The following is a 57,671-nucleotide window of genomic DNA, read 5'->3' as shown; positions in this document are numbered from 1 at the left end:
GATGACGACATCTACCTGCACCCGGAAATGTTTGCCCGCAACACTGCCTTCATGCGCTACGTAAAGCCCGGCTATCACGTGGGCGGGCCGATGTATCCCACCTCGGAGGCCGAGAAGATCCCGCGCCACAGCGCCTGTTTCGGCCACAAGCACCGCGGCACGGTGCATCCCAGCGATACCGCCCTGGGGGCGGGGCTGGACACCGGCGACATTCCCGGCTTTCTCACCATGGACCGCAGCCCCGACAGCACCGGCTGGTGGTGGAGCTGTTTTGCGGTGGCGGATGTTCACCGGATCGGCCTGCCCTACCCGTTTTTCATCAAGATGGATGACGTGGAATATTCGCTGCGCCTGCAGGAGGCCGGGGTCAAACTGGTGATCCCCTTTTCCTTTTGGGTGCTGCATGACGACTTTGAAGAAAAATACTCGGCCGCGATGCAGTATTTCCGCTTTCGCAACCGCTGGGTACTGCTGGCGCAACAGGATCGGATCGGCGATCTCGGCGTCTTTGTTGCGGAGTATGACACATTGGTGCGCAACTTCGTGTCGGCCCGCAAATACGAACACGCCCAGCTTCTGCTGGATGCGATGGACCATTTCCTGCAGGGTCCCGAATATCTGATCGCCCGGGAAAAAGACATTCTGGCGGGCATCTTCGCCGTCGTAAGGCGGGAAAAGAACGGCCCCATGGCCGCGCCCCTGGATGCAGCCCCCCTGGTCAATGGCCTCGACGCGCCCAGCAGCGCCCGCAACGCCCGGCTGACGGCCCGCACCTGGAACAATCACTTCCTGCCTCTAAAAGACAGCGCCACCCTCGACACCACCCGGCCGCACAGCCCGCTGGACGTGCGCCGCGCCCGTCAGGTTCACTATTGGAACAGCCGCAAGAACCTGGGCTACACGGTAGAGCGCGACTCCCGCCGCGCGTTCCGCCAGATGCTCCATCTGCGCCAGCTGCGCACCCGGATCCAGACCGAATTCCCCGGGCTGTTGCCGCGCTACCGGCGCGCCAAGGCCTATCTGACATCACCGGTCTTCTGGTCCGACTATGGCAAACACGGTACCGCCCCCCGCCTGCACCCCGCCCCCGGAGATCAGGCGATGCACCGGCTACAGCACACCGTCGCCCAGCTGGTGGCACAACAGCGCCCGGACAGGGGCGTGACCGCCGAGGATCACGCCTTTTTCAACAGCCTGCGCAACCGCTACAAGGGTCAGCGCTGCTTTGTGCTGGGCAACGGCCCCAGCCTGAGCGTCGGTGATCTCGAATTGCTCAAGTCCGAAATCACCTTCGCAGCCAACAAGATCTACCTGTGTTTCGATGAAACCGACTGGCGGCCGACCTTCTACTCGGTCGAGGATCTGCTGGTCGCACAGAACTGCCGGGCCGAAATTCTGGCCGTTGACCGCACCACCAAGATCTTTGCCGATCATATGCTGCCCTACCTGCCGCGTCAGGCCAATCACCACTATGCCCGCTGGCTGCCCCCGATGGACAACCGATCGCCGTTCCGAGAGTTTTCCACCGATCTGACCAAGGGCATCTGCTGGGGCTCCAGCATCACCTATTCGATGCTGCAGATGGCTGTGCATATGGGGTTCAGCGAGATTTACATTCTCGGCCTCGATCACTCCTACGTGGAACCCAGCACCAAGGAAGGCGGGGCGCTGATTTCCGAAGGCGAGGTCAACCACTTCCACCCGGAGTATCGCAAACCCGGAGAACGCTGGCACTATCCGGTACTGGACCGTCTGGAGCATTCCTACCAGTTCGCCAAGGATTACTGTGAGGCCCTGGGCGTGCAGGTCTACAACGCCAGCCGGGTCAGCAAGCTCGAGATATTCCCCCGCGTCGATCTGGACGATGTGCTACAAAACACCCAAATCAAAAATAGTAATTGCCCGGACTAGAATTTTCAGGACTCGATTATGATCTTCAAACGCAAGCCCAGTGACACCCCCCCCACGGATCCCGGTTCAGAGCCAGGCGCCCCGCCGCCTGGCTACGACCAGGTCCTGTCCCTTTCGCAGACAGGGGAGACCGCCACAGAAGACTTCTTTGACGATCTCGCGACCGAAATCCGCATCTCCAAGGCTCAGTTTGACACGGAAGCGGGAGAATTGCGCGTCAACGGCTGGTGCCTCACCCCCGAGGCAAAATTCGATCTGCTCCTCGAAGTGGTCGGCACCGATCTCATCTGCGAGGTCACGCCTGCAACCCAAGAGCGCATGGATGTCTTCCAGAAGATGCCCCAATACGGCAACAAGACGAGCGGCTGGCAGGTAAAGCTTCCCGTCGAGGCCCTGCCTGAAAAGGCCGTTGCAAGGATCTCTTACGTTTCTGAAGACCGGATGCGGATCTTCAACAAGGACATCGTCATTCCCCCAGCGTCGTCGCCTTTCGTGGGGGAAAGTCTCAAGATCAAGAACTGCTCTTATAGCCCCTTGCGCAGCCTCTGCATCATCGACCTGGACATTGTCTCCGACCGGGAGACCCTGGCTTTCGATGTGACCACGACCGAAGGGATACCCCTCGGCCCGGTTCAAAGTCGGGTTGCGCCTGCGAACTCCAAAGGCATTCAGCCTGTAAGGCTGAACATTCTGGTATCGGGCCTGCAGGATCGTCAGGAACTCCAGATTTCTGAAACTGGCAATCCGGCCCTGCGCGCAGAGATTGCAGTCTCCACCTTGAAAGATGCGCCACGCCGCATCACCGCCACCACCCCATCAGTACGCCAGAACCTTATCCCTGCCGAAGAGGCACTGGACCTGGCCAGCCTGATCGCCCTGAAGAAGGGGCTGGCCGACCACCCCAGACCGGCGAAAGCTGAGGATGAGGTCTGCTATTTCCCTGCGTTCGAGGATGCGGCCGACCTGTCCAATCACTACCATCGCGCAAGCTGGTATCTGACCGGGCCCGACTCGCCGATCTCCCGCGTGACGTTTGCCGCCCCCGACGCGCATAGCAACATCGCACCGCCACCGGATCATTTCGCCAGCCGCAGCCTGGACGCCGGGACATTGGACATCATTGCGCCCGACGGCGCCTATATCGACGCATTGCTTCGCGCCAAGACCATCCTCGTCTGGCGTCCGCTGTCAAAGGGCTTGCAACGCTATCTCTCCAAGATCCTGGGCAAGGCTCCCAATATCATCACCGTTGCAACGAATGATCCTGCGTCCGTCGAATACGGCAACTACTGCAAGGGGCCGTGGCTGCTCCTGCCTGAAGCAGAAAAACAAAAGCGCCTGCAAGAAAGCCAGGACCGGTTCCGGGCAGCCCTGCAGGCACAACGCGACGCCGGCAAGACTTGCAGCGCTGTCTTTGGAACGGGTCCCTCGATCGACACGGCTTTCGAATTCGATTTCAGCACCTGCATGACCGTCGCCTGCAATTCCGTGGTGGCGAACGCCGCTCTTCTGGACCACATTCGCCCCACCTTTATCTGCGCCGGAGATGCGGTGAGCCATTTTGGCGTCTCGCAATACGCCGAGACGTTCCGCACGGATCTGATCAAGGCGCTGACGGAGCGCGACATCTATCTTTTCACCTCAGCGGCCATCGGGTTTCTGCTGGTGCAAAATCATCCGGAAATTCGCGACCGGGTGATCCTGTGTGAACAACGGTTCAGCGGTCTCAACTGCGATCTGGAAAAGATCTGGTCCCTGCCGCGGTTCGACAGCACCCTGAATATCCACATGCTGCCGATCGCTGCCAGTTTCAGCGATACCGTTTACATGCTCGGCCTGGACGGGCGGGATCCCAATCCCGCCAACAACGAAGATTTCTGGGCCCATTCCAAGGCCGCTCAATACCATGATCTGGTGGACAGCGGTCATCTGGCGCATCCCACATTTACGATGAACCGCGCCCAGGCAACGGAATCCCGATACCTCGCGTCTGTGCAGGAAAGCTTCTTGGCGGGAGAAGCCTTGGGAAAGTCCTTCTTTGCCCTCGCCCCTTCCTTCACGCCACCGGTTCACGCACGCCCGGCGCCGGACCGGTGTTTCGAACCATCCGATGTTGATGGCCGACGCAAGCTACGCATCCCCGGTGGCCAGCTGCAGGCCCCGCGCCTCGCCGACCAACCCGGCAAAACCCGTGCGCTCATTGTGATGCAAATGAACCGGCGGCATTTCTCGGGCGGGCGGTATCACGGCACCATGCTGGCGGAGGCCATGGCCGAGTTTTGCGACGACGTCGTTGTCTGGACGAACAATATGCCACCGTGGTCCGGGGATCTGTCCTTTAGCCCCCATCATCACAAGGTCCATTACGAGATCAACGACTTCCTGCAGCCCCCGGCTGGGGATTTCGACTATGTGATCGTTCTGCCGGACGGCTCCCGCAATCCGGGCATGTACTACCGTGTCTTTGAAAAGGCAAAATCCTGCAACGCCAAGACAGCCTTCCTCAACTTCGAGAGCCTGAACTGGTTCAACGCCCTGTCTCCGGCCCCCAAGAAGCTGAGCGATGTCGACAATTGGTTCGCGGCCACTTGCTTTTCCGACATCATCCTGTCCTCAGCCGAAACCGCCGTTCCCTTTGCAGAACGCTTTTACAAGACGCTGTTTCACACACCGACCTTTGCCGTGGCACCGCCCGCGATCAACAGCCCGATCGCAGATCTGGTGAAACAGCAGAACATGCCCCGCGAAAAGCAGATCATCCTGATCAGCCGGTTCGGGAATGTCAGTGCCCACAAGAACATCAACGCCATCTTCGACTGCATCACCCCGGAGATGAAAGGCTACACGCTGGCGCTGATCGCGGGGACCTCTGACCTGCCGGACGACGAGACGCTGACCACGTTCAGAAACAAGCTGGACGACCTCGGCCTGTCGCTCAAGCTGCTGTACATGATTTCGGACCGGGAAAAATACGAAGAGATCGCCAAGTCCGAGTTGATGATTTTCCCCTCCTTGTTCGAAGGCTTCGGCTATCCGCCAGTGGAAGCAGGGTACATGGGGACTCCCTGCATTGCATATGATCTCCCGGTCCTGCAGGAATTCAACGCAGATCATGCCCATTTCGTCCCTTGGGGCGACGAAGCTGCACTGCGCGCCAAGATTTCAGAAGTTCTGCAGCAGCCACAAGAGGCACGGGTTCGCTGTCGCACCCCTCAGGTGCTACAGACTGCCAACCTGGAGACCTTCAGCCGCACCCTGAAAGAGATCTTCACCCACACGCCGGCGCCAACGGCCGCCTCGTCTTTCTCGACGGAGCGCTTCGAAGTGGCACGGAAGATCTATCTCGACGAATGCCACGAGTCCGACTTCCCCGAGGGCGTGATGAGCAAGCGGGATTTGTCCACTCTCCTGACCCGGTACGAGCGACTCGCATCTGAAATGCGCGAAAAGCTTCAAGCCCGACGAGGCGACAGCGGAGCCCAGGTCTGATGCGTATCTTCTACAGCGACTATGGCGAAGATCCGGTCCGGATCGACCGCATCGAGACCATTTTGCGGGATCTCAAGGCCGGGGGAGCGGATGTGTGCCGGACCAGCCGTCACCCCTTGGATACAGTTGCCCGCAATCTGGTGCTGCCAAACTTGATCGAACGCTCCATGAGGGGCATTGGGGTCACGCAACATCCCGACATCACGTTAACGAACCGAGAACTGCGTATCCAAGCGGCGACCTACCAATACGACCATCCCAAGAAATCAGCCCGGGATTGCTATACGTCCCTCTACATGTATCGGGAATACATCGAACAGGAGCTGGAACGTTTCGCCCCGGATCTGGTCATTCTATGGCATCAATTCAACGCATATCACTATGCCATTGCTGACTGGTGCCAGCGCACGGGCGTACCGGTGATGTTTGGCGAAAACGGCGTTCTGCCCGGCTCCTGGTGTTTTGAATTCAAGGGACAGATGGCGGAAAGCTGGATTGCGCAGCAACCAGATGTCTTCAAGGCCTTGCCAATCACACAGTCCGACCGGGAGCATGCCGCGTCCTATCTCCGGCAGACCATCACTGCCCGGACGAACCGCAAAGGCCAGGGCCTGAGCCTGCATGAGGTCGGACAGGCAGCAGCCCTATCAGAGGATCAGCGCCCCAAGCTCATCTATGCCGGGGTCAACGACTTCAAGACCGGATTGCAACCATTCACCAAGCGCAGGACCCTGAAGCACACCGGCGATTTCGTCAGTACCGAAATCGGCCTGGAAGCTTTGCTGCCTTTGGCTCGCAAGAACGACTGGCACATCCTCTATAAGGCGCATCCATCAATCAAGCACGCCAGTCCAGGGTTAGAGCACTATTCAGATTGCCTCACTGTCATCGACAAGCGGGTCGACCTGATTGACCTGCTGGACCAGGCAGATGCGCTCGTCACCATCGTGTCACAAAGCGCCTACATGGCGTTGATACATGACACGCCCGTGGTCCTGATGGGGCGCATGCAGCTCACCGGGTCGGGCCTGGTCGAGGAAGCCCCCTATCGCGCCGAGCTGGAGCGCGCGATTCAGACCGCCCTTGCCGACAAAGGCAAGGAAACGCGGCCTGATATGCTGCGCGACCACGTTGCCCGGCTGATGAAATACTACGTCATCGCACCGGATTATGACCAGCCAGGTATGTTCCGTTATGATCTTTCTGACGTTGCCAGCACAGTTCTCGCAGCCATTCAGGGACAAAAGAACCAGCACGCATGAAACTGATCGAAACCCTCACCCAGATTCCCGCTGACTGTGCACTCGATGTGCACCCCAGTGTGACCGTCGACAAATCCGAGATCATCTTCAAGGCGCGCAACTGTAGTCTGGAAATCGCAGAGGGCTGCCATTTTCGAGCCTTGCATCTCTATTTTCTTTCCGACAACACACATGTGAAGATCGGGCGCGGCACACTATGCCGATCTTCGTTCTGGGCCAATCTGTCCGGACGAGGTCGCAGCATCACAGTGGGCGAACATTGCCTCTTTGCCAGCGTCAAGCTACGCACCAGCGACAATCATCACATTATCGACCGTGAAAGCGGAGAGATGATCAATCCAGCCGCCGACATCATGATCGGCGATCATGTGTGGATTGCCGAGGACGTTCTGGTTCTCAAGGGCAGCAACATCGGCAGCGGCTCCGTGGTCGGGGCAAAATCACTGGTCAACAACACGATTCCTGAAAATTGTCTGGTTGCCGGGACCCCTGCAAAAGTGCTGCGTCGGAATATTGACTGGCGCTATAGCGCCGCCAATATCAACCCGGTAGAGCAACCTTTTCCCATCGCCCCTGAAACCGCTGCAGCCCCCCAACACCTTCAGAAAGCACAAAAGATGCAGCCTTCTTCTGCCCCCCGCAAGGAAACGAAGACTATTCCTTTCAGCGTTGGTGTCTACTGGCAGAAATTGCGCCGACACCTGGCCCCGGAACTTGTCGAGCGTGGCGATCATCTTGCAGCGGCACACTGGCCACACGAAGATGGTCCTGACGTCCGACAAAAAGTTCGATTTATGAAAGACTTGCTATCGGGCAAGTCTGAAATTGCGTTGAAAGGTGGCCGCTTCAGATTTGGACAGCTCTATGATCTGACAGTGCAGCTCGAAGAAATCCTCTGCAACGTTCAGTACAACTTCGAAACGGACAGCAAGGCCCCGTTCATTATTGATGCCGGCGGCTGTTATGGGGTTGCGTCCTACCTCTTCAATCGTCGCCATCCGACAGCAGAGATTTTGACCTTTGAACCGAACCCTGCAAACGCAGCTATTCTGCGCGAGAATATCGACAGGATCGGTATGAACACCGTGACCCTGTGCGAGGCCGCCGTCGGGATCCAAGAGGATGTTGTAGAGTTCTACGCTGCCTCCAGCATGCCCATGGGCTCCAGCCTTCTCCCCCGGCTCGACCCGCAAAATCATGAAATACAGTCTGTAATGGTGCAACAGGTCAACCTGGCTGATCGCATAGCAAACCGGACCGTAGATTTCCTGAAGCTGGATGTCGAAGGCGTCGAATACAAGATCATCGAGGCCCTAGATGGGCGTATGGACAATATTCGAAATATGTTCATCGAGCTACATTTCGGCCCGGGGTTGCCAAAATCGAACCTGACGCACCTTCTCGAGATACTTGATCGCAACGGTTTCGACCACATGATCACGCGTGCCGGGAATGCATCCCCGCCCCATCCCCTGATGGCCTCAGGGACCGTCTGGCGCGGTTCTTTGAACCTCTGGGCGCGCAGAACCTAAACGCCCAGAATCGTGCGGATCTCACCTCAATCTACAAGCAAGGTGAAATACGGTAAAACGCACGAGACACCATACGCGAACCTATACCGACAGCTCAAAAGAATCAGGACGACAGCATGCGAAAAATGAACACATGGGCGCGAGGCCTTGACAAAAAGTATGAAACTGAAGGCCATGCAGCTCACGATGCCGCAACTAGATTGACATCGAACGATTATCTGGAAATTAGCCACACAGCGAAGTTCCAATTGTCCAACGACATGAGCTTTTATATGATCGGCTCTTGTTTTGCCCGAGAAATAGAAAAAGCTTTCTTGCGCGAAGGCAGACAAGTTCTCTCTCAGATCAACGACCTGCCCGCCGCCTGCGATGAACAGCTCAAGGGCGATAACTCCTCGATCATGACGAAGTTCACCACTCACTCCATGTTAGTGGAATTGAACCAGTGCCTGAACGACGTAGAATTGCCCGGAAAAGGGCTGATCGAAGCCACACCAGGCCAGTTCTTCAACCCACAGCTGCACCGCTTGCGCACTCTTGAATACACCGACGCCGTCGCGGTTCAGGATACTGTCCGCACAAGTGTCAAACGTATCCAGGATGCGGATGTGGTCTTCATCACCTTAGGCCTGACAGAAGTGTGGTGGGATGATGAACTACAGGTCCCCATGAACGTTGCTCCTATTCACTGGAAATTTGCCCGCGAAGGGAACCGCTTCCGATTCGAAAATACGGACTACGCTGAAAATCTGAAATCAGTTCATACGCTGATCAATCTCATCCGCGAGAAGAGCAATAAAGATGTGAAAATCATCCTCACGGTCTCTCCCGTACCTTTGAACCGTACCTTTACGGATCAGGATATCATCGTCGCCAACAGCTATTCCAAGTCGACTCTGCGCACTGTCGCTCAAGAGGTCGAGAAGCAGTACGATTTTGTGGATTATTTCCCAAGCTATGAGCTAGTGACCAACACTCCTCAAGAAAAAGCTTGGAGGCACGATATCCGCCATGTGCAGACAGATATGGTGCGGCATGTGATTTCAACTTTTGTTGCAAACTACATGAACTGAACGAAAAGGCTGGCCCCAAAGGCCAGCCTCCCCTCACACCGGCGCGACAAAAAACGCAGGCACGGGTTCGCCCTGCGCCACTTTCGCCTCGAAGCCGCGCGCGGTGTCCAGCGCCTCGCGGATGGTCACATCCATATCGAGATAGCGATAGGTGCCCAGACGGCCCACGAATGTCACGCCCTGCGCGGCTTCGGCCAGTGCCACGTAATCGTTCAGCAGCGCTTTTTCCTTCACCTGGCGGATCGGGTAGTAGGGGATGTCTTCCGGCTCTGCCGCGCGGGAAAACTCGCGGTAGCAGACCGACCCCTCGTGGCTCTCCCAGGGGGAAAAATGCTTGTGCTCGGTGATGCGCGTATAGGGGACGTTCTCTTCGCCGTAGTTCATCACCGCGCAGCCCTGATAGTCGCCCTCATGGGTGAAACGTTCGAAATCCAGCGTCCGGTATCCCAGACGGCCCAGCTCGTAGTCGAAATAGCCATCCAGCGGCCCGGAGTAGAACACATGGTCAAACCCCTCCGCCATATCGCGGGTGAAAACAGTCTCTAACTTGACCGTTATGCCCGGATGGTCGAGGATTTTCTCGATCATCGCGGTATAGCCGTTCTCCGGCATGCCCTGGAACTTGTGGAAGAAATAGTTGTCGTCATAGTTGAACCGCACCGGCAGGCGCTTCAGGATCGAGGCCGGCAGACCGGAGGGGTGCATGCCCCATTGCTTGATGGTGTAGCCCTTGAAAAAGGCCTCGTAGAGGTCGCGGCCCACAAAACGCATCGCCTGTTCTTCAAAGGTCTGCGGATCCTCGATCGAGGTATCGGCCTGTTCCTGTGTGATAAAGTCATGCGCCTCTTCCGGGCGCATGGTTTTGCCAAAGAACTGGTTGATGGTGTGCAGGTTGATCGGCAGCGAAAAGACGCCGCGCTTGCCTTCGGGGTCCAGGCTCGTGGTTTTCACCCGGTTCTTGTAGGGCATGAAGGGTTCAAACCGGTTGACGTAGTCCCAGACTTCCTCGTCATCGGTGTGAAAGATATGCGGCCCGTAGACATGCACGTTGACACCGGTTTCCGCGTCGCGCTCGGTGTGGCAATTGCCGCCGATATGAGCGCGGGCATCCAGGATGGTGATCTCGTGGCCGGCCTCGGCCAGATGCCGCCCGATCACCGCGCCCGACAGGCCCGCGCCCACCATCAGAAGTTTTTGAGATGCCATTGTTCAGTCCCCGTGTCGTCCATATGCCTTGCTTTGCAAAAGGGCTTAGCCGTGATGGGGTCAGAGGTGCAAGAGAGGAAGCCTTCTGGAACGAGCCCATCCGCGGGCCGCAGGCGGGCTGCGACCCCAGAGCAACAGGCCGCAGCCCGCCACGAGGGCCCCGGTTCTGCACAATTGCCCGCCCCCGCATTGCCTCTTATGAAGAGCTGCGCCGCGCGGGCGGCATCCTTTGGCCACTTCGGATTTCCCATGCCCCCCAAAACGCTTGTCCTGCATATCGGTGATCACAAGACCGGATCGACGACGATCCAATACGCCTTTGCCGGGAAACGGGCAAACCTGGCCGGACGCCAGATCCGCTATCCCGGAACGCTGAGCCACAACAGTCTGCGCGCCCAAGTCGATGCCCTGTCCCAACGCGGCCCCGCACGAAAACAGGCTGAGGCCTGGTTGAAGCGCACCGCCGACAGTTTTGCCGCCAGCCCGGCCGATACGTTGCTGCTGTCGGCAGAAACGCTCGACGGGGCAGACCCGCAACGGGTCAAAAGTATGATTGATCGGTTCTTTGCTCCGGTAATTGATGAGCTGCGCATTGCCGCCTATGTGCGCCCACATGCGCCGCGGGTTCTTTCAAGCTTTGCAACGCAGATCAAATCCGGCCGTTTCAGCAGCACGTTGGAGGATTTTCACCGCCTCACGTTCAAACAGGAACGGCTGCTGTACCTGCCGCGGTTCAACCGCTGGCGCGAGACCTTTGGCTCCGCCTTCCGCCTGCGACCGATGATCCGTGATCGGCTGGTACAGAAATCGGTTCTGGATGATTTCATCACCCACATGCTCGACAGCACAGATTATCGCCTGAAACCGCTGCCGGCCGCGAATTCCTCCTTGCCGCTGCGGGATCTGATGCGGCTCAAGCTGTTTCAGTCCTGCCAAGGCCACCTGACCCAAAAAGAACGCCACACCCTGGGTTGGGAATTCATGCGTCTGGCCGGCCTGCAGCCGGATCCGACACCGCAACCGAAACTGGCCCTGCATCGCGCCCTCGCCGAAGAAATCCGCGACACATATGCCGCCGATGCCAGCGCCATGGATCTGGCGTTTTTTGACGGGGTAGCGACCCTGCGTCCAGAGCTGGACCTTGCTGTCGACAAGGCGATCCCCAAGGCGCAATCCGTCGCTCCTGAAGATTATTTCGATGCCGCCGAAATCCGCAGCCTCACGGCGCTGGCAAATCTGGCCGCCGCGATACTGCAAAACAGCCCCTCCAACTGGCAGACCACCCTGAAGAAGAAACGGGTCGACGCCCTCGCCCTCTGACGCCCTGCCCGCTTTTCCTCCTGATCCTCTTTCCTGACGAGACTGTCATGCTCTTTTCCCGCTCTCTTCGCGCCCTTGCGGCCCCGGTTCTGCGCCGCCTGCGACGTGCCCACCCCGAGTTGCTGGCTCTGCATATCGGCGATCCGGGAGCCGGGGCAGCCTCCCTCCAGGCCGGCTTTGCCGCAGGCGTCAGGATCGGCGGGCACAAGGTCTTTTATCCCGATCAGATTGATCACAACGGACTCGCCAACCCGCAAAAGGCCCGCGCCATCGCCAAGCGTGTTTCTGGCAGTTCGGCCCGCTACACGCTGCTCTCGGCCGAGCAATTGGGGACCTCCTCACCTGCGACCCTGTCTCAGCTGCTGGCGCGCATACCTGCCGCCTCGGCGCCCCTTGCCGCGCGCACCCGGCTGATCTGCTATATCCAGCCGCATGCCGCGCGTCTTGCCAGCGCCTATACAGAGCAGGTGGTCCAGGGACGGTTCGACGACACGCTGGAGGCCTATTTCACCCAGGTGGACCCGAAACCCCAGCTGGATTACCTGCCCCGGCTCCGCGCTTGGCAGGCGGAATTCGGAGCGGCCTTCCGGTTGCGCCCTTTCCTGCCCACAGAGCTGAAAAACGGCTCTATCATTGATGATTTTTCCCAAACAGCCTTTGGCAAGACCCCCGATGGGAGGGGCTCCCTTCCAACGATTGAAAGCGATCTGTGCCTGGAAGACCTGATGCGGTTGAAGGTTTTGCACGCCCATCAGGCAGGTCGCCCAAAACCGCTGCGCAAGGCCCTGGGGGTGGCTTTCACACATCAGATCGCCCTGTTGCCGCCGCCGCCCAGCCGCACTCCACTGCGGCTGTCCCGGTCTTTGGCCGAGGCGGTGCGTGACCGGTATCATGGCGATGCCGCAGCTCTGGATGCGCAGTTCTTCAAGGGGCGCCCCCTAATGCAGGCGGCGCTGCAACAAGCCATCGATGAGGCCCCCGCAGAGCCACTGTCCACCGATCCGCGAGACCATTTTGACGCAACCGAACTGCGCAGCCTGGCGCTGCTGTCGGAGATGGTCGCCAGTCTTCTGGACACTAAGGCCCCCAATTGGCCGCGCCGCCTGCGCCAGCCGACTCTGCCGGGCGCGCCGAAATCCGCAGACAAAGGCACCCCTCGAAAACCGGGCCCCAAAGCCGCGCCCACCGCAGGCGACCGCCGCAAGCCCTCCAAGGGGCGCCCGCAGCAGGAACCGAAGGCAAAATCCCCCAAAGGGGCACAGGGAGAACGGGCACAAAAGAAGCGGGCACCGGGAAAACCAGGAAAACCAGGAAAACCAGGAAAACCAGGAAAACCAGGAAAACCAGGAAAACAGCCCCGAAAAACAGGGCCAAACAAGGCTCGATAGGCGGATGAGCGCCTCCCGCGCGTCCCCTCCCGGCAAGAACAAACCCGAGAGGTGTACGCCAGCCCGCCAGACACCTCCCAAAAGTTGAATTAATGTGACCTTCCCGACGCACTTCCCGACTGCCTTCGGGAAACTTTGCCATCAGCCACGGACCCCTTGCACCAGACTGGCCATTTCCCATACATCAGGTGCGAATTGACATAAGACATGGGATCGTCGCGACGATGTTCACCTCCTCCGGCAAGAAGCGCGGCGCTGCCTCCCAGCGTAAGACGCTGATTTTTCACATCGGTGATCACAAGACCGGCAGCACCTCGATCCAGAACGCCCTGTCCAACGGGCTGATTACTTTGGCCGGACAAAAGATCCTCTATCCGGGGCGGCTTAATCACAACTACCTGAGCAAACACCTGATCCATTTTTCCAAACATGGAAAAGATCAGCGCGGGCGCCCCGGGATGCCGTCCCTGACAGAAATCGCAGAGCAGATCGAAGCCTCGGATGCGCGCTATATCGTTCTGTCCGGCGAATCCTTCGAAGGGTGCAATCAGAACGCTTTCCACAAGATGGTCATGACCCGCTTTGCACCGCTGGTCGACGATCTGCGCATCATTGCCTATGTGCGCCCGCACCCGAGCCGGATCCTCTCCACCTTTGCCGAGCAGGTCAAAATCGGCTGGTTTCAGGGCAACCTGCAAGGCTATTACAAAAAGACACTCGACACGAACCGGTTTCACTACGCGCCTCGACTGCAAAAGTGGCGGCACTTGTTCGGCGACAGCTTCATCGTCCGGCCAATGGTGCGCGATCTGCTGGTCAACCGATCGGTGATTGATGACTTTGCCGCCACCGCCTTTGCCGGCGAGGACTGGAGCACCCAGCCTGTCTCGGCAAACAATACCTCTCTCGATCTGCATGACCTGATGATGGTCAAATATATGCAATCGCATTTTCAATCCCTTGAGAAGGGCGCCCGCCTCGGCATCGGCTGGGAACTGGCGGCCAATGTCGCACAGGTCGATCCCCGCCCCACCTCCGAAAAGCTGCAGCTTCACAAATCCTTGGCCACAGACATCCGGACCTCTTATCTGGACGATGCCCGCCTGATCGACGCTGAATTCTTTGGCGCAGAGGGCCGCTTTGAACAGGCGCTGGATCAGGCCGTGGAGCAGGCCCTGCCCAAGGCGCAATCCTGCAACCCCGCGCAGCATTTTTCGAACCAGGAACTGCGGGCGCTCTCGATACAGGCCAAGAGCATCTGTGCCCTGTTGGGAAACAAGGAGGCCCAATGGGGCGCCTTTTTCCGAGACCGCCGCGCTCAGGTTGTCGAAGGCGTGAGCGAAAAGCCCCGGAAGACCGCCAAAAAAGGGAAGGTCAAACGGGCAATCACAAAGGTCGGAAAATCCCTCCGCAAGAAGGCCTCACAGACTTCCCCGTCATGAAGATCCTCCTCTATATTGGCCACCACAAGGTCGGCTCCACCTCCCTGCAGGCGTTTTTCTCTCAGAACTGGCTGGCGCTGGCGCAAGCCGGTATTCTCTATCCTTGTGTCGACGCCGAAGGCTTTTCCGATCATCTGCAGCGGGGTCTGGCCGGGCAGGACAGCACCGGGCTGCCGCCGGTCAATGTGCGCGAACCGCATAATGCGCTGGCCTTCCGAATGCTGACATCGACCAACAAGAAATCGATGCCGCCCTATCACCGCAACCTGCCGTCCCTGCCCCAGATGCTGAAAACCCTGCGCCAGCAGGTCAGCAGGATGGCGCCGCAGACGGTGGTGATCTGCTCGGAGGTGATGGCGAACTTCGGCCTCCAGGAGCCAAAGCTGATCGACCGCCTCAAGGGGCTGTTCCCAAAGGCGGAGTTCGAGATCTACTGCGCCCTGCGCCGCCCCGATCAATACCTCGCCTCCTGGCACGGGCAGCGGCTGAAATTCGGCCACAAGGTCAAGGCGCTGAACGACGGCGGCGCGCTGGCCTATCGCAATGGCATCCACTTCGATTACGCGGCAATGCTGGCCCCCTGGATCGCCCGGTTTCCCGAGGCCCGTATCCATGTGCGCAATTATGCCGATGTGCTGACGAGCGGCGGCTCGGTCGAGGATTTCACCCAGTGCGTCGGTCTTGCCCTGCCGTCGGGGCTGCAACAGCCCGACCGCACCAATCCCAGCCTGCCCTATGCCGCCTATGAGATCATGCGCCGCGGCAATCAGGAGCTGGCCCGGCCCGATCAGCTGGAGCTGCGCAAGTATCTCCTGGCGGCGGCCCAGACGCTGCGGCCCAATCAAGAGGTCGAACTGTTTGGCACAGAGCTGCGCCAGGAGCTGACAGAGGCCTTTGCACCGGTTCACCAATACCTGTCACAATTCACCAAAGACGACGCATTCTTCCCTGATCTGGACACAATGCGACAGCCCCACCCCCTGCCGGAGGCCGAGGCGCTGCAACAGAGCCTGACCACGCTGCACGCCACCCCGCCCCAATCAGCGGCCTTGCGGGCGTTTCTGCGCAGTTTTGGCCCCGCTCCTGCCCCCCAGCCGCTCTGGCGCCGCGCCTTGTCATGGAGATGATCTCCGCCTATCAGCCTCTCGCCCGCTCTTTTTGTCGCCACCAGGACATCCCATGAAAGTCATACTCTATATCGGCCACCATAAGGTCGGCTCCACGGCCCTGCAGGCCTATCTGGCGCAGAACTGGTTGCCCCTGGCGAAAGCGGGCATTCTTTACCCGGCGGTCGAGGGGCAGGGCTTTGCCGCCAATCTGGCCGAGACCCTGGGCCACGGCAATGACGCCTCCAAACATGTGGTCGTGCGTGAGCCTCATTCGGCGCTGGCCTACCGGATGATCGCCGATGCCGCCAAGCGCAAGATGCCGAAACAGTTCTCCGGCCTGCCCGGCACGCCGCAGATGCTGCGCAGCCTGCGCCAACAGGTGGACACGCTTGCGCCCCATACGGTGATCCTGTGTTCCGAGGCTTTTTCCAACTTTGGTCAGGTGGCGGCCGAGCAGATCGACCGGCTGTGCGCAACCTTCAAGGACGCGGAGTTTCAGGTCTACTGCGCCCTGCGCCGTCCGGATGATTACCTCACCTCCTGGCATGGGCAACGCCTGAAGGTGGGCGAGCTGGCCCGGTCTCTCGATGGCGATGGCGCCCAGCAATATTACGACACGATCCATTTCAACTACCGCATGGTGGTCGAAGAGTGGGTCAAACGGGTGCCCAAGGCCCGCCTGTCGATCCGCAACTATGCCGATATTCTGACGGTCGGCGGCTCGGCCGAGGATTTCGTGGCCGAAACCGGTCTCACCCTGCCCGACGGCATGACCGCACCGGGGCGGGCCAATGCCAGCCTGCCGCTTGCGGCCTTTGCCCTGATGGAACGCGCCATCACCGACCTGCCCGGCCCCGCCCGGCATCAGCTGTCGCGGTTTCTGCAGGCCAGGGGCAAGGCCCTGTCGCCGGTGGCCAATGGCGAGGTCGAACTGTTCGGGGCGCCACAGCGCGCCCAGATGCGTCAGGATTTCCAGCCCAGCGAGGACTACCTGCGCAAACTGACCAAACGGGCGGCCTTTTTCCCGGATCTCGATCAGATGACCGAAGCCAGACCGGTCCCGGCCCAGGAGGCGTCACGCCAACTTCTGGATGCGCTGGACCCGGACAGCCTGCCCCGGGACGGGATGAAAGCCGCCCTGCGCGACGAGCTGACAACCTATATCCGCGGCCTGAAGAAGAGCTTCTGAACCGGCCTGCCCCCCACCCGAATTCGAGGATCCACCGTCCATGATCACCCTTCAGTCCTTCCTCACCCCGGATCCCGAGATCTGCACCGAACAGGCGCTTTATGGCCGCCTGTTTGGTCCTGCCGCCTACGATCAGACCAGCCAGAGCTATCATCTGGCCCGCGGCGGCGAGCTGAACTTCGACACGTATTTCAACCTCTTCGATCTGGGCACCTGGGGGCGGCAATGTCAGCTCGACGGGCTGTTTGCAGAAATCTCGGGCCAGGGGAAACTGGGGTTGCGTGTCTTTCACGCCCAGGAGGGACGGTCCTGGAACGTGATCCACAGCGATGTGATCACCCTGTCGGCGGGCACCCCGTTTGTGATCGACCTCAGCCACCTGCCAGAGGCGAATGCCGATGGCACCCTGCATCTGACCCTGCTGGCGCTGGATGACGCGGTCGAAATCACCGGCGGGCGTTTCGCCACCCGCAGCCTGCCCGAGGCGCTGCCGGAGCTGACAATCTCCATCACCACCTTCAAACGCGAAGAAGAAGTGCGCCGCACCATCGAGCGGCTGCAGGCCTTCCTGACCACATTTGCCTATGGCAACAAGATCCGGGTGCAGGTGGTCGACAACGGTCAGAGCGCCGAGATCGAGACCAAAGGCCATGTCACCGCCTTTGACAACCCCAACCTCGGGGGCGCGGGCGGCTTTGCCCGCGGTCTGCTGGAGGCCGAGGAGGCCGGGTCGAGCCATTGCCTGTTCATGGATGACGATGCCTCTTTCCACATGGAAAATATCGCCCGCGCCTATATGTTCCTGGCCCTGGCCCGCGACCCCAAGACGGCGCTGTCGGGGGCAATGATCACCAATACCCATAAATGGCGGATGTGGGAAAACGGCGCCTGGTTCGATGGCTCCTGTCACCCGCTGTTCAACGGGGTCGACCTGCGCGACCCCGGCGCGGTGATCTGGATGACCCATGAGGGCGCGCGCAGCCGCAAATCAACCCTATATGGCGGCTGGTGGTTCTTTGCCTTCCCGATCGAACAGGTCCGCCGCCATCCGTTTCCCTTCTTTGTGCGCGGCGATGACATCAACTTCTCGCTGGCCAATGATTTTCACATCCACACGCTGAATGGGGTGGTCTCCTTCCAGGATGACTTCACCGAAAAAGAAAGCGCCCAGACGCTCTATCTCGACCTGCGCAACCATCTGGTGCAGCATCTGACCGTGCCCGAGATCGAGCGCAGCGCCCTTGGCACCGCCCGTGTGGCGATCTATTTCACCCTGCGCTCGCTGCTGCGGCTGCATTACTCCACCGCCGCAGTGCAGCTGATGGCCTGGGAAGACGTGATGCAGGGGCCGCAGTTCTTTGAAGACAACATCGACATGAGCGCCCGACGCGCCAGGATCAAAGAGATGTCAGCGGATGAAGCCTGGTATCCGGTCGAGGAGTCCGAGCTGTCTGAAACCCGGCGCGGCGTGGCCACCTGGCCGCATCACAAACGCCATCGCTGGGGCATGCTCACCCTCAATGGCCACCTGCTGCCCTATGGCGGCGAGTCCGAGCTGGTGGTGGACATCAACACCCGTGCCCTGGTGATCCAGGCCTTTGGCGCGGCCAAGGTGACCTATCTCAGCACCAGCCGCGACAAGGCCTATACGGTCACCCGCTCGCGCCGCCGCTTCTTTGCCCTGATCTGGCAGATGGCCAAGCTGACCTGGGCCTTCCGCCGCGATTTTAACGCCATCAAGGGCAAATATCGCGACGGGTACAAGACCCGCACCTCCAAAGGCTTCTGGCAGAAAACCCTGGGCAAGGCCTGACCCCCTGCCCGCCTGAGACCGATGCTGAGCGGCCGGCCTGTGGTCAGCTCAGCATCGTCTGGTGCAGGGTGATCGCCGCTTCGAGATCGTCGAAATACTGCGCGCGGCCTTTTTCCAGCACCACGCCGGCATCGCAGAACTCCCGGATCTGGTTCATGTTGTGATTGACCATGATCGCGCTGGAGGTCTTCATCCGGTCGGCAAACAGCGCGCGGCTTTTGTCCTTGAAGGATTTATCCCCCACCGCCGTCACCTCATCCACGAGATAGGTGTCGAACTTGATCCCCATCGAGGCGCCAAAGGTCAGCCGCGATCTCATGCCGCTGGAATAGGTGCGCATGGGCATGTAGAACGACGGCCCCAGTTCGGCAAAATCCTGCACGAAGGCCACCAGGTCATCGGTATCGACGCCATAGACCCGGGCGATGAAGCGGACGTTTTCCACCCCCGACAGATCCCGGTGGAACGAAGACCCCAGCCCCACCGGCCAGGACATCGTGCCATCGGTGACCACCCGCCCGTGGTCGGGCCGCTGGATCCCGGCGACGATCTCCAGCAGGGTGGATTTGCCCGCCCCGTTGCGCCCCAGAAGCGCCAGCGACCGCCCGGTGGGCAGGGTCAGATTGAGGTTGTCGATGACAATCTTGCGCTTGCCATTGACCCAAAAGCTTTTGGTCAGATTCTCAAACCGGATCATCGCCGTCTCTTTGCGTTCTCAACTGCGGTCCCGGATCGAATAATAGATCAGGACGATGATCGACCAGACCATCAGCAGCAGCAGCCCTGCCAGCCCCGCAATGATCAATCGGTTGGGATACTTTGAACTCTCTGCCAGGGTCGGCTTGATATAGGTGGCAAGATAGCGGCTCTGCCGTGTGGCCTCGTCCCGGGCCACTTCCAGCGCCCCGAGCGCCGCACGATAGCTTTCTTCCGCATAGTTCTGATCCACCGTCAGACGTTCGAACTCGGCAATCAGCGAGGGGTAATCCTCGCCGATGGCGCCGGTTTCGGTATTGTCGGCGGAGGCAAAGGTCTGGCGTTCGATGTCGATCCGCTCGCGGATCACCTTGATGGTCCGTTCCGCGGTTTTCAGCCGCGGGTCATCCGGGCTCAATGCGCCGCGCAGCAGGTCGAAATCGATCAGCGCGGTCGCCAGCTGCTGCTGCAGGTTGTTCATCACCCCCATGCGGCCCTGGATATCGGCGGCCGGGTCGACAATGCGGGTGCGGGTGCGGAACTGGGTCATCGCCTCCCGCGCCGCCTTCAGCTGCTCCAGCGCCTCGTCCAGATCGGCGCGGGCATAGCGCATGGCATCCTCACGCGCCTGTTCGTTGAGCGCGTTGATCCGGTCCTGGCTGGTCGCCACGACGGCGGTGGTGATCGCCTGGGCCGTCTGCGGATCATAGGCCGAGGCCTTGACCTCGATCAGGCCGGAATCGCTTTCATAGGCGATCCCCAGGATGCGCTGCCAATAGCCGGTCAGCTCCTCCAGGGTTGCCTCTGGCCAGAGCGCAAAGGCCCAGTCCTGCGGCCAATGAGCTGAAAAATGCTGGCGCAGGCCGACCCGGTTTTCCACCGCCTCGACCATTTCCTGGCTCTGGATGAAGGCATAGAGCACATCGCTGTCCGACGCGGTCGATCCCCCCGCCAGCAGCCCCCCGAGGCCGCTCAGCGCATCGGCGCTGGCCGAGGTTTCCTGGCTGCGCACGATAAAGCCGGCGGTGGAGACATATTGATCCTCGGCAATGGTCCACAGGTAGAAGACCACCGCCAGCAGCGGCGCCAGCACCAGCAGGAAGAAGCTGGCCACGATCCCCCAATGGCGGCGTTGCATGCTGGCTGGGCGCGCCACCGGAAAATTGGGCTGATCCTCCAGCTGCTGCTGCAACTGGCGGGCCATGACCTCGGCCGCCTTCTTTTTGCGACGCAGCCTGCCGAGTTTCTTGCTGCTTTTGCTCGTCTTGGCGCCACTGCCCCCCTTGGGGCCACCCTTGCCTCGGCCTTTGCCGATGCCCGGGGCGCCACTGGAGTCGACGGGGGTGCCAACAGAGGACTCAGCCTGCGCTGCGGACGTTTCCAGGTCACCGCCCCTGCTCCGAGAGGCCCTGTTCGAAGGGGTTCCTGTAGAACGACGCTTGAGGCCACGGTCCTGTTTCATATTCGCCTGCCCGGCCCTTGGCCGTTTTCTTTGTCAATATAGTCGTCGATAGTGTATCAGCGCCTTCGCGTCCATTCACAACCCAAAAGCAGCCGGACAATAGATGGCATCCTCTTCAGAACAGCCCCCCATTCGCCCCGCTCTCGCCCCCGCCGCCGGGCGCACCACCAACCGCAGTTTTGCCAGCCTGCGCACCATCGCCGCGCTGATCCTGCGCGAGATGTCGGCGCGATACGGGCGCACCCCCGGCGGCTATATCTGGGCCATCCTGGAGCCCATGGCCGCGATCCTGTTCTTGTCGCTCGGGTTTTCCCTCGTCATGCGCAGCCCTTCGCTCGGCACCAGCTTTCTGCTGTTCTACGCCAGCGGCTACCTGCCCTTTGGACTGTACAACATCCTTTCCAACACAACGGCGCACGCGATCCGCTATTCTTCCGGGCTGCTGAAATATCCCGCTGTTACCTGGGTCGATGCGGTGGCGGCCCGTTTCATCCTGAACAGTATCACCCAGATCCTGATCGGCGCCCTGCTGATCGGGGGCATCATGAGCCTGGTGGATGCCCATGCCGTATTTTCCGCCGGACCGGTTCTGGAGGCGACCGCCCTGACTATGCTGCTGGGGCTGGGTGTTGGGACCCTGAACTGCGTCCTGATGGGGTTGTTTCCGATCTGGGATATGGCATGGAGCATCCTGACCCGGCCCCTGTTTCTGGCCTCCGGGGTCCTCTTTATCTATGATGACCTGCCGAGGTTGGCCCAGGACATCCTGTGGTACAATCCGCTGATCCATATCACCGGCTTGTTCCGCACCGGTATCTACCCCACCTATGCGGCAGCCTATGTCAGCCCGCTTTACGTGATCATGGTCTCCCTGATCTTGCTGACCTTGGGGCTGATCCTGATGGGGCGCTATCACCGGGATGTGCTGAACAAGCGCTGAACCGGGCTCAGCCCTTCCCGGACCAGTGTTTGACCTGGTCAAAGCCGACCTGGGTGCGCCCCCGCAGCCCATCGACCACCGCATGCCAGAGCAGACGGAGAAAGGCGCGCCGGTCCTGACCGTAGTGGCGGGCCTTCATCAGCCATCGCGGCAGGATCACCAACAGCACCGGCCAGAACCACAGGCCCGCAGCCAGGCGATAGAGGATCAGCAGATTGCGGTGGTAGTAATAGACCTTCCACAGCGGATCGAGACGGCCGCGCTGCACCTCGCCCGCGCCGCTGAACGAGGTCAGGTCATGCTCAAACCGCACCCCCGGCTCAAAGCCGATGCGCCCGCCGGCCGCCGTCAGCTGCAATGTATAAATACCGTCATCGCCATAGATGAACAGGCTGGGGTCCGGATAGCCAATGCGCTGGATCGCGCGGGCCGAGATGAAGAACCCCACGAAAGAGGTCACATCAATCGCCGTACCGGCGCCCCGATACTCGGCCGGATCAAGGTGAAACCCGCCGCGCCCGCCCCCCAGCAAGGTGCGACAGAACTCCGGCAGGCGCCAGAACGGGTTGCGCGAGGGGCGGTTCATCTCGCAGATCTCGCCCGAGGGGAAATAGACCGCCGCGGCGATCGCGTCCCATTTGTCATCTGCCAGGGCATGGAAGGCCGCCAGCGCGCCGGGCTCCGGGCGGCCATCGTCATCCATCACCACCAGCCAATCGGGGGCAAACCGCTCCATCGCGTGGCGCATGCCCCAGGCGAACCCACCGGCGCCGCCGGAGTTCACCTTGCTGGACAGCACCGTCATCCGCGGATCCTGCTGCGTCGCCAGCCAATCGCCGGTGCCATCGGTGGAGGCATTGTCGACCACAACCACCTGCGCCAGTTCCGTGGCAGAGCTGGCCAGCAGCCGGGCCAGGGTGACCTGCAGCTTGTCGAGGCGGTTATAGGTCACCACCACGGCAACGAGTTTACGAGAGGTCATGAGAAGGGCTGCTCCGGGGTCATCAGTGGGGGGCGATCAATCGGGGGATCGCGGGGCAGGAGAAGCCTTAAAACACCCGTCCTGTCAAACATCTTTCCCGGATTGGGCAGGCCAGGGGATGGGGGAATAGGATGGGTGGAAAATAGGTCAGCCTTTCTTACGCATTGTTTCGCGCGCGAAACAATAGGTCAGCACTCCTTACCCAATGTTTCGCGCGCGAAACAATAGGTCAATATTACTGACCTATATTGAGGAGCGCCAAAACCGGCTCTCATTATGGGGCAAACGCAAAAGCGCGCCCGGGAGGAACGCGCTTTGTGTCGCAGAGCGGATCATGCGCAAGGACAGAGCCAGGCGCCTCAGCGGGTGGCCAGCCAGGCCTTCAGCTCGGCCATCAGATCCGCCGTCACACCATCGCCACTCAGTTCGATCTTATGCTGATCGGCGGTAAAGGCCAGCCGTACGCCGGGGGCCGCCTGCAGGCTGATCCGCTCGCCCGGTGCGGCAACCGGGTCGAGGCTGCGCAGACGGGGCTTGGCTGGGGACAGCGGCGCAGCCGGCAGCGGGGCAGGGGCGGGCAGATCAGGCTCTGACCCCGGCAACAGAGTCTTATTCTGGGCCAAAAGCGCGCCCTGCAAAAGCGTCAGCTCCTCGGCCACGCTCTCCACCCGCGCCGCGCGCAACCGGTCGGCCAGAGCCGGGCCGGCGCTGGGGTCGTCTTCGAACAGGCGCGCCAGGGACAGGCCCAGCTTTTCCGGGATCGCGGTTGGATAGCGCAGCACCGCATCCAGCGCCTGCACCACGGTGACGAAACTGGCGATCTTGGACCGTTTGGCGCGGGGGACGTTCAGAAACAGCCCCAACAAGGCCTTGCGCTGATCCGGATAGACCCCCTCGGCCAGCGCCCGCATCGCGATACGCGCCCGTTCATAATGGCTGAGATTGACCCGGATCTCGTTCTCTTCGACCATCGCCAGATAGGCATCCGCCGCGCTGTCGGGCCGCACGATCAGAGCCTTGACGGTGGCGAAGCGAGACTCTGAAGTCTCGGCGTAGAGCCTGCGCAGCGCCGTCAGGCGCCGCCAGCCAGAAATCAGCCCATGGGTCAGCACACCGGGGGCACCGTCGCGTCTGACCACCTCGATCGGGGTTTGCTGGCCGCGCGCCCGGATCGAGTCCATCAGCGACTGCATGTCCTCTTCGTCCTGCACGATGCGGTCGCGCACCAGATAGGTCTCGTCAATCGCATCCAGCGACAGCTCTTCGATCATCAGCCCCCGGGCGCGAGCGTTTTCCAGAACCCCGGACAGCTCCTGCAGGGCGGCAGCGGCAGAGGTGTCAGAGGCCACCTGCGCAATCGGGGCGGCCCCGACCGAGACGCCCTTGGCCAGGCCTGCGCCCGCGGCTGCCGGCCCGGAGGCGGTCTGCTCGGCGGCGCTCAGATAGGTCTGCTGGGCCGGGGTCAACCGTTTGCGTTTTGCCATTCTCGTCGTCCTTCTCGTCAGCCCCGAGACCAGAGCACCCCCAGTCTCGCAGCAAAATCCTGACATCCCCTCAGGAAGCCGCGCGCTCTTGTTGCAACGCCAGTTCTTCGCGCCGCCAGACGCCGGTGAGGAGCCGCTTGAAGGCGGCATAGGTTTCGTCAAAAGTCTCCCGGCCCCGGGCGTAGGTCTCGCGGTTGAAATCGCGATAATCCGCCTCGTAGATGCCATTCACCTGCTCGCCGGCCTGGCCGATGAGGGCGGTGAAATCCTGCCGGTGCGGCGACAGGGTGGGGCCCATATAGGCCTGCACCAGCCCCGCCAGCTCGCCCTGCTGGGCGCTGTCATAGCGGGTGATCACCGCGCGCACCGCATCCCATTCAAAACCGATCTCGGGCCGGCCCAGGGCACGGGCGGCGAGGTTTTCGCCCTCCTCGATGGAGGCAAAGGTGGAATGCAGCATATCAAAGAACCGCCCCGTGGAATCAAACTCCAGAAAGGATGCCCCCATCGGCACCAGGAGGATGTCCGCCGCCGACAGCCCGTTGATGGTCAGATAGCCAAGGGCGGGCGGCGTGTCGATGAAGACCACGTCGTATTGGTCCAGCACCCCGTCCGCCTCCAGCCGGTCGGTGAGCGCGTCCCACAGTTTCCAGCTGCGCGCCGCCATCCGCCAGACCGGGATCTGGAACTCCGCCCAGTACAAATTCAACTGCGCCCCGATCAGGTCGATGTTGGGCCAATGGGTCGGCTGGATCACGTCGCCGGCGGTCATCTCCATCGCCGCGGTCAGGCTTTCGTCCAGCGGCTGGGGAGCGTCGCCGCGATCCAGCCGCCGCTGATTTTCCAGTCGCAGATGCTCGCCGTAGTGGCGGGCCAGCAGCGGAAAGGCGGTCTGCCACTCATCCTCCACCTTGCCGCCAAAGATCGAGGTCATCGAGCCTTGGGAATCCAGATCGATCACCAGCACCTTGTAGCCATCCAGCGCGGCGGACATCGCCAGATGCGCCGCGGTCGAGGTCTTGCCAACGCCGCCCTTGAAATTGGCCACGGCGACGAGTTTTGCCGGCAGGCCCTCGGGGCGGTAGGGCAGGTAGTTCTTGGCCTTGGAGCCCTGCGCGGCAAAGAAGGCCCGCAGCCGCAGCACCTCGTCGAGGGTGAACCACTTGGCGCCGCCCTCGGTCTCGTTGCGGCCCTGGGGCAGATCGGGGTTGGCCTTCAGCACCCGGCGGAAATGGGCCTGGGCGACGGGGATCAGATAGCGGGTGATTTCCCAGGTGGAAAACAGGCGCAGCGATTTTGACCCGGCCTCATTGAGGCCCCGGCTGGCCAGATCCGCGCGGCCCCGGGCGCAGCCTTCGGCAATCTCGGCAAAGCGCGCGGTATCGGTGGGCTGGTCCAGATCGGCTGCCGCCGCATCGGGATCAATGTTGAAATAGGGGGGCAGGGCGGGACCTGCCTTGCTGTGGATATCTTTGGCCATCCTGCGTCTGCCTCATGCTGGAAAAACGAAAGGCGTCCGGGCCTTGCCTCTTGATGCGCCTCGATCATGTATCGTCTTTTTTCCAAGATAGCACAAAAGGCAGCAGGTGGAAGTATTATGATGATGTCGATTGAATTTTCTATGCAAATCCGATGCTTGCCGCATTTAAATCCGCTGCGGTCCCTGGGCAATCATGGGGGGCACCGGTCTGTGCAAAATTTTCTGCATCGTTATATTTGTGTTATTTAGTGTTAAGGCAGAACCTGCCTGCGCGCAAAGGCCTTTTTTTATTGGCTCCCTGGCGCTTTCGTCCGGCCTGTGCGACTCTGAAACCCCGATGAAATGACTCCAAACCCCCGAGCCGGTGACTCTGAACCCCCGTTGTGCGGGGCTGTGGATAACCCTAGGGTGGGTGTAATCAAAACCACGAAGCCGAATCTCGCGATACAGCCAGAACGGCCGAGCAGCAGGACAGGCATTTATGACAAGCGCGGTCAGCGGGGCAGGGGGCTATCCGCCCGAAGGGCAGGGGGCCTATTTCCTCTGCGATATCTTTGATGCGATGCCAAAGAATGACCTCGCTTCGATGGAACACCCGCTGTTCTCGCTGGGCACCCGCCCCGACCGGCGCATCCTGAACTACCAGCACAATGGCGCCGAAATCACCGTGACCCCGTCGGTCAAGGGGCTGGCGACGATCCACGACAAGGACATCCTGATCTTTTGCATCAGCCAGCTGATGGGGGCGCTGAACGCCGGCCGGCAGGTCAGCCGGACGCTGCATCTGACCGCCCATGACCTGCTGGTGGCCTGCAACCGGGAAACCTCGGGCGATGCCTATCGGCGCTTGCGCGAGGCCTTCGAGCGGCTGGCCGGCACCCGCATCACCACCAATATCACCACAGGTGGCCCCGGTTTCGAACAGGAGATCACCTCCGGCTTTGGCCTGATCGAGAGCTGGGAGATCGTCCGCAAGGCGCGCGGCGGGCGCATGGTGTCGGTCGCCGTCACCCTGTCGGATTGGCTGTACCGGGCCGTGCTGTCGAAATCGGTGCTGACGCTCAGCCGCGATTATTTCCGCCTGCGCAAACCGCTCGAACGCCGCGTCTACGAGCTGGCGCGCAAACATTGCGGCCGCCAGGACAGCTGGCAGATCTCGGTCGAGACCTTGCTGAAGAAATCCGGCTCCGCCAGCCCGCGCCGGGTGTTTCGCAAGATGGTCCGCGACATGATAAAATCCCAGCCCTTGCCGGATTACGAGATGACGGAGCTACCCGGCGACATCATCCGCTTTGCCCAGAAGAACCGGGTGCTGGAGAGCAAACCACCGGTGGTGTCCGAGGAAGCCCGCGACGCGGCCCGCCGCCTGATGCCCGGCATCGACGTCCACGCGCTGGAGGCCGACTGGCGCGCCGTCTGGGCCAGGACCGGCGGCCCCCGCCTGCGCAAACCCGATGCGGCCTTCCTGGGCTGGGTCCGGAAACAGACCCAGGGCTGAACGCGCCTTTGCCCGCCTTCGCCCTTCATCTTTTCTGAAATACCTCGGGGAGCGCGAGGGGCAGCGCCCCTCGGTCCGGATCAGACAAACACGATATCATCCGCCAGCGCGGCGAGGTCATAGATCCCGTGCAGGATCAGCACGTCGTCGGCGCTGGCCAGGCCGGTGGCGTCACTGCCGAAATCAAGCACGACCCCCTTGCCGTTGACGCTCCCATAGCGGGCCACCAGGGCGTCGGCATTCTCGCGGCCAAAGTCGAGACCGGAGAACAGCAGCTGGTCCTCGCCCAGGGTGAAATCCTTGATCTTGTCCCGGTCGTGGCCAAAGCCGTAAAAGAACCTGTCAGCCCCGTTGCCGCCGCGCAGGATGTCATTGCCCTCGCCGCCATCCAGGTAATCCCGGCCGTTCTTGCCCAGCAGCCTGTCGTCCATCGACCCGCCATAAAGCCGGTCCCGGCCAGCCCCGCCGATCAGCCGGTCCTCGCCGGCGCCGCCTTCCAGGCGGTCGCGCCCGGCCCGGCCCCAGATGACATTGTCCGCCGCATTGCCCAGCACGGTGTCATTGCCCTGTCCCATGCGGGCGTTCTCGATCACTGTGCCGCGGGCCATGGCGAGGTTGCCGGTCAGCCCGCCGATATCGGAAAACCGCTCCGCAGTGAGGTCGAGCCGGTCATCGGTGATGCTGGGAGAGAGGTCGATCAGATCGACATCGACCAGCCCATCGCCATCCAGGTCGGTATCGGCGTCATAGATGGCAAAGCCGATGGGACCGGTCTCGTCATCCTGTGACAGCAGGGTGGTGAATTGCCGGGAATAGAGCCCATCCACGCCCCAGGTGGTGGCGCCGGCGGTAACGGTCGAGGCGCCATAGAGCTGTTGAATGGCCAGGATATCGACGATCATCGGCCCGGCCGCCTCGGCATAGCTGGCCTCGACAGTGTCGTTCTGATCCTGCGGGATATAGGACATCACCGAGGCCTGGTAGCTGTCGTTGGCAAAGCTCATGCTGCCGCTGGCGCCATTGTAATTGCCCAGATGCCCCAGCCCGAGCGTATGGCCGATCTCGTGCACATAGGTATTGAAGACGTAGGAATCCATCGAGGTTCCGTAGGTTTGCAGCCAGCTCACTGAGACGTTCAGATTGGCCTGCAGGCGGCCGAAACCGTCCTCTTCATAGGTGACAAAAGCGCCGTCCTGATTGTCGTCGAACTGGATGTCGCCGCCGCTTTGCACTTCGGTGAACTGCACATCGGCCATTGTTTCCCAACTGTCCAGCGCCCAGCGGGCCAGGCGCTGGCCGGCGGTGGTCAGCGCCGTCAGGTCGACGGTGATCACATGGTCGCTGCTGTTGCCGATCACCTCGGCAAAGCTGCGCGAGTCCTCGTCGGCCTCGGCCCAGAAGCCGGTGGTCAGATAGCTGGCCATCTCGTCCAGGGTGGCGGTGGGCAGCTCGGGCGGGGTCTCTTCTTCTTCTTCATCCGTGTCGCCGGGCCAGGTCAGCCCTTCCAGGACCCAGCCGTTCAGCCGCCAGGCCTCCGCCGTTGCGTCGGATGTCGCGTGACGGGTCGGCTCGAAGGTCTGGGTCAGGGAACAGAGGTCACACATGGCGGATCACTTTCGGTCAGGTCGCTGGGGGGATCGGCCCAGCGGGACGGGGCGATCCAGCAAAATCAAAGAGGGCAGGGCCGCGGCCCTGCCCTTTGGGGTACAGAAAAATTGCGGATAAAGTATGACCGAAGCGCGCGCGCTCTGCGCCTGCCGTGTCTCCTGTGTCCTGTGGTGCCGGGCCCGGCCGCGGCACCGATCTGGCGCGGGATCAGACGAAGAGGATATCGTCGATCAGCGTGTCGAGGTCGCTCACCCCGAGCAGCTTGATCACATCGCCGTCGCCAAAGTTCAGGATCGCCTTGCCATTGGCAATCCGCCCGAAGCTTTCCAGGACCGCTTCGGCGGTCTCCAGCCCGTCGAGCAGCGCCGCGCCCAGATGCAACTGGTCCGTGCCCAGTTCAAAGTCGCGGATCTTGTCCCGGCCGCAGCCGGTGTCAAAGATGAAACTGTCGGATTTGCTGCCACCGATCAGCACATCGCGCCCGGATCCGCCATCCAGTTCGTCGCGTCCGCCACCACCGGCCAGACGGTCGCGCCCGGACCCGCCCTCCAGCGCGTCGCGCCCGCCATTGCCGATGAGCTTGTCGTTGCCGGCCCCGCCAGAGAGGCTGTCGTTGCCTTTCTGGCCCCTGATCGTGTTATCGGCCTCATTGCCGGTCACCGTGTCATCGCCGTTGCCCATGCGGGCGTTTTCGATCACCGTGTCGCGGGCGATCATCACATTGCCGGTCAGCCCGCCAATATCCGAAATCCCCATGTCGTTGAGATCGAGACGGTTGTCGGTGTCGCTCTCGGAGAGGTCGAACAGGTCGATGCCGTCCCGGTCATAGAGGGTAAAGGCGATGTCATCGGTGCCGAGGTTGTCATTGGGGCTGCCGTCCAGCCCCTCGAACACATCGGCGAGATAGCCGGTAAGGGTGGTATTGGCGCCCCAGACGGTATTGCCACCGGTCTGGCTGTCGCTGCCGGGCGCCCCATAGAGGTTCTGGATCGCCACGATATCGGCCATCATGGCGCTGGCGGGGTCGGCATAATCGGCGTCGACCGTCGTGTTGTCCTCCTGGCTGAAATAGGACATCACCGACAGCTGATAGCTGTCATTGGCAAAGGTCTCGTCCTCGCCATAGGTGGCGTTGCCGTTGTAGTTGCCCTGATGGCCGAGCCCCAGCGCATGGCCGATTTCATGGATATAGGTCGAGAAGGTATAGCTGGAGATGCTGGCGCCGTAGTCGCGGACCCAGTTCTGGCTGACATTGACCTCGGCGGAGGTGATGCGTTCGCCCATCAGCGAGTAGCTGGCATAGGCGCCGCTGTTGCTGTCGTCAAAGATCATGTCGGCGCTGTTCGAGGTGGTTTCGACGAAATCCAGATCGGCCACCAGTTCCCAGGCCTCAAAGGCCCAGCGGGCCAGCTGCTGGCCGTCGGCGGTGAGGCTGGTGATATTGACGGTGATCTGGTTGCTGGAGGAGGTGTCAAAGGCCCCGCCGGAATAGCCGGTTTCATTCCAGTAGCCATCGGTCAGATAGTCGGCCATTTCGTCCAGGGTTCCGGTCTCGCCGGTGTCGACAGGTTCGGCGGCGCTGTTGTCAAAGGCGATCTGATAGCTGCCGGTGCTCTCGTCGCCGTAAGCGGCGGCGGCAATGTAATAGGTGCCGGTGCTGGTCGCGGTGTAGGACAGGGCCGATTCAAACCCGGCGCCGCCATCGTCATCGGAGGTGATCAGCGTGCCTTCGCCATCGTAGAGCCGCAAAATGCTGTCTTCCAGGGTGCCGGTGCCGCTGGTGCTGCCGGTCAGCTGGATCTCGTAGGTCTCGCCGGCCTCCAGCGTCACCCGGATCCAGTCACGATCGCCCAGCTCCGTCACCGCGCCGCTGAAGCTGTCGCCTTCGGACAGGCTGTAGCTGGTGCTGATGGCGGCATCGGCATCCCCGACTTCGGAAACCTGCGCAAAGGCTCTGTCGGCCTCCCCATCGGTGTGGCGGGCCGGGTCGAAGGTTCGGGTCTGGATGCACATCTGGCACATGGAAGATCACTCACTTTCTCTCGTTGGCAGTCGAAAGGCCGAGGCAGCCCGGGATCCTTAATGGCCGGGTGATCTTGTTCTATTTTGGGTGAGATTGTGTTCGGAACGGTTGCGCGAAACCGGGAAATGCCCGAGTCGGAGCGTGATGTTCGCCAGATATTATCTAGTTAAATCAGGTGTCTGACCTGGTTTCAGACGCCCGGAACAGAGGGGGGCACCTGCCCCCGATGGCCTGCCCGATGCGGGCATTTAGTTAATAGAGTCCTTATCAAATTTGTTTATAATTAGAAGCGTCCACTGTGGATCCCGACCCTGGATCCTGATCTTTGGGAGCCGCGCTTCCAGCGCTATGCGGTCCACCAGGGGGATCAGCGCTGAACCGCCACTGGCGGCATCGCGGCGCGACATCCTGTCGCAGTGCCGCTGGACCCAGGTGCGAGAGATCCGCGCGCATGCCCTGATTTCATTACATAACACTGATTATCGGGGGTATTTTCCACCCCTGGGCCGCGGTGGAAAATCGTCAGAAAAACAGCCCCTTGCGGAGGGCCATCCGCAGCGCAATCGTCCTCATCCTCAGGTTGATCTGCACCCGAATGGATCGCGGGACTGATCAGGGTCATTTTGCACTTCCTGAATGTCTGAAAATAGAGGTGGCTTGCGGCACGCGACATGCATTGGTATCGCAGTCCCGGCTCGATTGGCCTTGTCCCCCGACCAAGGTGCCTGAAACGGCATGCTGGTAGGCCCGAGACGATAACCAGGAGACTCTGTCTTGCTCAATCCTCCCCCGCTCCGAGTGCCTCGGATGCGGCCAGAACGCCCTGTGCGTGATCATGTCCACCGGTGGCCAATTAAGAAGGTTTAAATATAAGGCTAAAGGTTCCGCCAACTTCCCTCACGGTTCCGCCGCTTTTTCACCACACTGCCTGAGCATTTCTAGACCCCAGATCCGGCTTAAACAGGTCGGTTGATGAAGTTTCACATACCCCCCCAGTGAACAGGAGCGTGCACAATGTGTGAGTTTTGCGCGGCAACAACGGTTTTTGATCCCGCCCGCCACAATGACAGCGAGGGATTGCGCATAAATGGAGCCAACTTCTTTGAAAGCGGTGATGCCTCCGACAATCTGAATACCGGCTATTCCCTGCCCGTGGGCGGCAGCTTTTACGGCGCGCTGGACAGTGTCGGCGACCGCGATTGGGTCGCTGTGACCCTTGAGGCCGGCGTGACCTATCAGATTTCCCAATCCGGCTATTGGGGCGGCGGCGGCACCCTCTATGATGGCTTCCTGCGCGTGTACAACAGCAATGGCCAACAGGTGGCCGGGAATGATGACGGGCGCCATACCTATGATGCCGAAGTCAACATGACGGTGCAGTCCGGTGGCACCTTTTATATCTCTGTCGGCTCCTATCGGGACAGCCTGACCGGCACCTATCGGTTGGATATCGACAGCAATGCCCCCACCGTCAGCGCGACGGAAGAAGCCGGCGTGCAGGTGCTCGCCGATTACCTGGTCGATGGCTATTGGGAAGAATCGGGCCGGGACGAGCGCTCCTTTGACGTGAGCGAAAGCAATGAGATCACGGTGAATCTGACCGGCCTGACAGCGGCGGGGCAACAGCTTGCCCGCTGGGCGTTCGAGGCCTGGGAAATGGTCGCGGATCTGCAGTTTGTCGAGGTCTCTGGCGCGGCACAGATCACCTATAGTGACGATTCCTCGGGCGCCTATGCCACAACGCGGACCTGGGGCACGGAAATCACCGGTGTTGATATCAACATTTCACAGGACTGGCTGACCCGCTATGGTACCGAGCTGAACAGCTACAGCATGGTGGCCCATGTGCACGAACTGGGCCATGCGCTCGGGCTTGGCCACCAGGGCTACTACAATGGCGGCGCGGTTTACGGCAGCAACCAGAATTTTGTCAACGACAGCTGGCAGATGTCCGTGATGTCCTACTTCAGCCAGCAGGAAAACACCTCGGTGGATGCCAGCTATGGGCTGCCGATCACTGCGATGATGGCGGATATCGTTGCCATCCAGTCGATGTATGGCGCCCCCGGCGCGGATGCGGCCACCGCTGGCGACAGCCTCTGGGGTCATGGGTCGGATTTTGGAAACTACCTGGATGACGTCTTTGACAGCTTCCTTCTGGGCGGCGATGCGGCATTGGGCAGCAACCGGAATTTCGTCTTCACTATCTATGACAGCGACGGCGATGACACGCTGGATCTGTCCTCGCTCAGCACGCGCAATACGGTGGATCTGAACGGCGGCAGCTTCTCGGATATCCAGGGCCGCACGGGATCGTTGGCCATTGCCGAAGATACCGTGATCGAAAATCTGATCATGGGCAGCGGCAATGATACCGTCACGGGCAACGAGGTCGACAATCATATCGAGCTTGGCGGCGGCCATGACGTGGCCCATGGCGGAGCGGGGACGGACCGGATCTGGGGCGGCACCGGAACCGACACCATCTATGGCGGTGATGACCGGGATATTCTCTACGGCAACAGCTCGAATGATGTGCTCTTTGGCGAGGGGGGCAATGACCTTCTGGTCGGGCAACACCACAATGATACGCTGAATGGCGGTCTGGGGAACGATGTTCTATCCGGTGGCCACGGGGCGGATGTCTTCTGCTTCGATGCGGGGTCCGGTTCTGACCGGATCAAGGATTTCAAGCTCTGGCAGGGCGATAGCCTGCAGCTTGACCGGGATCTGGTCGAAGACGAGCTGGCTCTGGATCAGCTGATCTCGACCTATGGGCAGGTGACGGATGGGGGCCTGGTCCTGACCTTTGACACCGGCGATACGCTGGAGTTCATGGGGATCTTTGATCTGGACAGTGCCGACAACGACATTCTGGCCTGGGTCTGAGCGGGCGGTCTGGCCAGGCGACTGACACCGCGATCTGACCTGCAGATCCTTCAGGATAAAGTGCCGCCGACCGGACCCCGGTCGGCGGCACTGAAAACGCAAAATAAATACCTGTTGCTTCGGGCCGACGTGGCCAGTGATCAGCGACCGGTTGTGCCAAGTACGGCAAGCGCCGTCCGTGCGATGATGTTGATGTCCAGCATCAAAGAGCGTCGTTCAAGATAGGCGACATCCATATCAACCCGCTCGTCATAGCTGACATCATTGCGCCCGGAGACCTGCCAAAGACCCGTGATCCCCGGCTTCTGTGCCAGATAGTGCTGAACCTTGTTGCCATATTTTGGCAGTTCATCGGTGATGACAGGGCGGGGTCCGACAAATGTCATTTCGCCTTTCAGCACGTTCAGAATCTGTGGCAGCTCATCAAGGCTGGTCTTGCGGATAAAGTTCCCGAAACGGGTGATCCGAGGGTCGTTGGTCAGCTTGTGATCCCGCGCCCATTCCGCCGCCGCTTCTGGATTTTCGTCCAGGTGTTTCTTCAGCCGGGCGGCCGCGTCGGGCACCATGGAGCGGATTTTCCAGCAGCGGAACGAGACGCCATCCTGGCCCACACGTTTATGTCCGAAGAAGGCTTCGCCGCCGTCTCTGCGGGCCAAAATTGCGAGAATTGCAATGATTGGCAGGATCAGAGGCAGCAGCAGCAGGGCGAGGCACAGATCAAACAGGCGCTTTCCGACCTGGGCGTAAATGCCGTTGTGACCTTCAATATGGTGTTGATGTACTTCTCGTGAATGTAATTCTTGAACAATATCAAGCATTAACCAGCCTTCCCACGCAAACAATGACAGAAGATACCCGAACGACTATGTCCGATTTAGCTCAAATTCTAACCATAAGCATAGCTATTCTTACGTGATTCTGAACAGGTTTATATGACGTTAACCAAAGAAACTGGTCGATTCTGCTGAGAAAATAGTCGCTCCGCTGGGATTTGGCTGGGCGAAAAAAGTCAGTCGTGGAAACGACTACCCTTTATCCCCACTCAAAGCGCCCAAGAATCGGGCGCCGGTGCCCGTATCAGGGCAGCCGACCCTAGACCTTTTCACCGGGGGTTCCCTGCGCGCCACCTGGTCGCCGGAAAATCACCCATATAGATGGGTCGACTCCCAGTTCCCGGCGGCACCATCTGACGGCGGCCACATTCCAGCCGATCTTCCCCAGCAGCAGGCCAAGCGCGGCCCCTTCCAGCCCGACGAGCGGCAGCAGCGGAAAGATCAGCAGGATGCCCAGCCCGTCAAACAGCCCCTGATACCAGACGAATTTTCGTTCTCCCTTTGACATCAGCATCAGGATTGTCGGTGTGCCGCACAGGGAGGTGACAAGATAGCTGGCGGTCAGGATCAACAGGGCTGTGCTGGCGATGCCAAATTCGGGATTGAGCAGGGACAGGATCCAGGTTGGCGCGGCGCAGATGATCAGCGCCCCGCCAAGGGCGCTGACAGAGAGAATGATCACGAGGCCCCGGCAGAAGACCTGAAGCTCCTGAAAGGCATTCCGCTGGATCAGCCGTGCCACGGCCGGTGTTGCCACCACGCTGACGGCCATAGTCGGCAGATGCAGCAACTGGCTGATCTTCGTGGCGGCAAAGAAAGCCCCGGATTCAACAGTGCTGAGCAACAGGCCGACAACCACGACAGAAAGATTGGCCCCGATCACCCCGACCAGGGATGCCGCCCAGAGCCATGCCGATTCCGTCCAGATCTCGCGATCTGGTTGCGGCCACTGGCGGTGTTGCAGCTCGGGTGGCAGGGCGCGGCCAATCCGCAAGATCTGACCGAGCACAAAGAACAGCAGCATGCCCGAGATTATCGCCATCGTTTCCATCGCGGTCAGCGCGGGCAGCAGGCTGGCACTGATCGCGAGGGCCATCACAACCACCCCGCCACGCCACAAAATGTCTCGCGGTACCAGCGCCCAGAGCAACGCGCCGACGACCCGGAGGTTGGAGGCCGCCAGTTCGGCAAAGGCGAAGGGCAGAATGAAACAGGCCGCGCCGATCAGAATCCAGATGTCAAAGCCGAATGAAAACGCCGCCAGCAGCGGGGCGCTAGCTATCAGGAGCACACAGACCAGCGAGCCGAACAGGATGACCACCCACCAGGACTGCCAGAACACGGATCGGGCCGCCGCGTGGTTCTCAACCTCCAGGGCTGCCGAGAGCCGTTTGAGAACCCGGGTGTGCTGCCCCATCAGGGCGATGAGGGCGCAGAAATTCCCGATCGAGAACATCTGTGCGAACCGGCCGTATTCCTCGGCAGACATCGCCCGTGCCAGGCACATGAACATCAGGAATGTGAGCCCCGCACCCAGGACCTTGATCCCTCCGGAAAAGGCGGTCTGAAAAATCACGCGCTGCACGGTTTGATCTCCTTGCGGATTTCAGAGCGCCGGGACGGAGACGCACAGCGTATCGTTTGGTTGAAAAAGCTCGGAGAAAACGGTGGCATCAGGACTGAGGTCTCTATTGCAAAGGATAAAAGGGGCGGCAGGGATCAGGGAAATTGCGGGACGAGCGCTCTGGGGTCGGAGGCGACAACCGTCGGGTGGTTTGGGTCGCTGACATTGTCGCGGATGATGTTGCCCCGGCCCCGGTCGACGACCACTGCGGGGGCGGTCTTGTTGCGGAACACGCATTGGGAAATGATATTGCCGCGGACATCCCCCACCAGTTCGATCCCGTTTATGAAACTGCAGCCGATAATCCTGTTGTGCGAGGGAATGTAATTGGTGTTCTCGATGACGATGTCGCGGGCGATCTTGGCGGAGCCCATGCTATGGGCGACGGAACAGCCGAAAAAGAAATTGGACACGGCGCCCTGCAGATGCACCCCGGGCACGTCATAGTCCCGCCCGATCCAGCCGTGGACCTTTCCCAGGAAGCGGCAGCGTCTTGTGCTGCGCCCCCAGCGCATCGCCTGCCAGCGATAGGCCTCGATCTGGGTGGTTTCCGGAAACACGATGTTGTTGCAGGCACTGTCGGCGAGACGATCCTTGAAGACAAAATCCAGATCGACCACGGCGGCCTGGCTCCCGGGGGTGGAGTCCCCGCCCCGCACAAAACGGATATCGCACAGGCTGTCCCACCATTGTCGGCCGACAATGCCCAGGCCGACGAAATCATAGGCATGGATATTGCGAAAATTCGTCCGGTCCGCGCAGGTGATGGAGAACAGGTTCTGCCGGTCCTTGCCGTTGCCCCGAATACCGAAGTTTTCGAAATCGACAAAGCGCACGTGGCGTTTGCCATAGGCGCTGGTATCACCCTTGACGACAAAGAGAAATTCTTCAAACGGCCCGTCGAGGACAAATTGCGTCAGCTCGGGACCATCGCCAAGGATCCGGATATTCCCGAGATCCTTCTGGCCGTCATAGTGCAGCACCGGTTTTGTAATCCGGTAGGCGCCGGCGGGAAAATACAAGACCGCAGCGCTGATCCTGCGGAAACAGTGGACGGCGGTCTGAACCGCGTCGGTATCATCCTGCGCGCCCGTCCCCGTGGCGCCGAACTGGCGCACGTTCAGATGGCTTGTGGTGGGGACAACAGTCCACCAGTTGCCGTCCGCGCCCTTAAAGCTGTCCTTGTAAAGCTGTGTCCGGGTCTTGCGATAGAGGCCGCCACCGCCGTCTCCGACCTGGTGGAAACCCAGCGTCTGCACCAGATCTGCGGCGGTCGTGCTCTGCCCTGTCAGAAGGCTGTCAAAGGTCAGAAGGGTCTCCAGCGGCGCGGCCGCTGTGGGGGGCGACGCGGTCTGGGCTGCGGATTTCCCCCCCGTGGCGGCCAGGACAAGCGCGCCGAGTGAGGTCATGCGCAGAAAGCGGCGCTTGCTGGGGTCCGCTGATGCCCCGGCCTGACCGGGACGGAAACGCTCTATCATCCACCTGCCTCCGTGGTTCTCCGTGGGGTCCGCGTCGATGGCGAAGGGATCTTATTCATACATGTTGGCGTCTCTGCTCGCCCGCTGGTCATTTTGGCTTGTAGGAGGCCTCTTTGTCGTAGGACAGCTTTGTAAAGTCGTCCGCATAGGCCCGGCGCACAAAGGCATTGCCCAATTCGATATCGCGGGCGCTGGGGGCCGGACGGGTGTGGGATTCATTGGCCCTGGGCAGCCCTGTGTCGGGCAGGTCCCAATCGCGACAGAGCTGGGAAAACTCCTCTTGGATGTTTTCAAAGCGCAGGATGCGCAGCCGGTCGCTGGATTGCCCTTCGACATAAGTATACTGTGGCCGCATATGCGAATTCAGATCCTTCAGCTTCGCGATCGGGTTCTCGCTGAGGTAGACCAGCGACCGGACCGAGAGCAACGTGCTGAAGGGAAACCGCGTCGGCGGTGGCAAGCGGCGGTATTTCCACTCGCTCCAGAACCGCGCATAGGGATCGCGCACCACGGCAAAGGCGCGCCAGTCGTCCGGCAACGGCCCCCCAAAATAGTAGGTCTCATACATCGCCAGGCTGCAGTGCTGATTGCCACGTTCGAGGTGGGAGGATTTGTCATTCTTGAAAATCCCAAGCGCAGGAATGTCGCATTCTTCCAACCCACGCAGTTGGCGGAAATACTCCTCGACCGAGGTGCCGGCCGCCTTTGGAATGTGAACGAATAAGATCCTGTTCTTCAGGTCAATCATGAAGAGGCCTCGAAAGTATGTTGCTAAGAATAATGGGCTTGGAAGATCACGATTCTTTAATGTGTCATTGCACAATAGTGCCGTTTGCGAAGAGAAGAAAACAAGCGCCGAAGGGCGGTTTCAGTCAAACCGTGCGGATCTGGCCGCGCGTCTCCGGCTCTCTCCGAAAAGCTTTTTCTGCAGGTGCAACATGGCAGAACAAAAGGGTTAACGTCAACATCCTTCGTGGTTTCCTGGGTCAGCCCCCCGAGGGGTTCGATCAGGAAACGCTGCAGTGCAGAATCACCGGCGTTTCCCCGGTTTGCGCCCGAATTGCGGGCGCCCCGGCCGGTGACGGCGGACCTTTCACGCCTGTTTGCAAGGGATCTGACGAAATCCTTTTGCTGAAAAGAGAGGCGTGCGAGCCCCGGTTCGCGCAAGACGGTGCCCCTCAGGAGCTATCCAGAGGCGTTTTGTGTCGCGTTTGAGCGGTTGAACCGGCCCCCAGCCTTCATTTTAGGCAGATACTGCCATGCCACACCGGGGGCGGTTGGGGAGGCGGTGAGGATATCGTTAAATATTTCAACGCCAGAATAGATGTGTTATCGTCAACGAAGATTTTTTTAGCTGTCAACTCGGTGTTAAAAATGAGATATTTCGACCCGGCTGCCATAGTTTCATCGGGCACCCCAAACCATTCGACAAACGGATCTTTCAGCTTGCTCTCGCTTTGGCGGATCCTCTGGGGGAGCAAATGGCGTATCGGTCTGACCGTATTATGTTTCATGTTTTTGGGGTTTTTCCTCACCGGATCACGGGACCGCACCTACACGGCAGAAAGCCTTCTGATCCTTGAAGACAACTCTGCCTCGATGAGTTCTGCGCTCTCGCGAGACAACAGCGCTTATGCAAATCCGGCCACTGCGGTCGAGGTCTTTGGCGCCCGCCCCGTTATCGAGGATGTCGTTGCGCAGCTGTCTCTTGAGGAAGACCCGGAGTTCAACCCCTTCCTGCCCCGGGAAGAAACGGAGCCTTCGCGGCTTGCGCTGGTGATCGAGGGGCTGCGGACACGGGTTTTCGGACCTGTGGAAGAAGCCGAGCCTGTGGACCTGGGGGCCGATTACGTCAGTCAGGAAGTCGTCGCCCGGGTGCAGGAGAGCGTGCGTTTCCTGGTGCCGCCGCAGACCTCCCTCATTCACGTTCAGGCCACCACGTTTGATCCGGAAAAATCCGCCTTGCTGGCCAATGCGGTGGCAGAGGCCTTTCTGAACGATGCGCTTCGGTCACGTCTGGATTCCGTTGATCGGGTGGTGGCGCAACTGGGGGACCGCCTGGTGAACCTGCGGCAGGATTTCCGGGAAAAGGAACAGGCCCTGCAGGCGATGAAAAACGAAGCGGAAGTGGTCGATCCCACCACCTTGCGTTCGATGGCGACAGAGGTGACCCGACTGAAAGACCGCCGGGAGGCGCTGGCCCAGGAATTGCTGACCGCTCTGCGTCTTGAGGCAGAAGTGAAAGATCTGGAGGGCCTGCAGGCCAGTGCCCAGGCTGCCCGCATCGCACAGGTGCCCGGGCTGCAGGTGCTGCGCGATGCCGTTGGACCTGATACGGACAACATGCTGGCAGAGATCCAGACCCGGCGGGAGCGGGCGCAGGAGCAGTCGTCAAAGCTGAGCTCCTCCATTTCCGCCCTCGAGGAGCGCCTGACGGCGCATAGTGAACGCCTGTTGCAGTTCAATCAGCTGGAACGCGAAGTCGAGGCCAGTAACGAGATCTATGAGTTCTCGCAGCGCCGCCTCAATGAGCTCTCTGTGCAAGCGGATGTCGAAACCGCCGGAGGCCGCATCGTGTTCTCGGCGCATTCTCCGCAGCGGGGCAACAGTCGCGGGCGCCTGCGCACCATGCTGATCCTGGGCTTCCTGGGGATGATCTCGGCCGTGACCTGGATCCTGATCAAGCAGGCCAACGATCAGACCATCCGCACGCCTTCCGATCTCAAGGTGCTGTTGCCGCAGGCCAAGGTGGTCTCCGTCCCGAAGGTGCCGATGAAAGGTCTGCCGTTCAATCGCAAGCTCAATCTCAGCCTGTTGCTGACAACCCGCTCGACCGAGTTCTCGAAGGGGATCCGCAGGCTGCGGACCACCCTGCTCAGCGGGGCTCCGGCAGACAAGTCGATGGCCGTGCATGTGGCCTCCGATCTGGTTGGGGTTGGCAAAAGCCTTGTGACCTTGGCGCTGGCGCGGAGCCTGTCTTATGTGGACAAGAAAGTCCTGATCATCATCGCCGACGAGCGTGGCGTTGGGGTGATGCGACTGCTGCAGGGCTCCCAGGTGCAGACCGGACTGGAAAGCGTGCTGCTGGGGGGCGAAGATCTGGACAATGCGGTCATTCGCCAGAAACAGCTTGGTGTCGATCTGCTGCTGAACACGCAGGAGCATCGTACCCCGGCCGATTTGCTCGAATTGGACAGCTTTAAAGATCTGCTCGAGACGGCGCTGCAACGCTACGACATTGTGCTGATCGACACGGCCCCGGTCCTGGCGGCGCCAGATGCGCAGCAGGTCGCGCGCTATGTGGACAAGACCCTCTTTGTGACAGGCTGTAGCGTTTCAAGCTCCGATAGCATCGAGGTCAGCCTGGGCGAATTGTTCCAAAAAGGTCTGGGCAGCCAGGATGTGGTGGCGCTTTACGGGGCGGATGGCGATCCGCAGAACCGGCAGGCCCACTACAAGCAGAAACTGGGCGTCCTGTAACAAGAGAACGGTGTCATCCCGCCCTGCCGGTTATGGTGAGGCGGGTGGCCGTTTCGTGAAGCAGCTGGAAGAAGCGGGGGATGTAGTAGATCCATTGCCGGTTCTTTGGCAGCGGCATCTGAACATATTGCTTGAGGGTCGGCTTGAAGATGCTGCGCCACCAGTTGCGGCGGGCCTTTGCAATCAGCTCCGGCTTTGCCTGCCAGTCGAACATGAACTCCCCGCCCTTGAGCGTCAGGCTGATCTTCTTTTCCAGTCGCAGATCCCCAGGCAGGTTGCGGATTGCCAGATCGAGAAACGCCTTGCCATGGGCCATCGCGGGCCCGTTGTCCCAGGGGGTGTCACCTGACATCAGCGCGCGCAGTTCCAGCCCTGCCTCGACCGTGCCGCGTTGTCCCAACTGATCCGCTAGGGCCAGGGCGTCTTCAGGATCGAAGTGCGGTGAGCTGCAGATTGCGTCGAGATCGCTCAGCCAGTGCAGCCGGGACCAGGTGTGCCGGGAATGGTGATGACACAGGTAGTTGAACAGGAAGGCAGGCGGCATCGTCTGAAAGTCTTCGCCACCCAGGGAAAAGGTCGCGGCCCGGGCAAAGATGTCATAGCGGGCAAAGATACCCGAATGCTTGTCCAGCTTCTGCTGCAGGTCCAGAACGGTTCCTTCCGGGGTCAGGAGCGATACATCTGCGCACAGTCGCAGCACCGCGTCCACATCCTGCGAACTGGTCATTGCTCTGATCTGTGTGTCCGGGGCGACCAGAGTGTAACCTTCTGACATGGCCTTCTCGACCACCCGGTGCAGACTGCCGCTTGGCACCAGCACATCAATGTCACGACTGGGGCGCAGACCCAGGTCAGGGTAATATTGTGCGGCCAGATTGATGCCCTTGAAAAAAATCGCGGGCAGCCCGGCGGGCTTCAGGCAGGTGTTCAGGAATTTCCGCTGGCTGGCCACCAGCTTCATATTGCGCAGCGCGGTCTGCATGGCGGTCTGCTGCATCATGGTCCGGATCTCTGGTGAGATCCCCGTCGGATCGAGCTGAACGATATGTCGCTGCAGAAGGGGCAGGCTGAAATTCCGGTGGGCGCTGCGCACAAACGCCTCCCAGTCGCCGATTTCTGCCATCAGCCGCTGCGCCAATGCGATATCAGGCTCTGCGAGATAGGCCTTGGCCAGAAGGATCTGTAACCTGACTTCTGCTGTCTGCGCGGTGAAATCTACCATTTGAATATCCTGAAGTCGGGTGTTGCGGCCTGGGTGTTGCGCGTTGCGACCGGTTAACCGAGGGAGATTGCACGCGAGCTAGCCACTTGCCTGGCCTGCTTTATGAGAAGGAAGGACGGCAAAATCCGTCAATGAGGTTTGATATAGGGCAATTGTGGCATCGACCATTTTCTCGATCGAGCGCTCCCGTGCCAGAACCGCCGTCGCCTCCTGGAATGCCCGGTGGCGATCGGGGTCCGTCGCCAGGCTGACGAGGGGGGCTGCAAGCGCGTCGGGGGTGGGGTCCTGAGGCAGAACATAGCCGGTCTTACCGTCCTGAACCGTCTCTTCGGCGCCCCCGACAGGGGTCGTCACCAGGGGGACATGCGCCTGCAGAGCTTCGAGAAAGCTGTAGGCCAAAGCCTCATAGCGGCTGGTGATGCACAGCGTGTCCAGCCCGTAGATCAGCGATGGGGCATCGCACCAGCCCAGAAGTTCGATTGGCAGATCTTTTGCCAGGGTGCGCACCTCCTCCATCAGCGGGCCATCTCCCATCATCACCCCCTTGATGTTTGGGGCGTGATGGGTCGCCGCGCGGAGGGCCTCCACAAAGAGCTGCGGGTTTTTCTGGTCCACCATCCGCCCGACAAATCCGACGGCAAAATCGGTTGGCGCCAGTCCCATCTCGGCGCGGGCCCGGTCCCGGTTCGCGCCCTCTACGGGGCTGGCGCCATTGGGAATGCAGGAGACTTGTTGCGGGGACAGGCCAAGCTGGACGGCATGCGCGCGCTCTTTCTGGCTGACCGCAATCACGGGATCCCCGCGCAGGGCGAGCATCCGTTCGATCGTCCCATAGATCGTGTAACCAAGGCGAGAGATTGCCGGATCCATCGTCCGCAGGGCATGGGGGGTGTAAATCCGCACCGGGCCCCGTTTGGGCAGGAGGCGCGTCAAGGCTCCGGCCTTTGAGCTATGCGCGTGCAGAATGTCAAAGGGGCCGCTGTTTTTCAGAACCTTTGCCAGGTCCCTGAACCCTTTCAGATCATGCAACCCGACGCTGCGATGAAGATCCACGGTCACATTCCTGACCCGGTTCATCTCGAACAGCCGGTCCCGAAATCCGTCGTCAGCGCGCAGGGGGGACCAGATGACAGTGACGGCGTGGCCCCGTTCCGAAAGGCCCTGAGCCAGATCCAGTACATGGCGCCCGGACCCGCCACCCGACGTCTCCAGGATCAGAGCAATTTTCAACATGCGCTCCATGGGTGCCTCTAAAAATGAAATAAAACAACTATATGCAGCTTACCACAGAGGCGATGGCCCGCAAACTGCATTTCGGAGGCCGCGCCTGCCAGGCTGGCGGGTTCTCCCTTCTGGCCGGAGCCTGAGCGGCTCCGGCGCCTGCAAAATACGCAATGGCCTCAGACGAAAATGAAATCGTCGATGGCCAGGGTGACTGTTGCGGTGTACTCGTCCACGCCATCCGTTGCGGTATAGGTGAAAGAGGTACTTTCACCCGCTTCCAGCAGATCCCCCTGGTTGCGGAAGTCGACCACGCCGCTGGAGAAGACGCGGAACTGCCCGCCACCATCGCCATCAAAGAACTGGCCCGTGATGTCGCCATGACCCTTGATCGAGATGATCTCTTGCATGCCGGGATCGTTGGCCAAGACAAAGCTTCCATCGTTCAGGCGGGCCAGCCGGAACCAGCTGGAGCCGGCCTCGGAGAGGTCTTCTGCACTGCGTGAGAACAGGTCGTCGCGGGCCTCGGGCGGTGTATCGCCTTCCTCGACGGTCACGCTGATGGTCGAGGTGGTTGTCTCGTCTTCGACCCCGGAGATCGCCACCGTATACTCGATGGAGGTTGTCGTGCCGGCCTCGACAAGGCCATCCTGGTTGCGGAATTGCACGACGCCACTGGAAAAGACCCGGAACTGGCCACCGTTGTCGCCGTCGACCCAGGTGCCGACAGATCCGGCGCTGCCGTTGATCTGGGCGACTGTGGCACCGGCAAAATCATTCTTCAGCGCATGGGTGTTGGAGCTGATGCCCCCCACGACGATCAGATCCGTGCCGGCGGCGTTCAGTTCCTCCTCTGACAGCGCATAGCTGTCGGCATTGGCATAACCACCGAACCAAACATCGACTGTTGCATTGCTGCTGAGGTCTTCGTCATCGGCAATCGTGTAGGTGAAACTGGTTGTTGTCCCGGCAATGGCTTCGTCCGGCGAGAATCGGAAGTCGATCACCCCGGTGTCAAAGACGCGGAATTCGCCGCCATTGCTGCCTTCGAACCAGACATTGAGACCCGCTGTGCTGACATCGAAACCATTGTCATTGATGGTGATGATCCGCAGTGGGTCGTCATTGGGGTCAACGTCGTTTGCCAACAGGGTGGTATTGTTGGACAGGGCGCCGAGCCGGGAGTAGGTGCCATGACTTTCCACCGGTACGAAGAAGAAATCATTCTCCGCCACCGGAGCAAGATTTTCTTCTTGCAGCAGATCGACCGCTGCCGTGGCGGTCGCGGTCAGCCCGTCGGCATCGGTGATTTCGTAGGTGACCGTGCTGCGTTCTCCATCGCTTACCTCATCGTCCGGGTCGGAGAACCATATGCGGCCCTCTGCGTCGATCATGAAGAAGCCCCCGGCCGAGCCGGCGACCCAGGTGCCGACCTGGGCTGCGGATCCGTTGACACGGCTCACCGCAATGACGTTGCCGTCATAATCGCCGTCATTGTCGAGGACCGAGGCCTCCCCAGAGGCATTGCCGAGCCGGATACCGGTCTCGCCTGCATCCCTGACGTCTGTGCGCGCGGCATAAAAGTGGTCCTGCATGGCCAGTGGCGCCGCAGGGTCATTGCTGGCGGCGCCCAGCAGCCGGGCCACCACCTCACCGGTGTCCTCCCGGATTTTCAGAATGTCGTTGCCGGACTGTTGCGACAGGATCGTTACCCCGATGGCATCGAATGCAGAGGTGTCGATCACGTCAAAACCGGAGTAGAAATCCGTGATGGTATCAGTGCCACCGCTGGTGCTGAGGACAAAGCGGTCTGCCCCGGTGCCTCCCGAAACCGTATCTTCCCCTTCCGACAGGAGGAGCGTGTCATCGCCTTGATCGCCGAACAGCAGGTCATCGCCGCCGTAGCCAAAAAGCGTATCGTTGCCGATCCCGCCGAACAGGACATCGTCATAGTCGGGATTGGCGTTTGCCACCTCATAGACAGTCCCGTCCCGCTTGGTCGTGATATACATCTCGCCGTTCGGCCCCTCGCCAAAACGGATGTCGGACCGGGTCCTGTCAATCATCGACAGGATATCACTGTAAACGATGGGGGTCGTGGTGGGGTCACCGTCGTGATCGAAGAGGATCGGCACATGCGCCGGTGTGACCCAGCTTACATCCGCAATACTGCCGCCTTCCGGGATCACCGAGCTGGTGTTCAGCATCTCCTCAAGGTCGGCGACGTAAAAGCGGCCCCCTTTTGCGAAATCACCGAAGATGAACATGCCGTTCAGCACCGAGTCCGTGCGAATTGCGTGCCCACTGGCGATGGCCTGCCCGCCGCCAACCTGCCCTGCAATCGGATTGCCGTCCTGGTCGTATTCCACAAATCCATAGTGGCCGATAAAGACCGACGGGAAAATGAACTGTTCGGCGATGGCAAGGGCCGTGTCTTCCTCCGTCAACGGCTGAACCCCGACCAGGGTCCCGGGGTGGGTGTTGAGCGAGAAAATCCCCTCCACGACGGACCAGCCGTAGTTGCCTCCGGCAATCACATGGTTGAGCTCTTCGGCATTGTCCCGGCCGACATCCGCCACAAACAGATGAACATCGCCATTTTCATCCATGGAGAAGGAAAGCGTATGCGGGTTGCGGAACCCAAGCGCATACACCTCGTCCAGCATCTCTGCATTGCCGACAAAGGGATTGGTGTCCGGCACGCTATAGGGGGCGTCCTCGGTCTCCAATGGGTCGATGCGCAGGATCTTGCCAAGCGCATCATTGCGCTGCCCGCCGCCAGAGGTGGCGGACTGGATCGACCCGTCGCCGTGGGCGATGTAGAGCAGGCCATAGTCTTCGTCGCCAGGTTCGGCGTAGGGATTGAATTCAATCTGCCGGATCGGATGGTCATCCACCGGCACCGAGACCCGCAGAATTTCGCGATAGCTGCCGGGGATCACATCACCGGTGACAGGATCAACCGTGAACTCCACCAGCACGCTGTCGCCATTTTGCTCGCCGTCATAGACCGGGCCAATGTAGGAGTGTTCAGAGCCGTCTTCGGGGATCTGCTCCATCATCGAGGCATAGAATTTGCCGTTCTCTTCGAAATCAGGATGAAAGGCGATCCCGCGCAAGCCACCAAAGACATAGTTGCTGTTGTCGATGTCGCGACCGGTCGAGGAAAACACCTCTGCCCCGACGTCAAACCACAGTTCGGTTTCAAATGTGCCATCCCCATTGGGCGTGAGTTCGTAGATCAGCCCCTCGCCATCGACCGACCCGTCTGTTCCGGCAAAATAACGGCCCGTCTTGGTGTAATCAAAGCTGTTGAAACGCTGATTTGCCCCGGCGCTATTGGTCGGAAATTGCGCCACTTCGGTCAGGACGATCGCCTGATCTCCGGTGGGCAAGTCTGACGCAATGCGGTCATCGTGATAGGACTGAGCCTGGCCTTCGGGCAGAGTCACTTCAATCTCGATTGTCGCTGTTTGCGTAACGCCACCCTGAGTGACGGAATATTCAAAGGTGTCCTGGCCGGTGAACCCTTCAAATGGTTTGTAATATGGCACCCCGTCAATAATACGAATATCGCCATTTTGCGCACCACTGAATTCAATGGTGCCAGAATTCAAATCTGCCGCATCATCATTCGCGTCAAAAGCAATCGGTATCCAATTTGAATTTGACGGTACGGAAAAGTTATCATCATAAATAGCCAAAGCTAATTCCCCACTAGAAAAACCACATCCACAACAATCTATGGCATTTTACGTTAATTTTTGTCAATATGCTTCCATTATCCCCCGCACGTTCTGGCCTGGAGATACGGGAGCGCCTGAACATTCTGTTCAAGGTGTGACGCGACAGGCCTTGAAAGACCCGTTCCGCGCGTGCTCATCTCATCTATGGCGCGTGAAGGGCGCCATATATTCTTCCTTAAAGGGAGGGCCTTGACGGGGGCGACTCTGAGGTCTTGAGGTCAAGAAAAGTGTTCTGGGTGTAATTCCCGTAGGCCAGTCCGATTGTAACAAAAAGATGTCGCCAGTGAATCCCCCCCACGACGTTCATCAGGATAAACAAGCCTGCCATAATGGCCAGAATAAAGGCGTATTTCAGCCATCCATCTTTGCCTTCGAATGTTTTCACAAGGCACCTATAGGCGGCTGCAAAGTAAATAATGACGAACCCGAAGCAGGCTAGAATTCCATTATTCACGGCGAATACGACAAACGTATTGTGAGGTTCTATTCCGAATTTAAATACGACCTGGTTTGGCCCAACGCCAAAAGGGTGGTCGAGGATGTGGAATAAAGATTCAAAAATATGATTGAAGCGCTCGCTGTCGTATGACTGAAGCGATACCCTTTTGCTGAAGTAGCTGCCCGACAAGGCGCCGAAGATGTCATCTGCAAAGATGAACAGCACAAAGGTGGCGCACCCCAGCACCAGACAGCCGGCCAGAAACACCTGATAGGCGGTCTTGCGATAGTTCAGCAGGGCCAAGAAGAAGATGAAGATCGTGACGATCCCATGGATCCAGGCCCCGCGCGAGAAGGTCAGCAAAAGGCCGACCATCAGAATGCCTGCGATGGGCAGAAAGAACAGACGCTTGCGGGCGTCTTCGATCAGGGCCCAAAGGGCACCGAGCAGGGGCATGATGAGATAGGGGCCCAGAACATTAGGGTCCTTGAACGTGGACCGGATCCTGGAGCGATATTCGTCCCGAAAGAAGATTTCGCTGTTTGGCAGCACGTCCAGCCAGGCGAGGATGCCAATGAGCGAGGTGCAAAGCCCGCCAAAGATCAACATCAGGACCACGGCGCGAAACGCGTGATCCCCATAGTGGCGGGCCCAGTAAGCGGTCACCAGGAAAATCAGCAACATATAGATTTCGATGATGACGGCGCGCACTGAAACCAAAAAATACTGCTCAACCATCGTCAGGGACAGGAACGAAAACCAAACGAACAGAATGATCCCAAGCGTTTCGATGCCCCCGACGAGCCGAACGGGTTTGAGCCCGGCCAGGCCGAGGATCGGCACCCCCAAGAGGAACAGCAGGTCCGTCAGTGCAGGCTCGATCATCACCAGAAAGCTTGTCGCGAGGGCCAGCAGGTAGAAACGCCATGCAAGGGCATGCCAGCCAACGACATCGCGAGCGCGGGTGTAAAAGGTTTCAATCATAATATGTACTTTAGGCTAGGCGATTTGCCAGTCGCCGCGACTATGCATGAGGCGGCCGTCATTCGCACGCGAAAATCGTGCTCTGCCTGTGATCGGCGGCCCTTCGGGCGCCGTGAGGTTCGCTGCCGGTCATTATTTCCGCAGGCCCTGCCCCCTGGACTTGCCTGGAGGGCAGGAATGCGACAATGTCTGACCAGTTTTGAGAACCGATCATGACGCTCTTTGCCCGGCTTCAGAACGGGTTGGCGCGTTTTCATTCAATTTTGTCAATGTCGCCAGTTTGTCAATATCGTCAGTGTTCAGATCATTTTTGCGGCGCGCGGGGAGGCTCGATGGGTCGTTGGGACGAAAAACTCCAGCAGACACGCATTCCGCGGCTGCAGCTGTGTCACTCTTGCGTAACATCACCATGCAATTCGACGCTGTCTCTCGGACATCCATGAGGCAACCGCCATGGCGGGGGCGCCGCAAACAACAGTGGCAAAGAGGCCGGGCAATGGGCCCAAGGTATTCAGGTCAATATGAAAAAGAAGATTAGCAGCTATATCTCCTTCTGGCACGATGTTTTGTCGCTTCTGCGCTATGCGGAGGGGCGGCTGACCTTTCTGGTCTTTATCGTGGCGGTTCTGGAGGCCATCCTCGGCATTGCGATGCTGTTCGCCATCAAGGTCCTGGTCGGGTCTGTCGCGCAACAGGGCAGCAGCGAGGCGGATCCGTTCAACAGCCGGACCCTGTTTGCGCTTGGTCTGACGTTGGCGGCGCTGATCTTTGGCAAGCTTCTGGCCTCTTTCGGCAACTACCTGCGGGCCAAGCAGAGCCTGCTGGTGGCCGATGTGGTGAACGAGGAGATCCAGCGGCGCACGGTGGCGGCGGATCTCAGCTTTTTTGACAGTGCACTGTATTATGATGCGCTCGAACGCGCCCGCGAAGTTGGGGCGCAGCGCCCGGCAGAGGTGATCTCCAACGCGCTGACCTGTCTGCGCAGCCTGATCCTGCTCCTGGGCATCGGTGTGGTGATCGTCGGGCTGGACTGGCGCATCCTGCCGGGGATTGCCCTGGCCCTGGCTCTAACCCTGATCGTGCAGCTGCAGACCACCGGCATGCGGTTTCGCTGGATCACCCAGCGCATCCAGCTGGAGCGCAAGGCCGCCTATCTGGACTGGCTGGTCACCTCGGAACAATATGCCAAGGAAGTGCGCCTGTTCCATATCGGGGACAATCTGCGGCGTCAGTTCCGGGGCCTGCGCGACACCATCCGTGAAGCGCAGATCCGGATCGAATGGGTGCGCGCCTCGCGCGAGACGATGATTGCGCTGATCGGCGGTCTGGTGTTCATCGGCTCGGCCTATCTGGTCGCCACATCGGCGCCCGACAATGCCACGGCGCTGAGCGCGCTGGTGCTGCTGGTCGTGGCCTTTCAGCGTGCCGAGGCGGCCGGGCGCTCGGCGGTACAGAGCCTGTCGCGGCTCTATGACGACCGCCTGTTCCTGGGCCAGCTGTTCCAGTTCCTGGCGATCGAGCCCACCATCAAGGTGCCGGCCAAGGTCACCCCCCTGCCCGACAAGCTGGAAGATGGCCTGCGGCTGACCAATATCCAGTTCTCATACCCCCGCAGCGCGACCCCGGCGCTCAAGGGGGTGTCGCTGCACCTGCCACCGGGAAAATTCATCGCGCTGGTGGGCGGCAATGGCTCCGGAAAATCGTCTCTGATCAAGGTCATGTGCCGACTTTACGATGCTCAGGACGGGCAGATCACCCTCGATGGGGAGGATATCCGCAACTTTGATCCGGTCGCGTATCGGCGCCAGTTCGGGGTCGTGTTCCAGGATTTCGGCCATTATGCCTTTACCGCGCGGGAGAACATTCACCTTGGCGATCTGATGCAGCCCGCAGATGGTCCCCGCATGACCGAGGCCGCCCGGCTGGCCGGCGCCCATGAGATCATCGAAGCCCTGCCGAAGGGCTATGACACCATGCTGGTGCGGATGTTCGATGATGGTCAGGAGTTGAGCGGCGGGCAATGGCAGCGGGTGGCCCTGGCGCGGGCCTTTTTCCCGCAATCGCGTTTCCTGGTTTTGGATGAACCCACCAGTGCCACGGACCCCAGCGCGGAATCGGCCCTGTTCGACAGGTTCCGGGAGAAGCTTGGCGATCGATCCGCTCTGGTCATCAGCCACCGTCTCTCGACGATCCGCTCCGCGGATTACACCTATGTGCTGGACAAGGGGCGAATCGTCGAGGAGGGGCGACACGAAGACCTGGTTGCCGCGAAGGGGCGATATTACACGATGTTCAAGGCCCAGATGCCAGACTAGCGAATCTCTTTGAGGCCATTTGGGGCTCTGCAGGGGGCGCGCGGGGGAATACGGTCCGTGGGTCACAACTCCCGCAAGAAAACGGCCCTGAAACGACGGGAGCGCGGGTCAGGTTGCCGCAAATATGCCCGTTGGCATGCAAAAAATTGAATCCTGCCGAGAGTTTGCTTTGGATGAAGGTTAAAGATGTGTTAAACATTTAAGGACCCAGTGCTCCACAAATGACTTAGAGCACGTAGGTTGCTTATTTTTTCGGAGGTATGTTTACCAATGACTGACAACACAACAAAGATCACGTATGTTGCTCCTAGCCTGTGCAAGAAGGGGCGTGTTGAAGCTCTGACCGCAGGCACCAGCAAGGGCGAAAATGGCGATGCCGCTTTCCCCGTTGGCACCCCGTTCGGAGACCTGACGTTCTCCTGAACGACAGTGGTGTTTTCTGGACTTTACTGCAGAGCAACACAACGTAACAAAATGTAACGAGAAAGGCTTATCCGATGGAAAAGCAAAATTACATTGCACCCCGCCTGGATTTCAAAGGCTCCGCTGAACAGGTAACGCAGGGCGCAAGCTGCCCTGACACATACCTCGACGCGAGCTTCCCATCCGGCACCCCGCGTGGGAGCTACACTTGTACTGAAGACTCGTCTTCATTCTCCTGAGATATCTTGGGGAGGCGGGAGCGTTTCTGCCTTCCCATTTCGATTTGATTTGAGACGAATTCGTATGCGTTTTTTCTGTGTACGTGTTTAAATAGTGTGAGAATTTCAATGAAGAACCAAAATCCCTATGTATCGCCGCAACTTAAATGTGTCGGGCGCGTTGAAGATGTAACGCAGTTCGGCCATGGCAAGGGGAAGGGCAAGCACGGCTGGGGCCATTCAAAGGGCAAAGGCTGGGGCCATGACAAAGCCAAAGGCAAAGGTCATGACCGCGATGCCTTTGATGCCTTTTCATAAGTGTTTCGTCCTGTAGTTTGAATTATCATGACACATTCCCAGAATGTTGACGTATCTTTAGCCGGACCTGCCTATCAGGCACGCCCGGATGTTGTAGCTTCCGATATTGGCGGCCACTGGGCGCTGTTGGATCTCGAAACGAGCCTCTATTACACATTGAACGCCACTGGCGCTGAAGTGTGGAACGCGATGCAGGCTCCGGTCCCCCTCAGCCATCTTGTTTCAACCGTTACAGCCACCTTTGATGTGTCAGAAGACGCGTGCCGCGCTGATGTCGAGGCCTTGGTGGATGACCTTGTCTCCGCCGGGCTTGTGACGATGACAGAGCCTCCGGGCGATGCACAGATTTAAGGCCTGGATCCGGCGAGGGCTGTTGTTCCTGCTCTGCCTTGGGGTTGTGATTTTTGTGCGCATTGCGCTTTATCTGGCGAAATTCACCCAGATCCGCAGGTGGTTGGTGACCCCGGCAGATGGCAGCCGTGACAACGCTGCCCGCGCCCATGTGGTGGCGCGTACGGTGTCACGTGCCGCAAGATACGTGCCCAAAGCAACCTGCATGACACAGGCGCTGACAGGTCAGGCAATTCTGAGCTGGTTCGGCGTTCCAACGGATCTCATTATCGGTGCGGCCAGCGCGGCGACGCCCGATGTGGCAGAAGCCACGGATTTTCATGCCTGGCTGATCTGGCAAGAGACTGTCATTCTGGGCGGCGAGGAGCTGACACGACGTGACTTCTCTGCATTGTCCCGTATGTCATCGCAGCATGTATGACCGTTGAATTTGCTCTTCTGGCGTCTCCTGCGCGTGATGCCGCGACAGAGACCCGTCTGCAACGATTTCGACAATTGCCGACGCGGCCGGGAAACCGTTCCGACATCACGCCACAGCACCGGGATGATGCCCTTTACGAAGATGATGACATTCATCTCTGGGTCAACAGATCAGACGCGCTGCTGCAACTCGGTGCGCTGACCCTCTGCGGGCGGATCAGACCAGACAATCGCCCCGCCCTGCTGGAAAAACTGACACAGAGCCCGGGCTTGCCAGAAGAATTGAGCGACCTGGCGCTGGTTTTGCAGCTGTGCGCGGCCCATGGTCCCGAGGCGTTGCAATGGCTCTCCGGCAGCTTTGCGCTTGTGTTGTGGAACCGCGACACCCGGGAGCTGCATGTCATCCGCGATCATTTCGGCACTTTGCCCGTCTATCTGGTCAACCGCCCGGAACAGATGGTGCTGGCCAGTGATCTGCGCCTGGCGGCACATTTGGACGGCCATCCGCTGCGGCCTCGCCTTGACACGGTTTCGGCCTATCTGATGGGGTTTTCAGATGGCGAGACGGGCACCGCCTTTGCCGATCTTGAGCGCCTGCCAAAGGCGCATCTGTTGCAGTGGCAGCCCGGCTCCGCACCGGTGCAACGTCGCTATTGGCAGTTGGAGCTGCCGGAGGTGATGCCATTGGCCGCGGCGGTTCCGGCGTTGCGGCAGGAATTGACGCGCGCGGTGCAGGTGCGTCGGGGCAATCCGCAAGAAACCGGTTGCATGCTCAGCGGCGGGCTCGATTCCTCCACCATTGCGGTGCTGGCCGCGCCGCCTGCGCGCGCGGTAGCTCCGGCCCTGCGCACCCTGTCCTTTGTCTACCGCGAAACCGACAGCTATGACGAAAGCCGCTTTATCGCGGATGTGAACGAAAAAATCGGGGCCGATCCGGAGCTGATCCGGGTGGAGGGCGCACCGCAACCGGATCAGCTCCGCCTGCTTCTGGAGGAGCAGTTCGATCTCTGCCCGGCGCCGGGGCTGCTGAAAAGCCGCCGCATCTACGCCGAGGCCCAGGCGCGCGGGATGACCGCCCTGCTGGATGGGCATGGCGGCGACGAGGTGATCTCGCACGGCTATCTGCGCCAGGCCGAGCTGGCCGCACAAGGGGCCTATTTCCGCCTCTGGCGCGAAATGCGGGGCGCCGCCCGCGTCTATGGGCAGCCGCTGCTGGAACCTTATCTGCTTTACATCCATCGCTATGCGCCGCTGCCGCGCCACGGTCTGGTGCGCCGGGCGGTTGGGTGGATCGGGCGCAGGATTGAAGTCAAACCGCCGTTTCCTATCCGTTTCAGAACGCTGCTGGATGAAACCTTTTGCAAGGACCAGGACGTGGAGGCCCGCCAGGCCAAGGCGGAACAGTCCTATGGTGCGCCCCCGGACGCGCCGGATGAGCGTCTGGCGCATCTGGGTAATCTGAGCATTCCACTGATGTCCCAGGCCTTTGAGGTGCTGCATCGCAGTGCTGCCGCCCAGGGCATCGAGCCAATCTACCCCTTCTTTGACAAGGCACTGGTGCAGCTCTGTCTCAGCGTGCCGTCCGAGGGCAAGCTGCGTGATGGCTGGAGCCGCCGCATTCTGCGGGATGCGATGGAGGGGCTGTTGCCGCCGACCGTCCAATGGCGACCGGACAAGGCCAATTTCAGCTCCGAACTGTCGGAGTTCATCCTGGCCTATCTGGAAGATGCCGACCGCTGGCATCGTGTCAACACCAGCCTCGCGGGGATTGTGGATCTCGGCACCTTTGAAAAGTGGTATGACTTGCTCCGTGATGGCCCCAAAGATAGCGCCGCCACCGTGATCCAGATCCTGTGGCGCAGCATCTATCTGGCAGCCTGGCTGGAGCGACTGGACCATTGGAACGCATGCCAACAAGAAGGAACTCTGTGGTGAGCTCTTTTCAATATCGCGCCTTCGGGCAGGTGATCGCCTCCGAATTTCCCATTGATGTTCTGGAGCCGGCACCGGATGAGACCCCGACCCTCCAGGTGCGGCTGGCCAGCGGGCTGCGTCGGGGCAGGCAGGCCGAGGATCCCTTTTTTGATATCACCCCGCAGCGGCAGTTCTTTGAATGGGCGGCGGTGGGCGCCTTCGAGATCACCGACCCCAGCTGCATCTTTGTCGACCCCCGGCCGGATGTGTCCTGGCGGCTGGTCAGCCAACCGCTGCTGGGGATCGTGATTTCCGTGGCGCTGGAACGGCTTGGCCTGTTCTGCCTGCATGGTGGCAGCGTTGATGTGAACGGAAAGGCGGTGATCGTTCTGGGCGACAAGGGGGCGGGCAAATCGACCACTGTCTCCAGCCTGCAGCGGGCCGGGCATCGGTTGCTGACCGACGATCTGGTGGCGATGGATTGCGGCGACCTGACCCGGGCGCCGCAGGTGCAGACCGGTTTTCCTGCGGTCAAGCTCTGGCCGGATTCGGCCAAGGCGCTGGCGGTGGATACCGAAACTGGCACCGAGCTGATCCACCCCTCGATCACCAAGATCCAGAAACAGATCGATCCGACCCAAATGGCCCGGCCCACCCCGGCCGGTGCGATCTTTCTGCTGTCGCCCCGGCAGACCGGCGAAACCCGGGCCGAACGGGTGCCGGAAACAAGCGCCCTGGAGGCGCTGCTGTATTTCGCCTTCATCGCCCGCTTTGGCAATACATCCCTCGGGCCGGCGCATCTGGGGCAATTCATGAAACGCTGCTGTTATGTGGTGAAGACAACGCCGGTCTACACCTTGCATATCCGCAGGGATCTGGACCGGTTGAGTGATCTGGTGGCAGAGATCGACCGTCAGGTGATGGAGCTCTCCTGACCCCAGGGCGCGCCACAGGTCGCGCCCTCACCGCAAACGCCCGTTTTTCCATATCGGCCGGAAAATCCCACCCCGCAGATCCGGATTATATGCTGCTCCAAAACCATCTTTCCTCTATACTGGCGACAGATATCGCATGTCGCGTCCTGCTCGCTCTGCCGCGCTTTGACGGCGGACCCCGGCGGCAGGAACGGGGCGTGTGCCGACGTATTGATTTGTGATTTCATTGGATTCGACATGACACTCAAGATCCGCTGCTGCCTTCCTCAAACCTGTCGGCTGACAGGGCTGTTGCCGCTTTGGGCGTTTTTCTGCGCCCTGGTCCTGTCCGGCGTGTTCGGCGGAGCCGGCAGCGCCGCCGCCCAGTCCAGCCCGGCCCAGTCCAGCTCCCCGATCCGGGAATATCTGCTGCAGCCGGGCGATGGACTGCAGCTTTCCATGCCCGGCCTGTCGGCTGTGTCCTGGGAGGCGACGATTGATATTACCGGGCAGATCCGGTTTCCCTTTGTCGGTCAGCTGCCAGCCGCCGGGCTGACCCTGCCTGAATTGAACCGGCAGATGGAAATCGCCGCCACCGGGCTGGAGGTGCAGGTCTATCAGGGCGGTGAACAGGTGGTGTCGGTGCTGTCCGGCGAAGAAGTCTACCTGCAGGTCACCCGCTACCGCCCGGTCACGGTGATCGGCGACATCCCGCAGCCCGGCAGCATCGACTACGTGCCGGGCCTGACCCTGCGCGCCCTGCTGGGCCAGGCCGGCGGCGTCAGACTGTCGGAACTGGCCGGGGTGCAGGCGCCGGCGGATGCCACCGTGCGGTTGCAATCGGCGCTGCAGACCCAGAAATGGCTGCGCGCGCAGGTGCTGCGCAGCCGTATCCTGCTGGAGGCTGATATTTCGGACACCGCCGTCAGCCCCGAGGACAGCGCCCAGCTGCGTGACTACCTTGGCGAGACAGAGGCCGCGGCCGCAATCTCGGAGATCGAGATTTCCCTGCGCGAGCGGCAATACCAGCGTGATGATCTGCGCGAACGCATCAAACTGACAACCAACCGGGTCGACAGCCTTGAGCAGGCCTATCAGAATTATGAACAGGCCTCCGCCTCCGAAGAGGAGCGGCTGCAGCGCATGCTCACCATGGGGGACCGGGGGCTGGTCACCGCTGATCGCGTCAGTGAGGCGCGCAATTCGGCCCTTGCGGCCTCGACCCGGCTGCTGACGGTGGGTTCTGACATTTATGAAGCCAAAGCCGAGTTGCAGCGGCTGAAAGAGGAACTTACCCGGCTGGACGATGTTTTCCGCTCCAATGTCCTCAGCGACAAGCGGCGGTTCTCGCAGCAGCTCTCCGAGGTGACCGCCCAGGTGGACAGCCTGCGTCTGCTGCTGCTGACCAGCAGCGAGAGCGACACAACCACGCTGGAGCTTCTGGTGCACCGTGGCACCGGCGACAAGGAACTCACCACCCAGGCGTCGCTGGGGGATCTGGTCTATCCCGGCGATGTGGTGGAAGTCATCCTGCGCACGCCCGACACGAACTGAGCCCAAGCCCCGCGCGCGCCATTCGGGGCCTTGGCGGGCTGATCTGGGCACGCGGAGGGCGGGCAGCGGCATGGGCGCTCTGTTTGAGCCTGCGACCTCTGCCTGTCTCCTCTCGTTCCTCAGAACAGGAAATCATCGGCATCAATCTGATCCGGGTGCAGCCCCGACAGCCGGATCTCGCCGGCACCGGTATCGACCACCGTGAGCCGCCCCGCGCGTGAAATGTCGAGCGCCTCATAGGTGACGCGCAACGCGCTCAGGTCGATCTGGTCCAGCTCCGGGCGAAAGTCGCGGATCTTGTCCTCGCCGTGAGCGCGAGAAAACACAAAGACATCCGCGCCGCCGCCGCCCCGCAGCACATCATCGCCGCGCCCGCCGGTGATGTGATCGGCGCCGCCGCCGGCATTGATGCGGTCCGCGC

The 57,671-nt window shown here is 60.4% G+C and carries 41 protein-coding genes (1 of these 41 running past the window's edge); 23 read left to right on the top strand and 18 right to left on the bottom strand.

Annotation, left to right across the window (positions count from 1 at the left end; translation table 11 throughout):
• From TRIHO_RS07980 to TRIHO_RS07960, 5 genes are all read left to right on the top strand, one after another.
• Positions 1-1,911 carry the 3' portion of a 6-hydroxymethylpterin diphosphokinase MptE-like protein gene (locus tag TRIHO_RS07980; protein ID WP_068241832.1) on the top strand. The gene continues 723 nt to the left of window position 1, outside the view, so only the last 1,911 of its 2,634 coding nucleotides appear in the window; its start codon lies beyond the left edge, outside the window; the stop codon is at positions 1,909-1,911.
• A gap of 18 nt (positions 1,912-1,929) precedes the next feature.
• A complete protein-coding gene (locus TRIHO_RS23685; RefSeq protein WP_068241830.1) occupies positions 1,930-5,400 on the top strand; it encodes a glycosyltransferase in 3,471 nt (1,156 codons plus the stop codon).
• Entirely contained in the window at positions 5,400-6,662 is a 1,263-nt protein-coding gene (locus TRIHO_RS07970; protein ID WP_068241828.1) for a capsular polysaccharide export protein, LipB/KpsS family, read from the top strand. The genes TRIHO_RS23685 and TRIHO_RS07970 overlap by 1 nt, the downstream gene beginning before the upstream one ends.
• On the top strand, positions 6,659-8,194 hold the full coding sequence (locus TRIHO_RS07965) for an FkbM family methyltransferase (RefSeq protein ID WP_068241826.1): 1,536 nt from the start codon (positions 6,659-6,661) through the stop codon (positions 8,192-8,194). Before TRIHO_RS07970 ends, TRIHO_RS07965 begins: the two co-directional genes overlap by 4 nt.
• Positions 8,195-8,310: 116 nt before the next feature.
• Positions 8,311-9,267, top strand: coding sequence for a GSCFA domain-containing protein (locus TRIHO_RS07960; protein ID WP_068241825.1), 957 nt, complete (start codon positions 8,311-8,313; stop codon positions 9,265-9,267).
• A gap of 33 nt (positions 9,268-9,300) precedes the next feature.
• Here TRIHO_RS07960 and glf read toward each other — a convergent pair whose 3' ends face one another.
• Positions 9,301-10,473, bottom strand: coding sequence for a UDP-galactopyranose mutase (gene glf / locus TRIHO_RS07955; protein WP_068241823.1), 1,173 nt, complete (start codon positions 10,471-10,473; stop codon positions 9,301-9,303).
• A gap of 249 nt (positions 10,474-10,722) precedes the next feature.
• On the opposite strand from glf, the gene TRIHO_RS07950 reads away from it, so the two are divergent.
• From TRIHO_RS07950 to TRIHO_RS07925, 6 genes are all read left to right on the top strand, one after another.
• Complete coding sequence (locus TRIHO_RS07950) at positions 10,723-11,793, top strand: hypothetical protein (protein WP_131811185.1); 1,071 nt, start codon at positions 10,723-10,725, stop codon at positions 11,791-11,793.
• A 47-nt stretch (positions 11,794-11,840) separates the two neighbouring features.
• Positions 11,841-13,181, top strand: coding sequence for a hypothetical protein (locus tag TRIHO_RS23680; RefSeq protein WP_068241820.1), 1,341 nt, complete (start codon positions 11,841-11,843; stop codon positions 13,179-13,181).
• Positions 13,182-13,405: 224 nt separating this feature from the next.
• Positions 13,406-14,623, top strand: a complete 1,218-nt coding sequence (locus TRIHO_RS07940) for a hypothetical protein (protein ID WP_068241818.1) — start codon at positions 13,406-13,408, stop codon at positions 14,621-14,623.
• Positions 14,620-15,750 (top strand): hypothetical protein, encoded by a 1,131-nt coding sequence (locus tag TRIHO_RS07935; RefSeq protein ID WP_068241816.1) that lies wholly within the window; start codon positions 14,620-14,622, stop codon positions 15,748-15,750. The genes TRIHO_RS07940 and TRIHO_RS07935 overlap by 4 nt, the downstream gene beginning before the upstream one ends.
• Positions 15,751-15,802: 52 nt before the next feature.
• Positions 15,803-16,921, top strand: coding sequence for a hypothetical protein (locus tag TRIHO_RS07930; RefSeq protein ID WP_068241814.1), 1,119 nt, complete (start codon positions 15,803-15,805; stop codon positions 16,919-16,921).
• Between the two features lie 40 nt (positions 16,922-16,961).
• Complete coding sequence (locus TRIHO_RS07925) at positions 16,962-18,734, top strand: glycosyltransferase family 2 protein (RefSeq protein WP_068241813.1); 1,773 nt, start codon at positions 16,962-16,964, stop codon at positions 18,732-18,734.
• 43 nt (positions 18,735-18,777) lie between these two features.
• On the opposite strand, the gene TRIHO_RS07920 is transcribed toward TRIHO_RS07925, so the two are convergent.
• Both TRIHO_RS07920 and TRIHO_RS07915 read right to left on the bottom strand, forming a co-directional pair.
• Complete coding sequence (locus TRIHO_RS07920) at positions 18,778-19,431, bottom strand: ABC transporter ATP-binding protein (protein ID WP_068241811.1); 654 nt, start codon at positions 19,429-19,431, stop codon at positions 18,778-18,780.
• Between the two features lie 18 nt (positions 19,432-19,449).
• Complete coding sequence (locus TRIHO_RS07915; RefSeq protein ID WP_068241870.1) at positions 19,450-20,634, bottom strand: sugar transporter; 1,185 nt, start codon at positions 20,632-20,634, stop codon at positions 19,450-19,452.
• A gap of 361 nt (positions 20,635-20,995) precedes the next feature.
• Here TRIHO_RS07915 and TRIHO_RS07910 point away from each other — a divergent pair, with 361 nt between their 5' ends.
• The gene (locus tag TRIHO_RS07910) at positions 20,996-21,832 is read left to right on the top strand and encodes an ABC transporter permease (protein ID WP_068241809.1); all 837 of its coding nucleotides are present in this window, start codon (positions 20,996-20,998) and stop codon (positions 21,830-21,832) included.
• 7 nt (positions 21,833-21,839) lie between these two features.
• Here TRIHO_RS07910 and TRIHO_RS07905 read toward each other — a convergent pair whose 3' ends face one another.
• The 3 genes from TRIHO_RS07905 to TRIHO_RS07895 all read right to left on the bottom strand — a co-directional run bounded on the left by TRIHO_RS07905 (position 21,840) and on the right by TRIHO_RS07895 (position 25,778).
• Positions 21,840-22,814, bottom strand: a complete 975-nt coding sequence (locus tag TRIHO_RS07905; protein ID WP_068241807.1) for a glycosyltransferase family 2 protein — start codon at positions 22,812-22,814, stop codon at positions 21,840-21,842.
• A gap of 359 nt (positions 22,815-23,173) precedes the next feature.
• The gene (locus TRIHO_RS07900) at positions 23,174-24,298 is read right to left on the bottom strand and encodes a ParB/RepB/Spo0J family partition protein (protein WP_068241805.1); all 1,125 of its coding nucleotides are present in this window, start codon (positions 24,296-24,298) and stop codon (positions 23,174-23,176) included.
• A gap of 70 nt (positions 24,299-24,368) precedes the next feature.
• The gene (locus TRIHO_RS07895; protein WP_068241802.1) at positions 24,369-25,778 is read right to left on the bottom strand and encodes an AAA family ATPase; all 1,410 of its coding nucleotides are present in this window, start codon (positions 25,776-25,778) and stop codon (positions 24,369-24,371) included.
• A 481-nt stretch (positions 25,779-26,259) separates the two neighbouring features.
• Between TRIHO_RS07895 and TRIHO_RS07890 the strand changes: the two genes are divergently transcribed.
• A complete protein-coding gene (locus TRIHO_RS07890; protein WP_068241801.1) occupies positions 26,260-27,276 on the top strand; it encodes a replication initiator protein A in 1,017 nt (338 codons plus the stop codon).
• An 80-nt stretch (positions 27,277-27,356) separates the two neighbouring features.
• Here the strand turns inward: TRIHO_RS07890 and TRIHO_RS07885 are convergent, their stop codons facing one another.
• The gene (locus TRIHO_RS07885) at positions 27,357-28,880 is read right to left on the bottom strand and encodes a M10 family metallopeptidase C-terminal domain-containing protein (RefSeq protein ID WP_068241799.1); all 1,524 of its coding nucleotides are present in this window, start codon (positions 28,878-28,880) and stop codon (positions 27,357-27,359) included.
• Between the two features lie 211 nt (positions 28,881-29,091).
• Positions 29,092-30,906, bottom strand: a complete 1,815-nt coding sequence (locus tag TRIHO_RS07880) for a M10 family metallopeptidase C-terminal domain-containing protein (protein ID WP_082705064.1) — start codon at positions 30,904-30,906, stop codon at positions 29,092-29,094.
• 1,015 nt (positions 30,907-31,921) lie between these two features.
• Between TRIHO_RS07880 and TRIHO_RS07875 the strand changes: the two genes are divergently transcribed.
• On the top strand, positions 31,922-33,796 hold the full coding sequence (locus TRIHO_RS07875) for a M10 family metallopeptidase C-terminal domain-containing protein (RefSeq protein WP_068241795.1): 1,875 nt from the start codon (positions 31,922-31,924) through the stop codon (positions 33,794-33,796).
• A gap of 140 nt (positions 33,797-33,936) precedes the next feature.
• Here TRIHO_RS07875 and TRIHO_RS07870 read toward each other — a convergent pair whose 3' ends face one another.
• The 5 genes from TRIHO_RS07870 to TRIHO_RS23840 form a co-directional block, all read right to left on the bottom strand.
• A complete protein-coding gene (locus TRIHO_RS07870) occupies positions 33,937-34,614 on the bottom strand; it encodes a sugar transferase (protein WP_068241794.1) in 678 nt (225 codons plus the stop codon).
• Between the two features lie 274 nt (positions 34,615-34,888).
• Entirely contained in the window at positions 34,889-36,214 is a 1,326-nt protein-coding gene (locus TRIHO_RS07865) for a lipopolysaccharide biosynthesis protein (protein ID WP_068241792.1), read from the bottom strand.
• A gap of 134 nt (positions 36,215-36,348) precedes the next feature.
• Positions 36,349-37,731 carry a right-handed parallel beta-helix repeat-containing protein gene (locus TRIHO_RS07860; RefSeq protein ID WP_068241790.1) on the bottom strand — a complete coding sequence of 461 codons (1,383 nt, stop codon included), beginning with the start codon at positions 37,729-37,731 and terminating at the stop codon, positions 36,349-36,351.
• 88 nt (positions 37,732-37,819) lie between these two features.
• Positions 37,820-38,479: a sulfotransferase family 2 domain-containing protein gene (locus TRIHO_RS07855; RefSeq protein WP_068241789.1), complete on the bottom strand. Its 660-nt coding sequence runs from the start codon at positions 38,477-38,479 to the stop codon at positions 37,820-37,822.
• Between the two features lie 490 nt (positions 38,480-38,969).
• Complete coding sequence (locus TRIHO_RS23840; RefSeq protein WP_068241787.1) at positions 38,970-39,245, bottom strand: hypothetical protein; 276 nt, start codon at positions 39,243-39,245, stop codon at positions 38,970-38,972.
• Between TRIHO_RS23840 and TRIHO_RS07845 the strand changes: the two genes are divergently transcribed.
• A complete protein-coding gene (locus TRIHO_RS07845; RefSeq protein WP_068241785.1) occupies positions 39,244-41,211 on the top strand; it encodes a GumC family protein in 1,968 nt (655 codons plus the stop codon). The two genes, TRIHO_RS23840 and TRIHO_RS07845, sit on opposite strands and share 2 nt — an antisense overlap.
• Positions 41,212-41,224: 13 nt before the next feature.
• Here TRIHO_RS07845 and TRIHO_RS07840 read toward each other — a convergent pair whose 3' ends face one another.
• The 4 genes from TRIHO_RS07840 to TRIHO_RS07825 all read right to left on the bottom strand — a co-directional run bounded on the left by TRIHO_RS07840 (position 41,225) and on the right by TRIHO_RS07825 (position 48,682).
• Entirely contained in the window at positions 41,225-42,433 is a 1,209-nt protein-coding gene (locus TRIHO_RS07840) for a nucleotidyltransferase domain-containing protein (protein WP_068241783.1), read from the bottom strand.
• A 78-nt stretch (positions 42,434-42,511) separates the two neighbouring features.
• Complete coding sequence (locus tag TRIHO_RS07835) at positions 42,512-43,666, bottom strand: glycosyltransferase (RefSeq protein ID WP_232367735.1); 1,155 nt, start codon at positions 43,664-43,666, stop codon at positions 42,512-42,514.
• 167 nt (positions 43,667-43,833) lie between these two features.
• Entirely contained in the window at positions 43,834-47,358 is a 3,525-nt protein-coding gene (locus TRIHO_RS07830) for an Ig-like domain-containing protein (RefSeq protein WP_165595895.1), read from the bottom strand.
• A 217-nt stretch (positions 47,359-47,575) separates the two neighbouring features.
• Positions 47,576-48,682, bottom strand: a complete 1,107-nt coding sequence (locus tag TRIHO_RS07825; RefSeq protein ID WP_232367736.1) for an O-antigen ligase family protein — start codon at positions 48,680-48,682, stop codon at positions 47,576-47,578.
• 662 nt (positions 48,683-49,344) lie between these two features.
• Here TRIHO_RS07825 and TRIHO_RS07820 point away from each other — a divergent pair.
• The 8 genes from TRIHO_RS07820 (at position 49,345) to TRIHO_RS07790 (ending at position 57,250) form a co-directional block, all read left to right on the top strand.
• Positions 49,345-51,138: an ABC transporter ATP-binding protein gene (locus tag TRIHO_RS07820; RefSeq protein WP_068241779.1), complete on the top strand. Its 1,794-nt coding sequence runs from the start codon at positions 49,345-49,347 to the stop codon at positions 51,136-51,138.
• 270 nt (positions 51,139-51,408) lie between these two features.
• Positions 51,409-51,561 (top strand): putative RiPP precursor, encoded by a 153-nt coding sequence (locus TRIHO_RS23540; RefSeq protein ID WP_106406166.1) that lies wholly within the window; start codon positions 51,409-51,411, stop codon positions 51,559-51,561.
• Between the two features lie 347 nt (positions 51,562-51,908).
• On the top strand, positions 51,909-52,097 hold the full coding sequence (locus TRIHO_RS07815) for a hypothetical protein (protein WP_068241778.1): 189 nt from the start codon (positions 51,909-51,911) through the stop codon (positions 52,095-52,097).
• A 27-nt stretch (positions 52,098-52,124) separates the two neighbouring features.
• Complete coding sequence (locus TRIHO_RS07810) at positions 52,125-52,448, top strand: PqqD family protein (protein ID WP_068241777.1); 324 nt, start codon at positions 52,125-52,127, stop codon at positions 52,446-52,448.
• A complete protein-coding gene (locus TRIHO_RS07805; RefSeq protein ID WP_068241775.1) occupies positions 52,435-52,869 on the top strand; it encodes a lasso peptide biosynthesis B2 protein in 435 nt (144 codons plus the stop codon). Before TRIHO_RS07810 ends, TRIHO_RS07805 begins: the two co-directional genes overlap by 14 nt.
• The gene (locus TRIHO_RS07800; RefSeq protein ID WP_068241773.1) at positions 52,866-54,803 is read left to right on the top strand and encodes an asparagine synthase-related protein; all 1,938 of its coding nucleotides are present in this window, start codon (positions 52,866-52,868) and stop codon (positions 54,801-54,803) included. The genes TRIHO_RS07805 and TRIHO_RS07800 overlap by 4 nt, the downstream gene beginning before the upstream one ends.
• Positions 54,800-55,717: a phosphoenolpyruvate carboxykinase (ATP) gene (locus tag TRIHO_RS07795; RefSeq protein ID WP_068241771.1), complete on the top strand. Its 918-nt coding sequence runs from the start codon at positions 54,800-54,802 to the stop codon at positions 55,715-55,717. The genes TRIHO_RS07800 and TRIHO_RS07795 overlap by 4 nt, the downstream gene beginning before the upstream one ends.
• Before the next feature lie 237 nt (positions 55,718-55,954).
• Positions 55,955-57,250, top strand: coding sequence for a polysaccharide biosynthesis/export family protein (locus TRIHO_RS07790; protein WP_131811184.1), 1,296 nt, complete (start codon positions 55,955-55,957; stop codon positions 57,248-57,250).
• Positions 57,251-57,369: 119 nt separating this feature from the next.
• On the opposite strand, the gene TRIHO_RS07785 is transcribed toward TRIHO_RS07790, so the two are convergent.
• Positions 57,370-57,671 (bottom strand): M10 family metallopeptidase C-terminal domain-containing protein (locus TRIHO_RS07785; protein ID WP_207498648.1); only part of this gene is annotated, 302 nt, incomplete at its 5' end.

This window comes from Tritonibacter horizontis (assembly GCF_001518015.1).
GTDB lineage: Bacteria > Pseudomonadota > Alphaproteobacteria > Rhodobacterales > Rhodobacteraceae > Epibacterium > Epibacterium horizontis.
The sequence above is the reverse complement of the archived record's forward strand: the minus strand, read 5'-3'. Positions and strand labels throughout refer to the sequence as shown.

Excerpts from the sequence above, each read along its gene's own strand:
- TRIHO_RS23685 (WP_068241830.1), top strand. The coding sequence starts at position 1,930 with ATGATCTTCAAACGCAAGCCCAGTGACACCCCCCCCACGGATCCCGGT.
- TRIHO_RS07970 (WP_068241828.1), top strand. The coding sequence starts at position 5,400 with ATGCGTATCTTCTACAGCGACTATGGCGAAGATCCGGTCCGGATCGAC.
- TRIHO_RS07965 (WP_068241826.1), top strand. The coding sequence starts at position 6,659 with ATGAAACTGATCGAAACCCTCACCCAGATTCCCGCTGACTGTGCACTC.
- TRIHO_RS07960 (WP_068241825.1), top strand. The coding sequence starts at position 8,311 with ATGCGAAAAATGAACACATGGGCGCGAGGCCTTGACAAAAAGTATGAA.
- glf (WP_068241823.1), bottom strand. The coding sequence starts at position 10,473 with ATGGCATCTCAAAAACTTCTGATGGTGGGCGCGGGCCTGTCGGGCGCG.
- TRIHO_RS07950 (WP_131811185.1), top strand. The coding sequence starts at position 10,723 with ATGCCCCCCAAAACGCTTGTCCTGCATATCGGTGATCACAAGACCGGA.
- TRIHO_RS23680 (WP_068241820.1), top strand. The coding sequence starts at position 11,841 with ATGCTCTTTTCCCGCTCTCTTCGCGCCCTTGCGGCCCCGGTTCTGCGC.
- TRIHO_RS07940 (WP_068241818.1), top strand. The coding sequence starts at position 13,406 with ATGTTCACCTCCTCCGGCAAGAAGCGCGGCGCTGCCTCCCAGCGTAAG.
- TRIHO_RS07935 (WP_068241816.1), top strand. The coding sequence starts at position 14,620 with ATGAAGATCCTCCTCTATATTGGCCACCACAAGGTCGGCTCCACCTCC.
- TRIHO_RS07930 (WP_068241814.1), top strand. The coding sequence starts at position 15,803 with ATGAAAGTCATACTCTATATCGGCCACCATAAGGTCGGCTCCACGGCC.
- TRIHO_RS07925 (WP_068241813.1), top strand. The coding sequence starts at position 16,962 with ATGATCACCCTTCAGTCCTTCCTCACCCCGGATCCCGAGATCTGCACC.
- TRIHO_RS07920 (WP_068241811.1), bottom strand. The coding sequence starts at position 19,431 with ATGATCCGGTTTGAGAATCTGACCAAAAGCTTTTGGGTCAATGGCAAG.
- TRIHO_RS07915 (WP_068241870.1), bottom strand. The coding sequence starts at position 20,634 with ATGGCCCGCCAGTTGCAGCAGCAGCTGGAGGATCAGCCCAATTTTCCG.
- TRIHO_RS07910 (WP_068241809.1), top strand. The coding sequence starts at position 20,996 with ATGGCATCCTCTTCAGAACAGCCCCCCATTCGCCCCGCTCTCGCCCCC.
- TRIHO_RS07905 (WP_068241807.1), bottom strand. The coding sequence starts at position 22,814 with ATGACCTCTCGTAAACTCGTTGCCGTGGTGGTGACCTATAACCGCCTC.
- TRIHO_RS07900 (WP_068241805.1), bottom strand. The coding sequence starts at position 24,298 with ATGGCAAAACGCAAACGGTTGACCCCGGCCCAGCAGACCTATCTGAGC.
- TRIHO_RS07895 (WP_068241802.1), bottom strand. The coding sequence starts at position 25,778 with ATGGCCAAAGATATCCACAGCAAGGCAGGTCCCGCCCTGCCCCCCTAT.
- TRIHO_RS07890 (WP_068241801.1), top strand. The coding sequence starts at position 26,260 with ATGACAAGCGCGGTCAGCGGGGCAGGGGGCTATCCGCCCGAAGGGCAG.
- TRIHO_RS07885 (WP_068241799.1), bottom strand. The coding sequence starts at position 28,880 with ATGTGTGACCTCTGTTCCCTGACCCAGACCTTCGAGCCGACCCGTCAC.
- TRIHO_RS07880 (WP_082705064.1), bottom strand. The coding sequence starts at position 30,906 with ATGTGCCAGATGTGCATCCAGACCCGAACCTTCGACCCGGCCCGCCAC.
- TRIHO_RS07875 (WP_068241795.1), top strand. The coding sequence starts at position 31,922 with ATGTGTGAGTTTTGCGCGGCAACAACGGTTTTTGATCCCGCCCGCCAC.
- TRIHO_RS07870 (WP_068241794.1), bottom strand. The coding sequence starts at position 34,614 with ATGCTTGATATTGTTCAAGAATTACATTCACGAGAAGTACATCAACAC.
- TRIHO_RS07860 (WP_068241790.1), bottom strand. The coding sequence starts at position 37,731 with ATGATAGAGCGTTTCCGTCCCGGTCAGGCCGGGGCATCAGCGGACCCC.
- TRIHO_RS07855 (WP_068241789.1), bottom strand. The coding sequence starts at position 38,479 with ATGATTGACCTGAAGAACAGGATCTTATTCGTTCACATTCCAAAGGCG.
- TRIHO_RS07845 (WP_068241785.1), top strand. The coding sequence starts at position 39,244 with ATGTTTTTGGGGTTTTTCCTCACCGGATCACGGGACCGCACCTACACG.
- TRIHO_RS23840 (WP_068241787.1), bottom strand. The coding sequence starts at position 39,245 with ATGAAACATAATACGGTCAGACCGATACGCCATTTGCTCCCCCAGAGG.
- TRIHO_RS07840 (WP_068241783.1), bottom strand. The coding sequence starts at position 42,433 with ATGGTAGATTTCACCGCGCAGACAGCAGAAGTCAGGTTACAGATCCTT.
- TRIHO_RS07835 (WP_232367735.1), bottom strand. The coding sequence starts at position 43,666 with ATGTTGAAAATTGCTCTGATCCTGGAGACGTCGGGTGGCGGGTCCGGG.
- TRIHO_RS07820 (WP_068241779.1), top strand. The coding sequence starts at position 49,345 with ATGAAAAAGAAGATTAGCAGCTATATCTCCTTCTGGCACGATGTTTTG.
- TRIHO_RS23540 (WP_106406166.1), top strand. The coding sequence starts at position 51,409 with ATGACTGACAACACAACAAAGATCACGTATGTTGCTCCTAGCCTGTGC.
- TRIHO_RS07815 (WP_068241778.1), top strand. The coding sequence starts at position 51,909 with ATGAAGAACCAAAATCCCTATGTATCGCCGCAACTTAAATGTGTCGGG.
- TRIHO_RS07810 (WP_068241777.1), top strand. The coding sequence starts at position 52,125 with ATGACACATTCCCAGAATGTTGACGTATCTTTAGCCGGACCTGCCTAT.
- TRIHO_RS07805 (WP_068241775.1), top strand. The coding sequence starts at position 52,435 with ATGCACAGATTTAAGGCCTGGATCCGGCGAGGGCTGTTGTTCCTGCTC.
- TRIHO_RS07800 (WP_068241773.1), top strand. The coding sequence starts at position 52,866 with ATGACCGTTGAATTTGCTCTTCTGGCGTCTCCTGCGCGTGATGCCGCG.
- TRIHO_RS07790 (WP_131811184.1), top strand. The coding sequence starts at position 55,955 with ATGACACTCAAGATCCGCTGCTGCCTTCCTCAAACCTGTCGGCTGACA.